The sequence below is a fragment of the Cupriavidus oxalaticus genome, assembly GCF_004768545.1.
Taxonomy (GTDB): domain Bacteria; phylum Pseudomonadota; class Gammaproteobacteria; order Burkholderiales; family Burkholderiaceae; genus Cupriavidus; species Cupriavidus oxalaticus_A.
In genome coordinates this window covers 2097255-2151526 of sequence record NZ_CP038634.1, presented here as the reverse complement: position 1 = coordinate 2151526, position 54272 = coordinate 2097255, and the positions used below count along the sequence as shown (strand labels likewise).

55 protein-coding genes and 1 pseudogene (1 of these 56 only partly in view) are annotated in these 54272 nt (G+C 68.8%); 28 read left to right on the top strand and 28 right to left on the bottom strand.

The features are described 5' to 3' along the window. Positions 1–73: 73 nt before the first annotated feature. Both E0W60_RS09655 and E0W60_RS09650 read left to right on the top strand, forming a co-directional pair. Positions 74–262: a YjfB family protein gene (locus E0W60_RS09655; protein ID WP_115712842.1), complete on the top strand. Its 189-nt coding sequence runs from the start codon at positions 74–76 to the stop codon at positions 260–262. Positions 263–370: 108 nt separating this feature from the next. Then, entirely contained in the window at positions 371–1276 is a 906-nt protein-coding gene (locus tag E0W60_RS09650) for a YihY/virulence factor BrkB family protein (RefSeq protein WP_135703779.1), read from the top strand. 38 nt (positions 1277–1314) lie between these two features. Here the strand turns inward: E0W60_RS09650 and E0W60_RS09645 are convergent, their stop codons facing one another. After that, positions 1315–2064, bottom strand: a complete 750-nt coding sequence (locus E0W60_RS09645; protein ID WP_135703778.1) for an SDR family oxidoreductase — start codon at positions 2062–2064, stop codon at positions 1315–1317. Positions 2065–2187: 123 nt separating this feature from the next. Here E0W60_RS09645 and E0W60_RS09640 point away from each other — a divergent pair, with 123 nt between their 5' ends. Beyond that, entirely contained in the window at positions 2188–3087 is a 900-nt protein-coding gene (locus E0W60_RS09640; protein WP_133095397.1) for a LysR family transcriptional regulator, read from the top strand. Between the two features lie 70 nt (positions 3088–3157). After that, a complete protein-coding gene (locus E0W60_RS09635) occupies positions 3158–4195 on the top strand; it encodes a LacI family DNA-binding transcriptional regulator (protein ID WP_135703777.1) in 1038 nt (345 codons plus the stop codon). A gap of 4 nt (positions 4196–4199) precedes the next feature. On the opposite strand, the gene E0W60_RS09630 is transcribed toward E0W60_RS09635, so the two are convergent. Genes E0W60_RS09630 through E0W60_RS09620 form a run of 3 tightly spaced genes read right to left on the bottom strand, consistent with a single transcriptional unit; the run spans position 4200 to position 7739 of the window. Next, positions 4200–4907, bottom strand: a complete 708-nt coding sequence (locus tag E0W60_RS09630) for a sulfite exporter TauE/SafE family protein (RefSeq protein WP_135704022.1) — start codon at positions 4905–4907, stop codon at positions 4200–4202. 2 nt (positions 4908–4909) lie between these two features. Then, the gene (locus E0W60_RS09625) at positions 4910–6370 is read right to left on the bottom strand and encodes an amidohydrolase family protein (protein ID WP_135703776.1); all 1461 of its coding nucleotides are present in this window, start codon (positions 6368–6370) and stop codon (positions 4910–4912) included. A gap of 19 nt (positions 6371–6389) precedes the next feature. After that, the gene (locus tag E0W60_RS09620) at positions 6390–7739 is read right to left on the bottom strand and encodes a uracil-xanthine permease family protein (protein ID WP_135703775.1); all 1350 of its coding nucleotides are present in this window, start codon (positions 7737–7739) and stop codon (positions 6390–6392) included. 301 nt (positions 7740–8040) lie between these two features. On the opposite strand from E0W60_RS09620, the gene E0W60_RS09615 reads away from it, so the two are divergent. The 3 genes from E0W60_RS09615 to E0W60_RS09605 are packed head-to-tail and all read left to right on the top strand — an operon-like array spanning position 8041 to position 10189. After that, on the top strand, positions 8041–9303 hold the full coding sequence (locus E0W60_RS09615; RefSeq protein ID WP_133095240.1) for a molybdopterin-dependent oxidoreductase: 1263 nt from the start codon (positions 8041–8043) through the stop codon (positions 9301–9303). A 10-nt stretch (positions 9304–9313) separates the two neighbouring features. Further along, complete coding sequence (locus E0W60_RS09610; RefSeq protein ID WP_133095241.1) at positions 9314–9970, top strand: c-type cytochrome; 657 nt, start codon at positions 9314–9316, stop codon at positions 9968–9970. Between the two features lie 42 nt (positions 9971–10012). After that, positions 10013–10189: an SRPBCC domain-containing protein gene (locus tag E0W60_RS09605; RefSeq protein WP_431189858.1), complete on the top strand. Its 177-nt coding sequence runs from the start codon at positions 10013–10015 to the stop codon at positions 10187–10189. A 41-nt stretch (positions 10190–10230) separates the two neighbouring features. Here E0W60_RS09605 and E0W60_RS09600 read toward each other — a convergent pair whose 3' ends face one another. Both E0W60_RS09600 and E0W60_RS09595 read right to left on the bottom strand, forming a co-directional pair. Continuing rightward, positions 10231–11067 (bottom strand): universal stress protein, encoded by an 837-nt coding sequence (locus E0W60_RS09600; protein WP_133095242.1) that lies wholly within the window; start codon positions 11065–11067, stop codon positions 10231–10233. 154 nt (positions 11068–11221) lie between these two features. After that, entirely contained in the window at positions 11222–11530 is a 309-nt protein-coding gene (locus tag E0W60_RS09595; protein WP_135703774.1) for a hypothetical protein, read from the bottom strand. A gap of 331 nt (positions 11531–11861) precedes the next feature. Here E0W60_RS09595 and E0W60_RS09590 point away from each other — a divergent pair, with 331 nt between their 5' ends. Then, complete coding sequence (locus E0W60_RS09590; protein ID WP_135703773.1) at positions 11862–12260, top strand: hypothetical protein; 399 nt, start codon at positions 11862–11864, stop codon at positions 12258–12260. Positions 12261–12350: 90 nt separating this feature from the next. Next, on the top strand, positions 12351–12575 hold the full coding sequence (locus E0W60_RS09585) for a DUF3820 family protein (protein ID WP_133095245.1): 225 nt from the start codon (positions 12351–12353) through the stop codon (positions 12573–12575). Between the two features lie 11 nt (positions 12576–12586). Here E0W60_RS09585 and ggt read toward each other — a convergent pair whose 3' ends face one another. The 7 genes from ggt to E0W60_RS09550 form a co-directional block, all read right to left on the bottom strand. Continuing rightward, the gene (gene ggt, locus E0W60_RS09580; RefSeq protein WP_135704021.1) at positions 12587–14305 is read right to left on the bottom strand and encodes a gamma-glutamyltransferase; all 1719 of its coding nucleotides are present in this window, start codon (positions 14303–14305) and stop codon (positions 12587–12589) included. 138 nt (positions 14306–14443) lie between these two features. Further along, on the bottom strand, positions 14444–14980 hold the full coding sequence (locus E0W60_RS09575) for a DUF1097 domain-containing protein (RefSeq protein ID WP_135703772.1): 537 nt from the start codon (positions 14978–14980) through the stop codon (positions 14444–14446). Positions 14981–15018: 38 nt separating this feature from the next. Then, entirely contained in the window at positions 15019–16287 is a 1269-nt protein-coding gene (locus E0W60_RS09570; RefSeq protein ID WP_135703771.1) for an amidohydrolase family protein, read from the bottom strand. Positions 16288–16423: 136 nt separating this feature from the next. Then, positions 16424–17092 carry a response regulator gene (locus tag E0W60_RS09565; RefSeq protein ID WP_133095248.1) on the bottom strand — a complete coding sequence of 223 codons (669 nt, stop codon included), beginning with the start codon at positions 17090–17092 and terminating at the stop codon, positions 16424–16426. Then, complete coding sequence (locus tag E0W60_RS09560; RefSeq protein ID WP_135703770.1) at positions 17089–18150, bottom strand: PAS domain-containing sensor histidine kinase; 1062 nt, start codon at positions 18148–18150, stop codon at positions 17089–17091. Before E0W60_RS09560 ends, E0W60_RS09565 begins: the two co-directional genes overlap by 4 nt. A 223-nt stretch (positions 18151–18373) precedes the next feature. After that, a complete protein-coding gene (locus E0W60_RS09555) occupies positions 18374–19513 on the bottom strand; it encodes an acyl-CoA dehydrogenase family protein (protein WP_135703769.1) in 1140 nt (379 codons plus the stop codon). Next, complete coding sequence (locus E0W60_RS09550; RefSeq protein WP_135703768.1) at positions 19506–20702, bottom strand: CaiB/BaiF CoA transferase family protein; 1197 nt, start codon at positions 20700–20702, stop codon at positions 19506–19508. The genes E0W60_RS09555 and E0W60_RS09550 overlap by 8 nt, the downstream gene beginning before the upstream one ends. 93 nt (positions 20703–20795) lie before the next feature. On the opposite strand from E0W60_RS09550, the gene E0W60_RS09545 reads away from it, so the two are divergent. From E0W60_RS09545 to E0W60_RS09535, 3 genes are read left to right on the top strand one after another with little or no spacing between them, the layout of a single operon-like run. Next, positions 20796–21758, top strand: a complete 963-nt coding sequence (locus E0W60_RS09545) for a LysR substrate-binding domain-containing protein (protein WP_135703767.1) — start codon at positions 20796–20798, stop codon at positions 21756–21758. A gap of 54 nt (positions 21759–21812) precedes the next feature. Then, positions 21813–22616, top strand: a complete 804-nt coding sequence (locus E0W60_RS09540) for a BPL-N domain-containing protein (RefSeq protein WP_135703766.1) — start codon at positions 21813–21815, stop codon at positions 22614–22616. 27 nt (positions 22617–22643) lie between these two features. Then, entirely contained in the window at positions 22644–22868 is a 225-nt protein-coding gene (locus E0W60_RS09535) for a PIN domain-containing protein (RefSeq protein WP_135703765.1), read from the top strand. A gap of 10 nt (positions 22869–22878) precedes the next feature. On the opposite strand, the gene E0W60_RS09530 is transcribed toward E0W60_RS09535, so the two are convergent. From E0W60_RS09530 to E0W60_RS09510, 5 genes are all read right to left on the bottom strand, one after another. Beyond that, entirely contained in the window at positions 22879–23952 is a 1074-nt protein-coding gene (locus E0W60_RS09530) for a DUF2955 domain-containing protein (protein WP_135703764.1), read from the bottom strand. Next, positions 23942–25108, bottom strand: a complete 1167-nt coding sequence (locus E0W60_RS09525) for an HlyD family secretion protein (protein WP_135703763.1) — start codon at positions 25106–25108, stop codon at positions 23942–23944. The genes E0W60_RS09530 and E0W60_RS09525 overlap by 11 nt, the downstream gene beginning before the upstream one ends. Continuing rightward, on the bottom strand, positions 25105–26679 hold the full coding sequence (locus tag E0W60_RS09520) for an efflux transporter outer membrane subunit (RefSeq protein WP_135703762.1): 1575 nt from the start codon (positions 26677–26679) through the stop codon (positions 25105–25107). The genes E0W60_RS09525 and E0W60_RS09520 overlap by 4 nt, the downstream gene beginning before the upstream one ends. Positions 26680–26697: 18 nt before the next feature. Then, complete coding sequence (locus E0W60_RS09515; protein ID WP_135703761.1) at positions 26698–27819, bottom strand: AI-2E family transporter; 1122 nt, start codon at positions 27817–27819, stop codon at positions 26698–26700. A gap of 143 nt (positions 27820–27962) precedes the next feature. Then, the gene (locus tag E0W60_RS09510; protein ID WP_133095259.1) at positions 27963–28403 is read right to left on the bottom strand and encodes a ferritin-like domain-containing protein; all 441 of its coding nucleotides are present in this window, start codon (positions 28401–28403) and stop codon (positions 27963–27965) included. A 260-nt stretch (positions 28404–28663) separates the two neighbouring features. Between E0W60_RS09510 and E0W60_RS09505 the strand changes: the two genes are divergently transcribed. The 5 genes from E0W60_RS09505 to E0W60_RS09485 all read left to right on the top strand — a co-directional run bounded on the left by E0W60_RS09505 (position 28664) and on the right by E0W60_RS09485 (position 32339). Then, positions 28664–29527 (top strand): adenylate/guanylate cyclase domain-containing protein, encoded by an 864-nt coding sequence (locus E0W60_RS09505; protein ID WP_133095260.1) that lies wholly within the window; start codon positions 28664–28666, stop codon positions 29525–29527. A gap of 199 nt (positions 29528–29726) precedes the next feature. Then, positions 29727–30182, top strand: coding sequence for an Ohr family peroxiredoxin (locus E0W60_RS09500; protein ID WP_133095261.1), 456 nt, complete (start codon positions 29727–29729; stop codon positions 30180–30182). 136 nt (positions 30183–30318) lie between these two features. After that, positions 30319–30780, top strand: a complete 462-nt coding sequence (locus E0W60_RS09495; protein ID WP_135703760.1) for a MarR family winged helix-turn-helix transcriptional regulator — start codon at positions 30319–30321, stop codon at positions 30778–30780. Between the two features lie 37 nt (positions 30781–30817). Continuing rightward, positions 30818–31069 (top strand): hypothetical protein, encoded by a 252-nt coding sequence (locus E0W60_RS09490; protein WP_133095263.1) that lies wholly within the window; start codon positions 30818–30820, stop codon positions 31067–31069. 82 nt (positions 31070–31151) lie between these two features. After that, positions 31152–32339: an MFS transporter gene (locus E0W60_RS09485; protein ID WP_135703759.1), complete on the top strand. Its 1188-nt coding sequence runs from the start codon at positions 31152–31154 to the stop codon at positions 32337–32339. Positions 32340–32346: 7 nt separating this feature from the next. On the opposite strand, the gene E0W60_RS09480 is transcribed toward E0W60_RS09485, so the two are convergent. Next, positions 32347–33252, bottom strand: coding sequence for a LysR family transcriptional regulator (locus tag E0W60_RS09480; protein ID WP_135703758.1), 906 nt, complete (start codon positions 33250–33252; stop codon positions 32347–32349). Between the two features lie 114 nt (positions 33253–33366). Between E0W60_RS09480 and E0W60_RS09475 the strand changes: the two genes are divergently transcribed. Next, positions 33367–34386 (top strand): NAD-dependent epimerase/dehydratase family protein, encoded by a 1020-nt coding sequence (locus tag E0W60_RS09475; RefSeq protein ID WP_135703757.1) that lies wholly within the window; start codon positions 33367–33369, stop codon positions 34384–34386. Here the strand turns inward: E0W60_RS09475 and E0W60_RS09470 are convergent. The 5 genes and pseudogenes from E0W60_RS09470 to E0W60_RS09450 form a co-directional block, all read right to left on the bottom strand. Continuing rightward, complete coding sequence (locus E0W60_RS09470; RefSeq protein WP_135703756.1) at positions 34340–35368, bottom strand: transporter; 1029 nt, start codon at positions 35366–35368, stop codon at positions 34340–34342. The genes E0W60_RS09475 and E0W60_RS09470 overlap by 47 nt on opposite strands. A 138-nt stretch (positions 35369–35506) precedes the next feature. After that, positions 35507–36210 (bottom strand): annotated as a pseudogene (locus E0W60_RS09465) (M24 family metallopeptidase); the annotation flags it as partial. Continuing rightward, the gene (locus E0W60_RS37475) at positions 36171–36374 is read right to left on the bottom strand and encodes a tripartite tricarboxylate transporter substrate-binding protein (protein ID WP_240745867.1); all 204 of its coding nucleotides are present in this window, start codon (positions 36372–36374) and stop codon (positions 36171–36173) included. The gene E0W60_RS37475 and the pseudogene E0W60_RS09465, both read right to left, overlap by 40 nt. A gap of 30 nt (positions 36375–36404) precedes the next feature. Continuing rightward, positions 36405–36746: a hypothetical protein gene (locus E0W60_RS09455; protein ID WP_135703755.1), complete on the bottom strand. Its 342-nt coding sequence runs from the start codon at positions 36744–36746 to the stop codon at positions 36405–36407. A gap of 94 nt (positions 36747–36840) precedes the next feature. Further along, positions 36841–40416 (bottom strand): indolepyruvate ferredoxin oxidoreductase family protein, encoded by a 3576-nt coding sequence (locus E0W60_RS09450; protein ID WP_135703754.1) that lies wholly within the window; start codon positions 40414–40416, stop codon positions 36841–36843. A 114-nt stretch (positions 40417–40530) separates the two neighbouring features. Here E0W60_RS09450 and E0W60_RS09445 point away from each other — a divergent pair, with 114 nt between their 5' ends. Continuing rightward, complete coding sequence (locus E0W60_RS09445; RefSeq protein ID WP_133095270.1) at positions 40531–41466, top strand: LysR substrate-binding domain-containing protein; 936 nt, start codon at positions 40531–40533, stop codon at positions 41464–41466. A 35-nt stretch (positions 41467–41501) separates the two neighbouring features. Here E0W60_RS09445 and E0W60_RS09440 read toward each other — a convergent pair whose 3' ends face one another. Then, a complete protein-coding gene (locus tag E0W60_RS09440; protein WP_133095399.1) occupies positions 41502–41912 on the bottom strand; it encodes a cupin domain-containing protein in 411 nt (136 codons plus the stop codon). A 283-nt stretch (positions 41913–42195) separates the two neighbouring features. Here E0W60_RS09440 and E0W60_RS09435 point away from each other — a divergent pair, with 283 nt between their 5' ends. Both E0W60_RS09435 and E0W60_RS09430 read left to right on the top strand, forming a co-directional pair. Next, positions 42196–42648 (top strand): cupin domain-containing protein, encoded by a 453-nt coding sequence (locus E0W60_RS09435; RefSeq protein ID WP_133095271.1) that lies wholly within the window; start codon positions 42196–42198, stop codon positions 42646–42648. Positions 42649–43231: 583 nt separating this feature from the next. Continuing rightward, on the top strand, positions 43232–44083 hold the full coding sequence (locus E0W60_RS09430) for a MipA/OmpV family protein (protein WP_135703753.1): 852 nt from the start codon (positions 43232–43234) through the stop codon (positions 44081–44083). Between the two features lie 41 nt (positions 44084–44124). On the opposite strand, the gene E0W60_RS09425 is transcribed toward E0W60_RS09430, so the two are convergent. Both E0W60_RS09425 and E0W60_RS09420 read right to left on the bottom strand, forming a co-directional pair. Further along, on the bottom strand, positions 44125–45426 hold the full coding sequence (locus E0W60_RS09425; RefSeq protein WP_133095273.1) for a UDP-N-acetylglucosamine 1-carboxyvinyltransferase: 1302 nt from the start codon (positions 45424–45426) through the stop codon (positions 44125–44127). 182 nt (positions 45427–45608) lie between these two features. After that, on the bottom strand, positions 45609–46670 hold the full coding sequence (locus E0W60_RS09420; RefSeq protein ID WP_133095274.1) for a VWA domain-containing protein: 1062 nt from the start codon (positions 46668–46670) through the stop codon (positions 45609–45611). Positions 46671–46744: 74 nt separating this feature from the next. Here E0W60_RS09420 and E0W60_RS09415 point away from each other — a divergent pair, with 74 nt between their 5' ends. The 4 genes from E0W60_RS09415 to E0W60_RS09400 are packed head-to-tail and all read left to right on the top strand — an operon-like array spanning position 46745 to position 50750. Then, on the top strand, positions 46745–47668 hold the full coding sequence (locus tag E0W60_RS09415; protein ID WP_133095275.1) for a S1C family serine protease: 924 nt from the start codon (positions 46745–46747) through the stop codon (positions 47666–47668). Between the two features lie 13 nt (positions 47669–47681). Continuing rightward, complete coding sequence (locus tag E0W60_RS09410) at positions 47682–48695, top strand: AAA family ATPase (RefSeq protein WP_133095276.1); 1014 nt, start codon at positions 47682–47684, stop codon at positions 48693–48695. Further along, positions 48673–49671, top strand: a complete 999-nt coding sequence (locus E0W60_RS09405) for a DUF58 domain-containing protein (protein ID WP_133095277.1) — start codon at positions 48673–48675, stop codon at positions 49669–49671. Before E0W60_RS09410 ends, E0W60_RS09405 begins: the two co-directional genes overlap by 23 nt. After that, complete coding sequence (locus E0W60_RS09400; protein WP_135703752.1) at positions 49668–50750, top strand: vWA domain-containing protein; 1083 nt, start codon at positions 49668–49670, stop codon at positions 50748–50750. Before E0W60_RS09405 ends, E0W60_RS09400 begins: the two co-directional genes overlap by 4 nt. Positions 50751–50759: 9 nt before the next feature. On the opposite strand, the gene E0W60_RS37325 is transcribed toward E0W60_RS09400, so the two are convergent. Further along, positions 50760–51005: a hypothetical protein gene (locus E0W60_RS37325; protein ID WP_205751606.1), complete on the bottom strand. Its 246-nt coding sequence runs from the start codon at positions 51003–51005 to the stop codon at positions 50760–50762. A gap of 270 nt (positions 51006–51275) precedes the next feature. Here E0W60_RS37325 and E0W60_RS09390 point away from each other — a divergent pair, with 270 nt between their 5' ends. The 3 genes in view from E0W60_RS09390 to E0W60_RS09380 are tightly spaced (at most 56 nt apart) and all read left to right on the top strand, a layout consistent with a single transcriptional unit that may run on beyond the window. Further along, positions 51276–52577 carry an MFS transporter gene (locus E0W60_RS09390; RefSeq protein WP_135703751.1) on the top strand — a complete coding sequence of 434 codons (1302 nt, stop codon included), beginning with the start codon at positions 51276–51278 and terminating at the stop codon, positions 52575–52577. Between the two features lie 2 nt (positions 52578–52579). Beyond that, positions 52580–53812 (top strand): metal-dependent hydrolase family protein, encoded by a 1233-nt coding sequence (locus tag E0W60_RS09385; protein WP_135703750.1) that lies wholly within the window; start codon positions 52580–52582, stop codon positions 53810–53812. Positions 53813–53868: 56 nt separating this feature from the next. Further along, a protein-coding gene (locus E0W60_RS09380; RefSeq protein ID WP_133095281.1) for a LysR substrate-binding domain-containing protein crosses the window boundary here: on the top strand, positions 53869–54272 show its start. 499 nt of this gene lie beyond the right edge of the window; the window shows 404 of its 903 coding nt (coding positions 1–404); the start codon lies at positions 53869–53871; the stop codon falls past the right edge of the window.

Sequence of the window (54272 nt, the reverse complement as noted above, 5' to 3'; positions counted from 1 at the left end):
CGGCCGCGGCCGTCATTGGGTGTTGGCGGTCATCCCGCCGTCTCTCCCCACCTTCGCCAAGGAAACCCTCTTCATGGAAATCTCCAACGTTACCGCCGGCCTGGCTGGCGATCCGGGCGCCGATCCGGTCAGCCTGCTGATGCTGCGCAAGTCGCTGGACATGCAGGCACAAGGCGTGGCTGCACTGCTGCAGGCCATGCCCCAGCCGGTCGCGGCCAGCAACCCGCCGCACCTGGGCCAGACCATCGACGTCAAGGTCTGACTTCGCGCGGCGCAAGCCGACGCGGCGCGGGCGTCGCGGCACCGCGGGCCGGGCACTTGGGCGCTCGCCGACGCATAATGTCGGCACCTGCACTCTCCGGTGCCCGCCATGCAGCTTCTCGACGCCCGCGTCCGCGACCTGCTCCGTCATCCGGGGCGCTTCATGTGGCGCACGCTGGTCCAGTTCCGCGCGAACCAGGGCCTGTTGCTGGCCGGGGCGGTGGCCTACTACGCGCTGCTGTCGATCGTGCCGCTGCTGATCCTGATGGTGATCGCGCTGTCGCATGTGATCGACCCGCAGCTGTTGCTGTCGACGCTGGCACGCTACCTCGAGTGGGTCGTGCCCGGACAGTCCCGCGCGCTGGTGCCCGAACTGGCGTCGTTCCTGCGCACCCGCGCCACGGTCGGCTGGGTCTTGCTCGGCACGATGCTGTTCTTCAGTTCGCTGGCGTTCACCGTGCTGGAAAACGCCATGTCGGTGATCTTCGTCCATCGCGTCGCGATCCGGCGCCGGCATTTCCTGATCTCGGCGGTGCTGCCTTACTGCTATATCGCGGTGCTGAGCCTGGGGCTGCTGCTGGTGACAGTGGTCTCGGGCGGGCTGATTGCGATCGGCGAACGGCATGTGGAAGTACTGGGCCATGAATGGTCGCTCGACCGGCTTTCCACCACGCTCCTTTACCTGCTCGGTTTCCTGGGCGAGATCCTGATGCTGACCTCGATCTACATGGTGATGCCGGTCGGCCGGCTGTCCTTGCGGCATGCGCTGTGCGGCGCGGTGCTTGCCGCGGTGCTGTGGGAGATCTCGCGCCATGCGCTGGTGTGGTACTTCACCACGCTGTCGCAGGTGGGGCGGGTCTACGGCTCGCTGACCACGGCAATCGTGGTGCTGCTGAGCCTGGAGATCGCGGCGACGCTGCTGTTGCTCGGCGCGCAGGTGATCGCGGAATTCGAGCGCAGCGGCTGGGAGCGGCCGCCTGCTTCGGATGCTCCCACCGGCGAGTTCCATACCTGACGTGCGCCACGAGGATTGCAGGGGTGCGGCGCGGCGGCTTATGCGAATCCCCCGTTTGCGCGCAGCACCTGCCCGTTGATCCAGCCACCATCCTCGCCAGCAAGGAACGATACGACGCGACCGATATCCTCGGGCGTCCCGAGCCGTTCGAGCGGAGCGAGCCGCGCGATCTGGTCGATCTGCTGCGCACTCTTGCCATCGAGAAACAGCTCGGTGGCCACCGGTCCCGGCGCAACGGCATTGACGGTGATGCCGCGCCCGCGCAGCTCATTGGCCAGTACGCGGACCAGCCCTTCCACGCCGGCCTTGGACGCAATGTACGGCCCATAGGACGGGAATGACCTGGCGATGACGCTGGTTGATACCGCAATGATCCGTCCACCCGCGCCGACGTTTTCGGCCGCCTGAGCCAGCACCAGGAACGTGCCGCGCAAGTTGGTCGCAATGACCTTGTCAAAGTCGGCCAGGCTGCCGGGCGCGATCGGTGCCAGCGGCATCACGCCGGCGCAGTTGGCGACCACGTCGATGCCGCCGAATGCCGCCTTTGTTTCCTCAAAAAGCCGGGCTACATCATCGGGGCTTCCGACATCGCCCCGGATCGCGATGGCCCGGCCGCCGGCCGCTTCGATCGCCGCGACGGTGTCCCGGGCGTGCGCCACGTTGCCGGCATAGCCGACCGCAACGGCAAAGCCGTCGGCCGCGAGACGCAGGGCCACGGCCCGGCCTATGCCGCGCGATCCGCCGGTGACAATGGCCGCTTTGTTGGTGTTCGTAGTCAGGGTGTTCATGGGAAGGGCTCCAGGAGGGACAAGGCGACATGCCGTTGAAGCCAATTGTGGTTGTTCGCCTCTGCTAGATAAATGGTGCAGAATCGCCATATCAATTCAACCAGCCTCAACAATTGCCTTCCCGTGGACCGCTTCGATTCCCTGCAACTGTTCACCCGCATTGTCGAATTGGGCAGTTTCAGCCACGCTGCGGCGGCTCTCGATATGCCGCGCGCCACCGCCACCCATGCCATCAAGGCGCTCGAGACGCGGCTCGGGGTCCGGTTGCTCGAACGCACGACGCGGCAGGTCAGGCCGACGCTCGACGGCCAGGCGTTCTACGAGCGCTGCGTCCACCTGCTGGCTGAACTCGACGACGCCGAGTCGGCTCTGCAGCATGTGGCGGCGAATCCGCGTGGCGTCTTGCGTGTCGACATGCACGGTACCCACGCCACGCAGATCGTGCTGGCGCGCATCGACGAATTCCGCGCACGCTATCCGCGCATCGATCTGGTGGTATCCGGCGGCGACCGTCTGGTGGATCTTGTACGGGAAGGCGTCGATTGCGTCATCCGCGCGGGTACGCCACGAGACTCTTCACTGATTGCGCGGCGCCTGGCGCTCATGCCGCAGGTCGTGTGCGCCAGTCCGGCGTACCTGAAGGCGTTTGGCACCCCGCAACATCCCGACCAGCTCTCCCGGCACGAAGTCGTGAAATTCTTCTCGCGTAGCGGCGCGCCCGGCTATCCGGTGGAGCTGCACGTCAATGGGCAACTCCAGTCGTATTCACTGGCCGGATGGATGTCCGTCAACGATGCCGAGAACTATGTCGTGGCCGCCTTGCGCGGCTGCGGGCTGATCCAGGTGCCGCGTTTCCACGTCGACGACGCCTTGCGCGAAGGGCGGCTCGTGGAGGTCCTGAGCGACTGGCCCAGCCCGGACCTGCCGGTGTCGGCACTGTATCCGCATCACAGGCAACTGTCTCCGCGCGTGCGTGTGTTCGTCGACTGGCTGGTGGCTCTTTATGCGGAGACGTTTGGATAGTGCCGGCTGGCCGCTGACCTGCCCATCACCGCTGATGTATGCTCCCGCTGATTCCCAGCTCAAACCCGGCATGACCGATTCCACGCCAGACCGCCCCCGCCGCCTCACCATTCACGACGTCGCCCGTGCCGCCGGCGTGTCGCTGACCACGGTCTCGCACGCGCTGAACGACCGCGGCGTGCTGGATCCCGCCACGCGCGCGCGCGTCAAGCGCATCGCGGCGGAGCTGGGCTACCGGCCCAGCGTGCGTGCGCAGCGGCTGCAGTCGGGCCGCGCCAACTGCATCGCGCTGCTGTCGTCGATGCCGTTCGCGGTGGCGGGCGGGACGTCGCGGCTGGGCTTCATGATGGAAGTGGCGGCGATCGCGGCGGAAGCGGCGATGGGCCGCGGGCTTGGCGTGGTGCTGGTGCCGCCGCTGGAAGGCGCCAGCGGATTGCTCGATACGCTCGATATCGACGGCGCCATCGTGATCGAGCCGATTGCCGCCGATCCGCATATCGCGCGGCTGCGCGAGCGCGGCGTCAGCATCGTCTCGATCGGGCGGGAGCCGCTGACCGATACGCCGGTGCCTTGCGTCGACCTGCAATCGGCCGAAACCGCGCGCCTGCTGCTGGAACACCTGCACGGCCGCGGCCGCCGCCATATCGGCCTGATGATCGGCGCCGCGCCGCGGCAGTCATATGTGGAGACCGAGCGCGCCTATCGCGAGTTCACGCAGGCCGCCGGCCTGCCCTGCCATATCGTCAAGGCGCCCGAGGAACGCGGCGAAGCCGGCGGTGCCGATGCCTGCGCGCAGCTGCTGGCGCAGATGCCGCAGCTCGATGCGCTGTGCGCGCCGGTGGATGCGTTCGCGGTGGGCGCGATGGCCCACCTGCAAAGCCTGGGCAAGCGCGTGCCCGACGACGTGCTGGTGGCCACGCGCTACGACGGCATCCGCGCCCGCGGCGCGCAGCCGCCGCTCACCGCGGTCAACCTGCATCTGGAAAGGGTGGCGTCGCTGGCGGTGGAGCTGTTGTTTGCCCACCTGTCCGGCGACCGCAGCCGCACGGTGATCGCCGGGCCCGCTCCTGAACTGGTGATACGGGCCTCGTCTACGCCGGCTGCCTGACCATCTAGCCGCGCAGCAGCACCACCGCGCCCGACACCAGCGCGAACACCAGCACGCCGATGCGCAGCATGCGCTGGTTGATGCGCCGGTGCACCAGGTGGCTGGCCACCATGCCCACGCCCAGTACCGGCAGCAGGCCAGCGGCGTAGAACACCTGCTCCATGCCGAGCTTGCCGCTCAGCGCCAGCACCACCAGCGAAATCACCTCCCCCACCAGGAAGCACAGCGCCACGGTCGCGCGCAGCGTTGCCACGGGCGCGTGCTGGTAGGCCAGCGCCAGCGGCGGCCCGCCCACGCCGGTTGCGGTCTCGGTCACGCCGGTGATCAGCCCGGTCGAGGCAAACGTCAGCCGCCCCGGCGTAAAGGCCGGCGCCAGCAGCGACGCCAGCGCGGCGGCGATGGTGCTGCCGCCGACCAGCGCGTTGAGCCACGCCATCGGCATCGCCACCAGCACCCACAAGCCGCCGAAGGTGCCCGCCAGCCGCCCGGCGCTGATCCAGCCCGCGCCGCGCAGGTCGATGGCCTGGCGCTCGCGCCAGGCCACGTAGGCGTTGAGCGGCAGCATCGCCAGCAGCAATGCCCCGGGCAGCATCGCCGGCGCGGCCAGCGCCAGCACCGGCACCACGATCAGCGCGAAACCCATGCCGGTCGCGCCCTGGATCAGCGCGCCGGTAAAGACCGCCACGCCGACGCTGAACCACGTCATGTCCATCGTCACGCTGCCTCGCCGGTTGCGACGCCGGCGGCATGGCGCGCGCGGTGCACGTCGGCCGCTTCGTGCAGCTTGCGGATCGGCGCGTTGGCGACGGTATCCGCGGCGATTGCGTGGATGGCCTGCATCAGCGCGCGCGCATCCCAGTCGGTGGGCCAGCCTTGCCACAGGCGCAGGCTGCCATCGACAAAGACCGCGCGGATCTGGTCGCGGTTGGCCAGCCGCACCAGTTCCCAGGTCAGGTCCCACGACGGCGCCAGCTCGGGCACGTCCAGGTCGACCAGCAGGAAGTCAGCGCGCTTGCCCGCGGCGATCTCGCCGGTCAGCGCGCCCAGTCCCGCGACCTCGGCAGCATCGTGCGTGGCCATGTCGACCCAGCGCCAGCCGGCGCCGCACGACGAATCTCCCACGCCGATGCCGAAGGCAAAGCGCTGCGCCGCTTCGGCGTAGTCGAGCAGGCGGAAAGCGTCGCTGCGGGTGCCGTCGGTGCCGAGGCCCAGGCGCACGCCGAAGGTCGCCATGGTTTCGGCGGGCGCTACCGCGTTGCCCTTCCAGGCGCTGGCCACGGGGTTGTAGGCCACCGCCGCGCCGGTATCGGCGAGCAGCCGGATCTCGTGCGGCGTCACCAGCGTGGCATGCGCCAGCAGCGCCGCCGGGCCCAGCGCGCCGACCGCGGCCAGGTGTTCGATGGGCCGGCGGCCGCAGGCGTTGAGCGAGCGCTCCACCGCCGCCAGGTGCTCGTTGGCGTGGGTCTGGAAGATCCGGCCGGACTCGGCGCAGAGCTGGTAGACGTGGTGCAGCATCGCGTCGGAGGCCACCTCGGGGATCGAGATTGCCAGCGACGGCGCCACCAGCGGGTCGCCGGCGTACTTGTCGAGGTGCGCGGCGGCGCGGCGCAGGATCGGCGCGGCGTCGAGCGTTTCGGCGCCCGGCTTGTCGTTGCAGATCAGGCCCAGCACGCAGCGCACGCCGGCATCGGTGACCGCGCGCGCGATCGCATCCAGCCCCGCGTCGCTGCGCGTGCCGGCATCGACCACGGTGGTAAAGCCGCCGCGCAGCGATTCCAGTGCGGCCAGCTTGGACGACAGGTACAGGTGCTCCGTCGTCAGGCTGCCCTCCAGCGGTACCCACACCCGGCGGAAAATCTCCGACGGCTCGCCGAACACCAGCGACTTGCCAAAGGACTGGGTCAGGTGATGGTGCGTGTCGATCATGCCCGGCATCAGCAGCATGCGCGGCAGCGGCAGGGTTTCCAGTTCCGGGAAGCGCGCCTTGACCTCATCGGCGCTGCCCACGGCCGTGAAGCGGCCCTCCTCCACCACCACCGCTTGCCCGCGCACTGCGCCCTCGCGCAGCAGCGTCCATTCCGGCAGCAGGATGCGGGGTTGCCTGAACAGGTCCGGCTGCAGGGCCGGCGCATTTTCGCCGGGCCAGGCCGGCAGGGTTGCATCGTATCGAGTCATTGCAATCGAGGAAGCGGGATCAGTGCGTGGCGGCGGCATCGTCGCCGACCGCGGGGGCCGGGGCCGTGGCACGCAGGCCCGTGTGGAAAAACAGGAAATTGAGCAGCGCTGCGGTGATGGCGCCCATGGCCACGCCGTTGCCGACCAGGATGCGCAGGTTGGCCGGCAGCCCGCCGTAGATGCCGGGCACCAGGATCGGCAGCAGGCCCACGGCCAGCGCCACCGCGACGACATACATGTTGGCGTGATGGCGCAGGTCGACCTTGCGCAGCATGTCGATGCCCATGGTGCCGACGATGCAGAACACCACCAGCCCGGTGCCGCCCACCACCGCCTCGGGGATCGCGCTGATCAGCGACGACACCGGCACCAGCAGCCCGAACACCACCAGGATCGCGCCCGACACCGCGGTGACGAAGCGCGAGCGCACGCCGGTGGCGCGCACGATGCCGATGTTCTCGCCGCTGGTGATGATCAGCGAGGTGCCGAACATCCCGCCCACCAGCGAGGTCAGCGCATCCGCACGGATGGTGCGCGGCACGTCGCGCTGCTGGTCCACCGGCTTGCCGACCGCGTCGCTGATCGCCAGCGTCTGGCCGGTGGCCTCCACCATCGAGATCACCGCGAACACCATCAGCGGGATCGCGGCCACCACGTCGAAGGTCGGCATGCCGAAGGGGAACGGCGTGGGCAGCGCGATCACCGGCGTCATCGACACATGGCCGACTTGGAAGGCACCCGTCAGCACCGCCACCAGCGCGCCGCCCAGCAATCCGAGCAGGATCGCCAGCTGCGCGAGCATGCCCGTCAGCAGCCGCGACGCGGCGACCGTGCAGGCGATGGTGGCAAACGCCAGCAGCAGGTTGAGCGGATCGACCGTGGTGCCCGCTGCCGGATGGCCCGCGATCAGCCGTCCCGATACCTGCGCCAGGTTGATCGCCACCAGCAGCAGCATCGTTCCCACCACCACCGGCGGGAAATAGCGCAGGCAGCGCCGGAACACCGGCAGCACGCAGAAGTAGAAGACGCCGGTCAGGATCACCGCGCCGGCCGCGGTCTGGACGTCGGTCTGCTGTGCGATCAGGATGAACAGCACGATCGGCGCGCCGCCGGGCAGCATCACGAACGGCAGCCTGGCGCCGATGCCGCGCTTGCCGAGCGACTGCAGCAGCGTGCCCAGGCCGCAGATCACGAAGGTGGCGCTGAGCAGTTGCACCGCCAGCGCCGGCGGGAAGTTGAGCGCCTTGCTCATCAGGAACACGGACGCGATCGGCGACGCGGCCATGACAAGGACATGCTGGAGGCCGAAGACGAACAGGCGCCGCCATGGCAGCAGTTCGTCCACCGGCGCGGGGGCGGCGTGGGACATGAATAGGCTCCTCGTTTGGTGTACGGGCGTTATGCGGTGGCCGGCGGCCAGCCGCTGCGTCTGTGCGCAGTTCGCCTCGAATAGTATGGATTTCCGCTAACAAAAACGTTTTTGTTAGTGTAGGGAAACGGAATCTGCGTTGCAAGCGGTTTCTCCGGCCGTCGCAGCGGTATTTCCCCTATATCGACTTAATCGATAAGCCCTAGCAGGAAAACCCGTTTCACAAGCTAACTGCCGTGAGGGCAAAGTGAGCGCCACAACGCATCGCGCACGCCCCCGCGAGCGCCAAGGAGACGCCCCCATGCGAGACAAGAACACGCCCGCCGGCCTTGCCGGCGCCCCCCAGCCTGGCCCCACCCGCCGCCGCTTCGTCCGCCATGCTGGCGGGCTCGCGCTGCTCGCCTCGCCGCTCGGCGCCCTTGCCGCAAAGGCGACCGACGGCGTCACGCTCGCCGACGGCCCGCGTCCGCTGGTGCGCTATCCGGGCAAGCGCCCGCTGGTGCGCGTCAGCACCCGCCCGCCGCACCTGGAAACGCCCTTCTCCACGTTCAACGAGGGGCCGATCACGGCCAACGACGCCTTCTTTGTGCGCTATCACCTGGCCAACATCCCGCTGTCGGTAGACCTGAACACTTACCGGCTGAGCGTGGGCGGCCATGTCGGCAAGCCGTTGCGGCTGTCGCTGGACGAGCTCAAGAAGCTGGCCGATCCCGTCGAGGTGGTGGCGGTGAACCAGTGCTCGGGCAACAGCCGCGGCTTCAGCGAGCCGCGCGTGTTCGGCGCGCAGCTGGCCAACGGCGCGATGGGCAATGCGCGCTGGACCGGCGTGCCGCTGCGCAAGGTGCTGGAGCATGCGGGCATCAAGGCTGGCGCCAAGGTGGTGACCTTCAACGGCATGGATACGCCGGTGCTGCCGAGCACGCCGGACTTCCGCAAGTCGCTCGATATCGCGCATGCGATGAACGGCGAGCCGCTGCTGGCCTGGGGCATGAACGGCGAAGACCTGCCGCTGCTCAACGGCTATCCGCTCAAGCTGGTGGTGCCGGGGTATTTCGGCACCTACTGGATCAAGCACCTGTCCGAGATCGAAGTCCTTGACCACCCGTTCGAGGGCCATGACGCGTTCTTCATGACCAAGGGCTACCGCGTGCCGGACAACGATTGCCAGTGCGTGGCCCCCGGTACGCCGGCCGCCAAGACGCGGCCGATCTCGACGCTGGCCGTGCGCAGCTTTATCACCAGCGTCGAAAACGGCGGCAGGCTGCCGGCCGGCCGTACCGTCGAGCTGAAGGGCATTGCCTTCGACGGCGGCTCGGGCATCCGCACGGTCGAGGTTTCCGTCGATGGCGGGCAGAACTGGCAGGCGGCGAAGCTCGGCGAGGACCTGGGCCGCTTCTCGTTCCGCGCGTGGCACTTGCCGGTGAAGTTCGCCCGCAAGGGCCCCGCGGTGCTGATGGTGCGCGCCACCAGCAACAAGGGCGAGACCCAGCCGGCCAAGGCCAACTGGAACCCCGCCGGCTACCGCCGCAATGTCATCGAAGCCACGCCGGTCACCATCGCCTGAGGAACGCGCCATGAAAGCAACCATCGCCCCCGCGCTGCTGGCGCTCGCCTTGCTCGGTGCCGGCCATGCCGGCGCCGCGCCGCAGGACATCAAGCTGCCGGCGGAAAACGTCAAGCTCAAGCCCGCCAGGCTGCCGGGCTACGGCATCGCCATGCAGAAATGCGCGATCTGCCATTCGGCCGACTACGTCTCCTACCAGCCGCCCGGGCTAAGCCTGGCGCAGTGGACCGCCGAGATGAAGAAGATGCAGCAGGCCTACGGCGCGCCGATCGACGATGCCGAAGTCGAGCAGCTCGGCGCCTACCTGGCCGTGGCCTATGGCTCGGCCAAGGCGAAGGATCCCGAGATCGTGGCGATCGCGCAGAAGGCCGGCAAGCCGGCTGCAGCGGCGCCTGCTCCCGGCGCCGCGGCCGCGAGCGTCGACGTGCAGGGGCTGCTGGCAAAGAATGCCTGCCTGAGCTGCCACAGCGTGACGCAGAAGGTGGTCGGACCGGCCTACCATGAGGTCGCCGTGCGCTACAAGAACGATGCGCAGGCCCAGGCGAAGCTCGAAACCAGCATCCGCGGCGGCAGCAGCGGCAAGTGGGGTGCGGTGCCGATGCCGCCGTTTGCCAGCCTGAAGCCGGAAGAAGTGCGCGCGCTGGCGGCATACGTGCGCCAGCAATAAATTTCCACCTGCCAACTCGCGCCCCGGCCATTGCCGGGGCGTTTGCATTTTTCTCCTTGCCAGACGCGCCGTCGCCACGAAGACGATGGCACGCGCTACACCGCGCGCGTGATGCATCCGGACGAAGCCACGCGCAAGCAGCATGAAGAGCTGGGCTTCCACGAGGGCTGGAATACCTGCTTCACGCAGCTGGAAGAATTTGCTGCGCAGCTGAAGTGAGCCGGCAAGGAGGTTGCCGCAGGCGCGCGGCGGCGCGCGCTTCAGTGCGAGAACAGCACCGGCACGGTCATCGACTGCAGCAGCACGCGGGTCACGCCGCCGAGGACCAGTTCGCGCAGCCGGCCATGGCCGTAGGCGCCCATCACGATCAGGTCGGCGCCAAAGTCCGCGGCGCGCGACAGGATCAGCTCGCCAATGGTCAGGTCAGCGCCGCCGGGGCCGTGCTCGACTTCGACCGAGGCGCCCTGCCGCTCCAGCACCCGCTGCGCGTGGCTGACCGGCGTGGCATCGGCACGCAGCTCCTTGGCGGGGGTATGGGCGCCGAGCATGCGGACTTGCGCGCCAGCCAGCAGTGGTAGCGCGTCGTGCAGGGCGCGCGCGGCCTCGCGGCTGCCGTTCCAGGCCAGCAGCACGCGCGTGCCGATGGTGCTGAACTCGCCGGCGCACGGGACCACCAGCGTGGGCCGGCCGGATTCCAGCAGCAGCGCTTCCAGCAGCTGCCGGGCCACCGGGCCTTCGACGTTGTCGCCATCGTACTGGCCGGACACGATCAGCCCGGCCTCGCGCGCTTCGCGCAGCGCCAGCGTGACGGGGTCGCGATCGACCGCGCGCCAATCGGCCACGACCCCCAGTTCGCGGGTGGCGGCCTCGAAGGCGCAGTGCATGTCTTCGCGCTGCAGCCGGCGGCGTTCCTGGTCTTCGGCCAGACAGCGCTGGGCATTGTCCATGCGGTAGGACCAGCCGGGGTCGGGCACGCGCCCGGCCAGCAAGCCGATCAGCGGGCAGCCGGCGGCGCTGGCGAGGCGGCCGGCAAGGTGCAGGCGGCGGGAGGACTGTGGATTGCCGTCCAGGTGGACCAGGATGCTGTCGTAGGCCATGATGCCCTCGCTTCGGTCTTGCTTGCATCCAGTCTAGGCCGCAAGACCGATTGGGCCTTGACCCGAGTCAAGGCGGCCGGAACCCGCGCTTAATCCGGCCGGCACGGAAAGCGACAAGAAACGGACGGCAGGCGCCATCTGCCACCAGCATCACTCAGTCGTCGTGGTCTTCGTGCCAGCGGCGCCATTCACGCTCGCGCCGCCTTTGTTCGCGCCATTCGCGCTCGCGCCACTTGCGCTCCCGCCATCGTTGTTCGCGCCAGTCGTCGTAATAGGCCGGCGCCACGACCACCGGCTGCGGCGGCGCCACGTAGACCGGCGCCGGCTCGTAGTAGACCGGGGGCGGCGCCACGGCATAGCCGGGAATGCCGATGCCGATATCGACGTTGACGCGGGCCTGGGCGGTGCCCGGGCCCATGACTGCGATGCCTGCCAGAGCGCAGGCGGCCAGGATGCTTCGCATGGTGATGTCCTCCTGGCCGGCAATGTAACGGTGCGCCGCGGCGGCAGGTGTTCGCAGAAGGTTAGGCACGTAGCAACGTGTAACCGCACCGGCGCTTTTGTGGCGCTGGTGGCGCCCCGGCGCGCTGTCGCACTCCCCGTCGGCCAGCACGCGCACTTCGGGCTCAGGGTGGAGGGGCAAGCGGTGGCGCTGGCATCGCGCGCGTAATTAACCCGCTCACGCGTGCCTGGCAAGGCTGGTAAATCACCGTTGCAAAAACAAACAGAATGTCAGGTGCCTCGGCGCTAAAGTGGTCTTTCCCATGCCTGAAGGCTAATTTGGAGGTACACGCATGAAGCAACATCTGGCGAAATCCCTGTTGATGGCTGGCGCGATGGTCGCGTCCTACCCGCTGTTCGCACAGCAGGCCCAGCCCCTTCAACCGGCCCAGCCGATGCAAGCCACGCAACCGATGCAAGCCACCCAGCCGGCGCCGTCCGCGCAACCGATGCAAGCCATGCCGGCCCCCGCACCGTCCGCACCATCCGCCCAGGTCGCACAGGCCCCGGGCGCAGCCAGCCCGTACGCACCCGCAGGCCAGCCCGCGCAACCGGGCATGGCGCCGGCCCCGGTCGACCCGATGCAGGCAGCCGCACCTGCCGGCGCCGTCGATCCCGCCAGCATGAGCCTGGCCCCCGATGCGCTCGGCACCCGCCTGGGCCAGCGCAGCGGCTTCCTCGACGGCGCCTGACGCCAGTCCCCGCGCGCTAACGCGCGGACCGGTGGCGGACCGGCGGGCGCAAGCTGTGGTAGCGTAGCGCCCTGCCGATTTGACGCCACCATGACTCCGTTCGATTCCGACGCACTGAAGCGGCTGGTCAGCGTCGCCATGCCCTATGGCAAGCACAAGGGCACGGTGATTGCCGACCTGCCGGGCAACTACCTGAACTGGTTCGCCCGCGAAGGCTTCCCGCCAGGGGAGATTGGCGGGCTGCTGGCGCTGATGCACGAGCTCGACCACAACGGCCTGTCGCACCTGCTCAAGCCGTTGCGCGGGCGCGGCTAGCACCGCGCCGGCTACAGCCCCAGCGCGCGTCCGTCGCTGCGCGGGTCGTGCGCGCCGGCAAGCTGCCCTTTCGGTCCGATCCGGATCGCGCCCGGATGCCCGGCCAGCTGGCTCTGCGCCGGGATCGGGCTCAGCTGGTGGCCGCGCGCCGCCAGCTCACTGAACACCTGCCTGCCGGCGTCCTGCTCCAGCTTGAGGCTGTCGCGGCTGTCGGAGAAAGTCTTGCCCAGCAGGAAGCGCGGCCGGCCGAGCGCGGTCAGCGGGTCCATGCCGTAGTCGATCATCCGCGTCAGCACCGCCGCCAGCGTCTGCGGCTGTCCGTCGGCGCCCTGCGTGCCATATAGCAGCCGGGGGCGGCCGTCCTTGAGGTAGATGCCCGGGTTCAGCGTGTGGAAGGGCCGCTTGCCGCCCTGCAACACGTTGGGGCTGGCGGGATCGAGGCTGAACGATGCGCCGCGGTTGTGCCAGAGTACGCCCGTGTCGCCCACCACCACGCCGCTGCCCCAGTCGAAATACACCGTCTGCAGCATGCTGACGCAGCGGCCCTCGCGGTCGGCCGCGCCGATGTACACCGTATCGCCGGGCTGGTACACATGCGGCCACGGCATGGCCCGTGCCATGCGGATGCGTTGCGCCTGCGCATCGAGGTGCCGGCGCGACAGCAGCCGGTCCACCGGCACGTCGACGAAATCGGGATCGGCGACGTAGCGATTGCGATCCAGGAACGCCAGCTTCACGGCTTCGACCAGCAGGTGGTAGTAGTCGGCGCTGCCCTCGGGCACGGCCGACAGGTCGAAGCGGTCGAGGATCCCCATGATCTCCAGCGTCGTCACGCCCTGCGTGGGCGGACGCAGGCCCAGCAGTTCGCCGCCACGGTAGGCCACGCGCAGCGGCACTTCCTCGCGTGCCTGGCAGCGCGCCAGGTCGCCAGCGCGCAACGGCGAGCCGGCCTGCGCCAGCCCTGCCGCAAGCCGGCCGGCGATGTCGCCCTCATAGAACTCCCGCCCGCCCTGCGTCGCCAGCCGCTCCAGCGTGCGCGCCAGTTCGGGCTGGCGGAACATTTCGCCCGGCTTCGGCATGCGCCCGTCGGGGGCGAACACGCGGCCGAAGCCGCCCCAGGCCGGCAGGTCCGCGGCGCGGAACTCCTGCCAGAAGCATTGCGACGGCGTGACCGGGAAGCCGTTGGCGGCGTACTCGGTGGCGCGCCCCAGCAGCGTCGACCATGACTGGGTACCGCCCCACTGGCTCTTGCCGAAGGCAAAGGCGCGGTCCCAGATCGCGACCGTCGCGGCCGCGGTCAGCGCGGCGCCCGGCCCGCGCAACGGGATGGCGCCGCTGTAGCCCGGCGTTTCGGCGGCGGCCTGCCCGATCCCGGAGAACGAGCGCACGTTGCCGTCGCGGTCGCTGGTCACCAGGAAGGCATCGCCGCCCAGACCGGTGAAATGCGGATAGGTCACGCTCAGCACCGCGCCGATCGCAATCGCTGCCTCGATCGCATTGCCGCCTGCCTTCAGCACTTCCAGTCCCGCCTGGCTGGCGAGCCCATGCGGGCTGGTGACCATGCCCGCATCCGAATGCGCCAGGACGCCGCGCGCCGCGGGCGCGGCGTCCTGCGCCGCCTCGGCGCTTGCGGGCGCCAGGATCGTGCTGCCCGCCAGCGCTGCTGAACTTGCCAGGAAAGCCCTGCGCGAGGTGCCGCCGCAGGGGTCGACTTCAATCGTATGTTTCATGCCGCTGTTTTCCATGCCGCTGTTTTCCATGCCGCTGTGTTCCACGCCCTTGTGTTCCATGCCCGTTCCCCCGGAAAGACCGGCTGCCCCGTGCTGTCGCCGCGCGGGCAGCCGCGATGATGACGATGCGATGGCGGCTCAGGCTTCGCGCTTGTGCGCCTGCCACGACCGCTCGACCAGGCTTTCCGGCGCCGAGTAGCGCGCCTTGATCCAGGCATAGGCCGGGCCCATTGCATTCATGGCAATGACGGCACCCAGCGCGGCGACGGGATCGCCCGGCGTGGGCCCGAAGCCCCCGAACAGCGTGGCGAAGTAGGAGGCAAAGCCGAAGAACATGCCGGGAATGAAACGCAGCGTGTAGAACACGCGCGCCAGGAACATCATGCCGGCGTTGAGCATGAACAGGATCACCATCTCCGCCGCGATCAGCGCCGGCCCCGAGTACTGCTCGGCGGCCTGCCGGAAGCACAGCACGATCACGAACGCGAACAGCGACCCCACCGGCAAGGTCGGCCAGATCTTCTTCAGGTTCTCCGGCGTGGGCCCGCCCATGGCAAAGGTGGCGGCCCAGCTGATAAAGATGGCCCACGGCGGCAGGTGCGACGCATGCGCGGCAATGGGAACGGTGGTGATGGCCAGCAGCGAGGCCACGACTTCGGCAGGCAGCTTCTTCATGATCGTCTCCTGGAAAGCCTTGAAAGGGTTGGGGCGGTTCAGTGCGCGCAGCAATGGTGCCGGCGGATGTCGCAGCGGTGCTGCGTCACCACCGTGATCCGCCCGCGCTTGACCACCCACAGGCGCGGCGGAATGTCGATCAGCGCGTCCGCCACCTTGAAGGTGTCGAGGATCACGATATCGGCCTGCCGGCCCACTTCCAGGCCATAGCTGTCCTGCAGCCCGATCGCGCGCGCGGCGTTGTGCGTGCCCATGCCGAGCACAGCGAGCTGGTGCTCCGGCACGCCGAACTGCGCCACGTGCGCGAGCATATTGCCGATCTGCAGCATGTCGGCCTTGCCGAACGGCGTGAAGGCATTGCGGATATTGTTGGACGAATACGCGACGTTGAGCCCGCCGTGATGCAGCGCCTTCACCGGCGTCAGCCCGCGGCGCTGGTTCTGCGCGTCCTTGCGCCCGCCCAGGTACAGGTCGGTCGCGGGCAGGGTCACGATGCTGATGCCGGCGTCGCGCAATTGCGCCACCAGCGGCTCCAGCTGCGCCGTGTCGAGCGCGCCCAGGCTGGTCACATGGCCGAGCGAGACGCGGCCCTGGTAGCCGCATTCGATGGTCTTCCGCGCGATGTACTCGACGGCGGCAAAGCGCTGGTCGGCGGTGTCGTCGGCAAAGTCGGCATGCATGTCGACCGGCGCGTCATAGCGTTGCGCCAGCTCGAACACCATGTCGATATGGCGCATGGTGTCGGCCCAGCTCAGCTCGTTGTAAGGGCAGCCGCCGACCACGTCGGCGCCCATGTCCATGGCCGCGATCATCAGCTCGCGCGTGCCCTGCGACTTCAGGATGCCCTCCTGGGGGAAGGCCACGATCTGCAGGTCGAGCAGGTCGTGGTATTCCGCCTTGAGCTCCAGCAGCGTCTCCACCCCGATCAGTCCCTGTATCAGGTCGACGTCGGGATGGGCGCGGATTGCGACGGTGCCATGCCGGACCGCCATGTCCAGCACTTGGCGCGAGCGGTCCAGCACGTCGTGCCGCTGCTGCTTGCTCTTCAGGATGCCGGTGACGCGGATGGCCTCGTCCAGCGTGCCAAGCCTGGCGGGCAGCCGGCGATGCAGCAGTGCCTTGTCCAGGTGCAGGTGCGGTTCCACCAGGCCCGGAATGGCGGCACGGCCGCCGGCTTCGATCACTTCGTGCGCCGGCGCGTCGATGCCGGGTTCGATGGCGGCAATGCGCCCGTCGCGGATGGCGATGTCGGTCAGGGGCGCGTCGTCGCGGACGCACGCATCCCGGATCAGCAGGTCCAGCTGCATGGCGTGTCTCCTCAGGTCTTGTCGTTCTGCCGGAGCCGCTGCCCCGTGACCTGAAGCGTAGGTGCCGGCGCGCGCCGGCTGCATCAGGATCGGCTGAATTCGACCTAAGGATCGGCCTAGCTGCGCCGCAGCAATGCTATGGGATAACGCTCGCCTCCCCGGGCTCGCCCGCTTCCGCCAGCAGACCGTGCCGGATGGCGTAGTGCACCAGCCCGGCGGTCGACGAAAGCTCCAGCTTGGCCAGGATGTTGGCCTTGTGCGTACTGACCGTCTTGCCGCTGAGCGACAGCGTCAGCGCGATCTCGTTGATGCCCTGCCCTTCGGCCAGCATCTGGAACACCTGCAGTTCGCGCGCGGTCAGCCGGGCATGCGGCAAGGCCGCCAGCGGCTGGCGCGCCTGCCCGATCAGCTTGTCGGCGATCGCGGCCGAGACCGCGGTGCCGCCGCGCGCCACCTTGCGGATCGCACTGATCAGCTGGTCCGATTCGACATTCTTGGTGAGATACCCGGCAGCGCCGGCGCGGATCGCCTGCACCGCGTACTGCGACTCGCGGTACATGCTCAGTACCAGCACGGGCAGCGCCGGATAGCTGGCCTGCAACTGCTGGATCAGCACGATGCCGCTGCGGCCCGGCATCGACATATCCAGCAGCAGCACGTCCGGCAGGCCGGCGCGCAGCAGCGCGAGCAGTTCGTTGCCGTCGGCGGCCTCGGCCACCACCTGCATGTCCGGCACGGTGGACAGGATCTTCTTCAGCCCGTCGCGGATGATGGTGTGGTCATCGGCCAGCAGGATGCGGATCATCTGCTGTCTCCGCTCGCAATACCGGCATCGCGCGGAACCAGCGCCTCGATGCGTGTGCCGTGGCCTTTCTCGCTGCTCACCACCAGCTTGCCGCCCAGCATCAGCGCGCGCTCGCGCATGCCGAGCAAACCCAGGCTGCGGCGGCGGCCGGTGACGGAAGTATCGATGCCGCAGCCATTGTCGGCGACCACCAGCCGCAGCATGCCGCCCGCCTCGGCCAGCTCGACGCGCACGCGATCGGCCTGGCCATGGCGGCAGGCATTGGTCAGCGCTTCCTGCGCGATCCGGAAGACCGCGGTGCTGACTTCCGCACCGAGGTCCGCCACCGGCTGGAGCGCCTTCTCGCAGGCAATGCCAGTGCGCTCCGACAATGACTCGACCAGCCACTCGATCGCCGAGGCCAGCCCCAGTTCGTCCAGCACCGGCGGGCGCAGGTCGGCCGCAATGCGCTGCACGGCTTCCACGGTCGAATCGGCGATCTCCTTGAGCATCTGCACATGCTTGCGGTACGCGTCGTCGGCAGCCGGGCCCTGCTGCGCCTCGATGTAACTAAGCCCCAGGCGCAGCGCCGTCAGCGACTGCCCCAGCTCATCGTGCAGCTCGCGCGAGATGCGGGTGCGTTCCGCCTCGCGCACGGATTGCAGGTGCGCGGACAGCTCGCGCAGCTGCGCGCGCGAGGCCAGCAGCTCCTGCTCGGAGCGCTTGCGGTCGGTGATATCGCGCGAGATCCCCACCGTGCCGATGACCTCGCCGCCCGGGTTGTGGATCGGCATCTTGATGGTGTCGAACCAGCGCACGCTGCCGTCCTTGCCATGCCGGCTTTCTTCGTAGCGGCGGCGCACGCCGCTGTCGACCACCGCCTTGTCGGTATCGAGGTAGACCTGGCCCCATTCCGCCGACCAGACCTGGTCCGGCGTGCTGCCCACGATCTCGGCCTCGGTCCGTCCGCATGCGGCCATGAACGCGTCATTGACCAGCACGTAGCGCGAGCCGGCATCCTTCAGCCAGGCCTGGTCCGGGATGTTGTTCAATATGGCGCGCTGCAGTTCGACATCCATGCCTCCCCCTTTGCAAGGCAGCCCTCCGCCCTGCCACTCCGGTCCTTCGGATTGATTCGGGACGCGCATGCATTCATGCCAATTGCGCATAAATTGCGCAATCGGCGCGCTGGCAAGCCCCGGCCCTCGCAGACTATAGCCAGCGGCGGGCGGCTGCGCCCTTGTCGTTTTCCTGAATGGGCGAGAGCAACGGATGCAGTCGGGGCGTCTTGCGGCGCACGCCCTACGCCAGCACCGCGCGCGCAATCACCGTGCGCTGGATCTCCGACGAGCCTTCGTAGATGCGCAGGATGCGCGCATCGCGCACCAGCCGCTCCAGCGGCATCTCGCGCGTGAAGCCGTAGCCGCCGTGGATCTGCAAGGCGGTATCGGTGACGAAGGCGACCGTCTCCGAGGCATAGAGCTTGGCCATCGATGCATGCTCGGTGAAGGGCTCGCCGTCACGGCGCCGCACCGCGGCCTGCAGCGTCAGCAGCCAGGCGGCTTCGAGCCGCGTGCGCATGTCCGCGAACATCCACTGCAGGCCCTGCTTGCGCGCCAGCGGCTCGCCGCCGACCTGGCGCTGCCTGGCCCAGTCGACCGCGCACGCCAGCGCCGCTTCGCTGATGCCGAGGCTGGTGGCGGCCACGTCGAGGCGGCTGTTGTCGAGCACCTTCATCGCCGTGCGGAAGCCGCTGCCTTCCGCTCCCAGCCGGTTTGCCGCGGGAACGAAGCAGTCCAGCGCCACCTCGTGCGCCGGCGCGCCGCGGATGCCCATCAGCTTCTCGGCGGGCGCGACCTCCACGCCGGCGCTGTGCCGGTCCACCACGAAGGCGCTGATGCCGCGCGTGCCGGCCGCGGGATCGGTCTTGGCGTAGACGACGATAAAGTCCGCGGCGTCGGCGTTGGAGATGAAGTGCTTGACGCCGCGCAGGCGGTAGCCGTCGCTTTCGGGGGTGGCGCGCGTGGCCATGTCGGCGGGGTTGGAACCGGCGCGCGGCTCGGTCAGCGCGAACGCGCCAAGCTTGCGGCCGGCGGCGGCGTCGGGCAGGTAGCGTGCGCGCAGGCTGTCGTCGCCGCCGATCAGGATGGAGTCGGTGGCCAGGTAGTGCGCGCCGATCATCGACGAGGTCGACGCGCAGGCCTTCGCGACTTCGGCCAGCGACAGGATCAGCGCGACCGGCGAGGTCTCGGTGCCGCCCCAGCGTTCGGGCAGGTTCATGCCCATCAGGCCGAGCTCGGCAAGCTGCGGCACGTAGCGCGTGGTGGAGGTTTCGTCGCGATCCACCGCGGCGGCGTTCGGGGCCAGCTCGCTCTGCGCGAAGCGGCCGATCGCGTCGGCGATCTCCAGGTCTTCCGCTTCGACGCCCATTCGCTTATGCATGTTGCTTCTCCTTATTGAAATTACTGAAATCGTGCGCGGCCAGGATGGCCCCGGTGTGCTGGCCCAGCGCCGGCGCGGGCGTCACGCGGTTGGCGCCGTAGGCAGAGAACTTGACCGGCTGCGACGGCAGGCGCACCGTGCCGCCGTCCGTGCCGGGCACCTCGGTCAGCAGGCGGCGATGCGCCGCGTGCTCGCTTTCCAGCGCTTCCTTGACATTGCGGATCGGCGCGACCGGGATGCCGGCGGCGCCGAGCACGGCGTTCACCTCCGCCACCGTGCGCGTCGCCGACCAGCTCTCCAGCATGGCGCGCAGGTCGGACTCGAAGCGGCACCGCGTCTCGTCATCGGCAAAGCGCGGGTCGTGCGCCATCGCGGGCTGGCCGATGGCGTCGGCCAGCGCCTGGAACAGCTTGTTGTTCAGCACCGCCACCACGTAGAAGCCATCCGCGGCGCGATACGCACCGAACGGCGCCGACGACGGATGGCGGTTGCCCACGCGCCGCGGCGCCAGCCCGGTGGCGGCGTAGCGCGCGACCAGCGTGGCGCTGAGGCTGAGCGTGGCATCGAACATCGACACATCGACATGCGTGCCGCGCCCCGTCTTCTCGCGCGCCAGCAGCGCGGCCAGCACGCCCCACGAGGCGAACAGGCCGCTGACGGCGTCGGACACGGCCTCGCCGAGCATGGTCGGCGCGCCGTCGGGCGCACCGGTGGCGTCCATCAGCCCGCACATCGCCTGCAGGATGATGTCGTAGGCCGGGCGGTGCGATTCCGGGCCGGTCTGGCCAAAGCCCGACACGCTGGCATAGACCAGCGGCGGGTTCAGTTCGCGCAGCGCGGCGTAACCGATGCCGAGCTTGTCCGCCACGCCGGGGCGGAAGTTTTCCACCACCACGTCGGCACCGCGGCACAGCGCGCGGGCGACAGCCAGGCCGTCGTCCGTCTTCAGGTCGATCACGATGCTCTGCTTGTTGCGGTTCATCGCCGAGAACAGGCCGCTCTTGCCGTCGGAGAAGGGACCGACCGCGCGATAGTCGTCGCCGCCGGGCGGCTCTACCTTGATGACTTCGGCGCCGAGGTCGCCGAGCAACGCGGTGCAATACGGGCCGGCGAGCACGCGCGAGAAATCGATCACGCGCAGGCCGGCTAGCGGGAGATCGGGCACATCAGGCAGGTTGGAATGCGTCATGGTCTTGCTCCTCAAGGGCTGGTGGTCCGATTCTGCGCAGCGCAGGCTATCAAGTAAAATATTGATTCTTAGTAGCACCTATAGGATTATTTAATGGCATCGCAGCCATCTCCTTCGCGCATCTCGCTGCGCCTGTTGCGCTACTTCGCCGCCACGGCGGAATCCGGCAGCACCGCCGCCGCTGCGCGGCTGCTCAATGTCTCGCAGCCTTCCATTTCGGTCGCCATCCGCGAGCTGGAAGCCTTGTTCGACGAAGCCCTGTTCGCCCGCGATGCGGGCACCAGGCTGGCGCTGACCCGCTTCGGGGCACGCAAGCTGGCGGAAGCGCGCCGGATCCTGGGCGCGGCAACGGCATTCGAGATCGACCAGCGCGGCGACGGCGATGCCGGCGAGGTGCGCATCGGCGTGTTCCGCACGCTGGCGCCGGCCTACCTGCCGGCGGTGCTGCGCGTGGCACGCGAGCGCTATCCCCGGCTCGCAGTGCGTTTTGTCGAAGGCGACCTGGCCCAGCTCGAAGACTGGCTGCACGGTGGCCAGATCGAGCTGGCGCTGACCTACGACGTGGGGCTGCCTGCCGAGATCGGCCGCGAAGTGCTGGCGGAACTGCGGCCCTACGGGCTGGTGCCGGCCGGCTCGAAGCTGGCCCGCGGCAAGGCCGCAATCTCGCTGCACGCGCTGGCGCGCGAGCCGCTGATCCTGATCGACCTGCCACACAGCCGCGAATTCCTGATGGCGCCGTTCTGGCAATTCGGCCTGCAGCCGGAGGTGCGCTACCGCGCCACGTCGCTGGAACTGGCGCGCAGCATGGTGGCGAACGGGCTGGGTTCCGCGTTGCTGATCACGCAGGCGCCGGCCTCCGGCCAGTCGGCCAGCGTCGTGGAAAAGCCAATCCTCGAGGAAACCGTGCGCCAGCCGCTGGTGATCGCGCAGGCGGGTACCGGCCAGACGCGCGCGGCGGCGCTACTGGCGGAATGCGTGCGCGAAGCCGTACGCGATACGATGGCGGCGCGCGGCCCCAGGAAAGCCGGTACTGCGCCGTCGCGAAAACTAGGGTAGAAAGCAAGCGATAAGCGTTGCCTGTGCCCCCCGCCCCCAACCGCCACGACCAGCATGTCCAAGCACAAGATCCTGACGTATGTCGACGCCGGCGCCTCCGACTGGACCGCCTGCCTGATGCGCACCATCGGCCACCAGCTGCAGGCCGGCGCCTACGAAATCCGCGCGGTCATGGCCGACGATATCCGCCACGACCCTACGCTGTTCGACGATGCGGTGATGTTCGTGATGCCGGGCGGCGCCGACCTGCCCTACTGCGCGGCGCTCAATGGCGCACCCAACGCGCGCATCCGCAGCTTTATCGAACGGGGCGGCGTCTACCTGGGCATCTGCGCCGGCGCCTACTACGCGTGCCGGGAGCTTGCTTTTCACGCCGGCACCTCGGGCGCGATCTGCGGCGCCCGCGAGTTGCGCTTTGTCGACGCGGTGGCGGTCGGCTCGCTGCCCGACCTCACCGGCGGACGCTTGTACGACGGCACGCCGCGCACCGCCGCGGCCGTGGAGATCCGCACCACCGATCACCTGACACCGACACCGGTCTCTCTCTACATGCACTACCACGGCGGCTGCCTGTTCGATTTCGGGGGTGAGCCCGGCCCGGGTACGCAGGTGCTGGCGGTCTACACCGGCATGGCCGGCTCCCCGCCTGCGATCGTGTCCGCGCGCGTGGGCTATGGGCGCGCCATCCTGACGGGGGTCCACGTGGAGATTTCCGAGCGCGAGTGCAAGGACGCGCTGCGCGGCCACAGCGACATGGATGCCCACGTGCACGTGTGCCACCGGCTGGCCGAGACCGGCGAAACCCAGCTGGCGGTCTTCCGCCAGTTGCTGGCGCATGGCGGGCTGGCGCTGGGATAAGACTTTCTACGTGATGCCGCACTGAAGATGCTCGACGAGGAGTTTGCCGAGCGGGTGCTTCCGTTCGACGAGAACGCCGCCGTGCACTATGCCGCGCTCGTTTCACAGCGAGAGCGCAATGGTCGTCCGATCAGCATGGCAGATGCGCAGATTGCTGCCATTTGCAGGCATAACGGCGCCACGCTCGCCACGCGCAACGGAAAGGACTTCGATGGGACCGGGATCGTTTTGGCCAACCCCTGGGTGGATTGATGCCGGGCATCTATTGCGACGACTGCGGTTGCCCTCTGCGCATCGCGCGCGGCTGGTCCAGCAGCTCGATCATCAGCCACGCGTACAGCGTGACGCCGATAAACAGCCCCATGCGCACGACAAAGGCGGTATAGACGTCCTTGCCGGCCGCGCTGTCCTGCACCGACTGCCCCAGCAGGATGACCAGCGTCACCAGCGTATTGAGCCAGAAGCCGGGCGCCTGGCGCGAGGGGCTGAGCCCATAGAGCTTGCGCGCCACCAGCAGCGCAAACAGCAGCATCCACAGGAAATACATCCACAGGTGCACGAACAGGCTGAGCGCGCCCCAGAATGCGATCGCCAGCAGGCCGCCGAGCAGCGTCGAGCCCAGCAGCTCGCGGCCCGCGTTGCGCGCAGAAGTGGTGCAGCTCTGCCGGCCCAGGCTGACCGCCTTCATGATGATCGGCATGTAGGTGGTGGGATCGGTCATCGTGAGCAGGAAGGCTGGCATCACCACCAGCGCCGCGCGCAGTGCGACCCACGCCGCCAGGTCGTCCGGCAGCGCGCTGGCCGGGGGCGCCGCCGGTGTGCCCGCGGGCTCGGGAAAAAGCCAATGCCCGAGCGCCAGCGCCAGCACCGCCAGCAGCAGCCCCTTGACCAGCGCGGCAATGACCGTCACGGCCAGGCCGAAGTCGAAGGTGCCGGCCGACGAGATCATGGTCAGGCCGACCACCAGGAAGGTCGACACCAGGTTGTTGCCGCCGCGCAAGCCGTAGCGGAATGCCAGGAACAGGCACAGGCCGGTCAGCAGCACGCCGCTGACCGGGTAGTGGCGCAGCAAGGGAATCAGCAGCAGGCCGCTGCCGGTGGTCAGCATCACCACCAGCGCCAGGCCCACGCCGGTCTTGAACGCCAGCGGACGGTTCATGCTGGCGAGCAGGAATATGGCCAGCACTGGCGCGAGCATCGGGATCGGCAGGCCCAGGCCGAAGCTGGCCGCCAGGCACCACGCGGTGCCGCCGGCCAGGCGCAGCGCGCGCCGTGCGCGCGGCGAGGGCGGCGGCCGCGATGCCGCCGGTACCGTCGCCGGGCTGTCAGTAGACATAGGACAGCCAGCTCATCAGGTACAGGAAGGCGCGGCCGAGCGGGTTGAGCGGATTGCCTTCCGTCGGAAACGCCATGACCTCCGCCTGCCCGCCCACGCGCACGCCGCGCAGCGACGACAACTGGCCGGGATCGAATTCCACCGTCACCGGGAAACGCTGGGCCGGGCGCAGCCAGTCGCGGCTGTTCTGCACCGTCGGCAGGCTGCCGGGCTGCGTGGGGGGGCCGCCGACACTGACACCATAGCCGACACTGCGCACGCGCCCGGTGAAGACCCGCCCCGGCAGCGAATCCAGCACGATCGCCACCGGCGTGCCGGGCACCACGTGGCCAAGGTTGTTCTCGGTCATCTCCGCGTTGATCCATACGTCGTGGATGGTGATCAGCGTCATCACCGGATTGCCCGCAGCGGCAAACTGGCCGGTCTCGGTGCGCAGATCGGTGACCAGCCCGGCCGAGCGCGCGCGCACGCTGGTATTGGCCAGGTCCAGCTCGGCCTTTTCCAGCGCGGCGGCGGCGCTGCGCAGCTTGGCGTTGTCTTCGGCGCTGCCGCCCTCCTGCTCGCGCGCGCGCTGGACCTCGGCGCGGGCCGCGGCCACCTGCGCGGTGGCTGCTTCCAGGCTGGCACGCGCGATCTCCAGCCGGCGCAGCGATATGGTGCCCTGGTCCTCGCGGTACAGGCGCTCCAGGCGTTCGCTGTCCTGGCGCGCCTTGACCTCGTTGGCGCGCGCTGCGCGCAGCGCCGCCTGCGCCGATTCGATGCCGGCGGTGCTGGCGCCGATCTGCCGGCGCGTCGACTCCAGGTCGGCGCGCGCGCGGTCGGCGGCGATCCGGTAGTGCTGCGGGTCGACCTCGAACAGCACCGTGCCGGCCGCCACGTCCTGGTTGTTGCGCACATGGACGCGGGTCACGCGCCCCGCCACCTCCGACGCCACCGGCACCACGAAGGCCTGCACGCGCGCCTGCTGGGTATAGGGCGTGAGCCGGTCGGCCAGCAGGTACCACACCAGGCTCACGGCGATCAGCACGAGCACCCAGCGAATGCCTTTCCTGGCCGGATCGGCGGTCGCTGCCGCGGCGGGCGGCGGCGGCGGCGGCGGCGGCGGTGGCGATGCTGGCTCCGGCGGGACTGCTGCGGGCTGTGGCGTGTCGCTCATCGGGCCTCCGCGTTGGATACCTGCCGTGGTGTCGCCGGAACGCCCGCCCCCGCAGGCACGGCCGGCCGCGCGGCTTCTTCGAACAGGTCGCCCCAGTTGGTGCGCTGCTGCATCTGCTGGCGCGTCGCCGGGTCGACCAGAGGCAGTTCGCTGTGCCAGCCGCCGCCCAGCGCCTTGTACAGCGCGATCAGGTTGCTCACGGCGCTGCTGCGGTTGAGCACGTAGGCATCCTGCTGGGCCGCCAGCGCCCGCTGCGCGTCCAGCACGCGCTGGAAGTCGGAATAGCCCTCGCGGTAGAGCGAGTTGGCCAGCGACAGCGAACGGTTGGCGGCGACCGTGCCTTCGCGCAGGATCTCTTCGCGCTCCAGCGACTTGAGCAGGCCGCTGGCGGCATCGTCGGCTTCGCGCGCGGCCTGCCGCACCGCGTCCTGGTAGGCCACGATCAGCTGCTGCAGGCGTGCGTCCTGCACCCGCACGTTGTTGCGGATGCGGCCATAGTCGAACACGTTCCAGCGCAGGCTGGGCCCGCCCACCAGCGCCAGCGTGTTGGGCGTGCCGGCCAGCGTGCTGGCGGACCAGACGATGCTGCCCAAGAGCGACAGCGACGGGTAGAGATCGGCCTCGGCCACGCCGATCAACGCCGACTGCGCCGCAATCTGCAGCTCCGCGGCGCGCACATCCGGACGGCGCACCAGCAGGCTGACCGGCACGTCCTGCACCACGGCGCGGTCGAGCAGCGGGAGTGCCCCTTCCCGCTCCGCGAGTTCGGGCAGCTCCGGCAGCGCGCCGGGAGGGTGGCCCGCCAGCACCGCCAGCGCATTGCGCGTGCGCAGGATCTGGCCCTCGAACTCGGGGATGCTGCTGAGCGTGCCCAGGTACTGCGTCTTGGCTTGCTGCAGGTCGAGCTCGTCGGTCTCGCCGCTGCGGAACAGCCGCTCGGTGATTTCAAAGCTGCGCTGCTGCAGCCGGGCATTGTCGCGGGCGATGCGCAGCCGCGCCTCGGCGGTGCGCAGCGCGAAGTAGGTCTCGGCCACCTGGGCGCGCAGCAGCACCAGCACATCCTCGTGGTTGGCGCGCGCGGCAAAGTACGCGGCATCGGCCGATTCGATGGCGCGGCTGAAGCGCCCCCAGAAATCCAGCTCCCAGCCGATGTCGAAGCCCGCGCTGAACTGCCAGAAGCGGCTGTTCTGCGGGTTGCGCCCGCCGGCCTGGCGGCTGGAGGTGTACAGCGCATCGGTGCTCACCTGCTGCAGCTGCGGGTAGCGGCCGCTCTGGGCGATGCCGAGCTGCGCGCGCGCTTCCATCACGCGCAGGCCGGCGATGCGCAGTCCGGCGTTGTTGGCATCGGCCTCGGCGATCAGGCGCTCCAGCGTCGGGTCGCCGAATACCTGCCACCACTGCCCCAGGTCGGGCGCCGGGCGCTGCTCAATCGCGCCCTGCAGCGCCGGGCTGTCCCATGAGGCCGTCCACGCCTCGCGCTGCGGCTGGAAGTCGGGGCCCACCCGCGCGCATGCGCCCAGGCACAGCACGCCGGCCAGCAGCATTCCGTTCGGCCGGTTGCGCACGGGCATGAGGCGAACCGGCCTGCACTATTCCGCGGTCTGCTCGATCGATTCGGGCACCGGCTGCGCAGGCTGCGGAGGCGGCTGGTCTTCGACCCACTGCCAGAACAGCCGGTAGGCCACGGCCAGCATCACGGGACCGATAAACAGCCCGATGACGCCGCCTGTCACCATCCCGCCCAGCGCGCCGATCAGCACCACCGGCATCGGCACGTCCACGCCGCGGCCGAGCATCAGCGGCTTGAGCACGTTGTCGGCCAGTCCCGCGACAAAGGTGTAGACGGCAAAGACGATGGTCGCCACGCTGGCACCCTCGGTGGCAAAAACAAAAATAATCACCGGGATGGTGATCAGCGTCGCCGGCAGCTGCATGATGCCGAGCAGCAGCACCGCCAGCGCCAGCAGGCCGGCGCCGGGAATGCCCTTGACCACAAAGGCGACGCCGATCAGCAGCATCTGGATGAAGGCGATGCCAACCACGCCCTGCGCCACCGCTCGGATGGTGGCAGTGCACAGCATGGCCAGCCGCGGGCCGCGCTCCGGGCCAAACACGCGCGAGGCGATCTGCCTGGCGCTGCGCGTCCCTTCCTCGCCATAGGCCATGATGATGCCGGCGATGATCAGCGCGAACAGCAGGACCAGCAGGGCCACGCCGACGCCGGCGAGCTTGCCGAGTAGGGCCAGGCTCACGCCCTTGAGTTGCGGCATCAGCTTTTCCATCACCGCGCTCATGTCGGTGGCAGCCTGCAGCCAGAAATCGTAGAGGCGCTGCCCGACGACCGGCCACGCGGCGACCGACTCCGCCGGCATCGGGATATGCACGCGGTCGTCCCGGACCATGGCGATGGCGTTCTCCACCGAATCGACCAGTGCCTGGCCCAGCAGGTAGGTCGGCACCAGGATGATGGCAAGGACCAGCACGACGATCAGCGTGGCGACACGCCCGTCATGCCCTCCCATGCGGGCGCGCAGCCTGACCTGCAGCGGGTATATGGTGACCGCCAGGATCACTGACCACAGCAGCAGATCGACAAACGGGTGGAAGATCTGGAAGCAGAAAACCGCCAGCACAGCGATCAGCCCGGCGCGGATCAGGACGTCAAGCAACCCGCGGGACAGCGCCTTCTCGGAAATGGGCGTGGGCAACATCGAGCGTCTCCCCGCGGTACAAGCCGCAAAGGTTCACATCGGTACGCCAGGCTTGTACTCAGCGCCGGCCGAAATCCAGTCTAGGCGAGCCCGGGGGCTCGGGCAACCTTTTCGTCACCCGGGCCACAAACCCGCCCATCAACCTAGGGCTGTCCGGGCTTGCGCAGCATCTTGTCGACCTCGCCGGCATGCAGTTCCTCCAGCTGGATCGACTCGCGCGCATATTCTTCCAGCGCCACCGAGCGGCCCTCGACCAGGGTCAGCAGCTGGCGGTACAGGTCCAGCGCCTGCCGCTCGGTCGCCAGCGATTCGCGCAGGATGGTGCCGATGTCGGTGGTGTGGCTGTCCAGCAGCGCCGCGATGCCGAGCGAGGGATACGCGCCCAGCGTGGTGATCCACTCCCCGGCCTGCTGCGCATGGAGCAACGATTCGTTGGCCTGTTCGCGCAGCCAGGACACTACGGGAATGCGGCCGAAGCCGAACACCAGGAAGGAATAGTGCGTATAGCGCACAACCCCGGCGAGTTCGGCTTCCAGTATCTGGTTCAGCACCCCGACGACCTTGTCTTTCTCGATTTCCGCCATGGCATCTTCCTCCCGCGATACAGAGACAAAACAGAGGGACAAACACAGGCTGATTCATTCTAGTCGGCGCCACGCCACACCTGAGGCTTTGCGCACCGGCGGCGAGCGCGTGCGGGCCAGCAATCCGCCAGTGGAATTCCTATCATGCAGACGTGGCGCGTGCCCGCAGCAGCCCGCGCTGCCCGCCCGGAAAACTGACAACTTCGCCGGTGATGCAAAAGGATCCAGGTTCGCCAGCCGACCAATGCGACGGCGCCGTGATGTTCGCGGACATCTGCGACAGCACGCGGCTTTACGACAAGGCCGGCGACGCGGTGGCACTCGCCGCCATCCGCCAATGCCTGGCGCTGATGAAGGCGCGCGCCGCGCTCGCGCAAGGGCGCGTGGTCAAGACCATCGGCGACGAAATCATGGTGCTGTTCCCCGCCGCCGATCACGCGATGCAGGCCGCACTCGACATGCAGGAGGGTGTGGCCGGGCTGGCACCGATCGCCGGCATAGCCTTGTCGATCCATATCGGTTTCCACCATGGCCCGATCCTGTCGGACGAAGGCGGCGACGTGTTCGGCGACACGGTCAACCTGGCCGCGCGGCTGGTCAAGCTGGCCTCGCGCGGACAGATCATCACCAGCAAGCATGCCGTGGAGCAGCTATCGGCACCGCTGCGGCAGATGACGCGCGCGCTGTATCCGATCCAGGTGCGCGGCAAGCTGCAGCTGATCGAGCTGTACGAGGCGATCTGGCAGCAGAACACCGAGCTGACCCTGGTCGCCCCAGTTGATGTCGCGGCGCGCCGCTCGCTGTTCCTGTCGCTGCGCTACCGCGACACGCTGTTCGAGATGGACGCCACCTCGGCGCCGCTGACCATCGGCCGCGACAGCACCATGAGCATCGTCATCCTCGACCGGCAGGTGTCGCGCTTCCAGGCGACTGTCGAGCCGCGCGGCGGCCGCTTCGTGCTGATCGACCGCAGTTCCAACGGCACCCATGTCCGCATCGACGGCGAAGACAGCCTGATGCTGCGCCGTGACGAGATCACGCTGCGGGGCCACGGCTGGATCACGTTCTCCGCACCCGGCGATGCCGGCCAGGAGGCGATCGAGTTCTTTGTCGAGGAAGACTGAGGCGGCTCCCGCACAGTTGCACGGTGGCGTGGAAATTCTCCTTGACTTCAGCCGGTCCATATCCCATCATGCTTTCCATCGCATGCGATTGAAGCGTTTGCGATAGATCAGCGACAGCTGATTGTTTTTCCCCATACATATCGCATGCGATGCAATCGCACAAGATATAAATACCACCTGACCGAAAGGAAGCCCCGCCATGAGCAAGATCGACAAAGTCCTGGCCACCGGCAAGACCTACACCACCCTCAGCGCCGCCGGCAACACGCCCCGCGGGCATGACGGCACCGTCGACATGCGGCTGTCGTCGCCCGGCAGCGAAGCCAACCCCAACCATGTCTTCGATGGCAGCGATGCGCATCCCACCGCCGAGCGCCTGTTCGCGGCCGCGTGGTCGGCGTGCTACATCAGCGCGGTAGGCCTGGCGGCCAAGACGCACAAGCTGACCCTGCCGTCCGACCTGGCCGTCGAGATCGAGGTGGACCTGGGCCAGACCGGCCGCGAGTACCTGCTGCAGGCCCGCCTGAACGTGCGCATGCCCGGCGTGCCGCATGACGTGGCGACGGCGGTGGCCCATGCCGCTGACGAAATCTGCCCGTACTCCAAGGCCACGCGCGGCAACATCGACGTGGCGATCAACGTCATCACCGGCTGACGCAGCCGCGCGGCCCGGTCCGTGCCTAAAAGGCACGGACCGGGGCCCATGGGTCGCATCCGGTTATCGCATCCCCGATACAATCGCATACGACCTATAATTTCCCGCAGCGTCATCCAGACACGGGAGCCAGACCATGAAAGCCACCGACAAGGCCGCCGCCGCGGACCCCAAGCTGTCCGATTTCCTCTGCTTCGCCGTCTATTCCGCCAACCTGGCGTTCGGCAAGGCGTACAAGCCCGTCCTCGAACAACTGGGGCTGACCTACACGCAATACATCACCATCGTGGCGTTGTGGGAGGAAGACAACCAGACCGTGGGCAGCCTGGGCGAGAAGCTTTTCCTGGAATCGAACACGCTGACGCCGATCCTGAAGAAGCTCGAAGCCATGGGATACGTGGAACGGCAGCGCGATCCCGAGGACGAGCGCCAGGTGCGGGTCAGCCTGACCCGCACTGGCCGCCGCCTGCGCGAAAAGCGCCTCGAAGGCAGCCTGGCCGAAGCCACCGGCCTGGCGCCGGACGAATTCGCACGCCTGCAGAAGGCGGTGGCGACGCTGCGCAACAACCTGATCCGGTCGGTCAGGTCCGGCGACTGAAGGCGCCGGCCACCGCCCTGCATTACGAGCTACTGACATGAACCAGGCATCCACCCCGTACAGCCCGATCAGCTGCGAATTCCACGACCTGCTCGAAGCGCTGGCCACCGTGCGCCGGCCCGCCGTGATCCGCTATCGCGACCAGGATGGCGCGGCGCGGCAAGTGACGGCGACGATCACCGATATCTTCAGCCGCGAGCGGGTGGAGTTTGTCTCGCTCGGCACGGGCGAGGCGCTGCGGCTGGACCAGCTCGTCGAGGTCAACGGCGAGAAGCTCCGCGACTACTGAGCCCCGCTCCCGGCCCTACCCCCGGCTTTACCCCCGTCCTTGCCCTATCCTTCCAGGGAATACACCGGGCAAGGTGGGCCGCATGCGCGCATTGATCTTCTGCTCCGTGCAGTTCCTGCTGGCGGTCACGTGGACCCTCTACGTGGCGTTCCTGCCGCAGCTCGCCACGCAGGCAGGCATCCCGCGCGCGCAGGTTGCGTGGATCCTGGTGATGGACCAGGTGATCTTCGTAGCCATGGACCTGGCGCTGGGCATCGCCGCCGACCGTGTCGCCAACGGCATGCGCCGGCTCGGCGGCTGGATCCTGGCGCTGTCGGTGGTTTCCGCGCTGGCGTTCGTGCTGCTGCCTTCGGCTTCCTCGCCGGTGCTGCTGCTTGCCCTGACCGCGTTGTGGGCCGCCACCTCTTCGGCCCTGCGCGCGCCGCCCATGGTGATCATCGCGCGGCGGCTGCAGGGATCGGCTTCGTCGTTCCTGGTGTTGGCGTCGCTGCTCGGCATCGGCCTGGCCGGCGCGGTGGCACCGGTGCTGACGGCGCGGCTGCGCGAGGCTTCGCCGTTGATCCCCTTTGCCGCGGCCAGCGCGGCACTGGTGGTGGCCGTGGTCGCGCTGCGCTGGGTTGAATTGCCGCCGGCAAGCCAACGGGCTGACGCGGCGCCGATTGCCAGTGCCGGCCCGCGGCGCCTGTGGCTGCTGTTCGCGGCGGTCTGGCTGCTCGCGCTGGGCTTCCAGGTCCACACCGCGATCAACTCCGGACCGGCCTACCTTCGCTTCGTTGCCAGCGCCGAGCTGGTGCGGGTGATGCCGGCGTTCTGGATCGGCTTCGCGCTGTGCGTGCTGCTGCCCGAGACACCATGGCTGCGGCGCTTTCCCGCCTGCGTGCTGCTGCTCGCCGCGTCGGTGCTGGGCGCGCTGGCCTTGTCCGGGTTCATTGCCGCCGCTTCGCTGCAGGCGGTGCTGGCCGCGCAATGCCTGGCCGGCGGCATGTGGGGAATCATGTTTGGCGCGGCGGCCAATGCCGCGCTCGATGCCGGGCGTGTGGGCCGCGAAGGCAGGCTCACCGGACTGGTGTTTGCCGTGCTGGCCATCGCCGCTTTCCTGCGCATCGCCGCGGTGGCCTCCGGCGCCGCCAAGGGCGCGATACTGGCCAGCCTGATGCCGTGGATGCCGGCGCTCGCATGGAGCGCGGGGGCGCTGCTGCTGGCGTTCTTCGTCGCGGCAAACCTGCCCTATCTCGCCACGCGCGCTCAGGTAGCAAGGCCACCGGCGTGATGCCGGACTAAGGCCCCATCGTCGCCGTTCCGGCGTAGTCGCGAAGTCCTGCGACCAGCGCGGCAAACGTCACCGCGCAGCGCGCGCTGCCGCGCAAGTCCTCGTGCATCGCTACCCAGGTATCCATCGCCACCGAAAACTCGCTGCGCAACACCCTGACCAGCCCCGGGTCGCGGCCCGCGAGCGCGGCATGGCACACGCCGATGCCGAACCCGGCGCGGATCGCGCCCAGCTGGGCCAGGTCGCTGTCGGCGCGAAAGGCCAGGCGCTGGCGCGAGAACGCCGGAAAGCGCTCCAGCAAGCGGCGGATGAACAGCGTCTCCCGGTCGAAGCCGATCATGGCAAACCCCGGCAGTTCCTCCAGCGACTGCGGCACGCCGTGCGCGGCCAGGTAGCGCTCATGCGCATGCAGCCCCAGTTCGATGCCGCCGACGCGCTGGGCCACGAGCGCATCCTGCTCGGGCCGGAACATGCGCACGGCGATATCGGCTTCGCGATGCAGCAGGTCGTCGACGCGGTTCGACAGCACCAGTTCGATCTCCAGCGCCGGGTGGGCTTCGCGCAGTGCGGCCAGGATCGGCGGCAGCACTTCGACGCCGACGACCTCGCTCGCCGACAGCCGCACCGTGCCGCGCACGCCGGCGCCGTGCCCGCTGGCCGCGCGCCGCATGGCCGCGGCCGTGGCGGCGAGTCCGGCGGCATAGGGCCGCAGCGTGTGTGCGGCGTCGGTCGGGGCGAAGCCGTCGAAGGAGCGCGTGAAGAGCTTCAGGCCCAGCGCGGCCTCAAGACTGTCGATATGGCGGCCGACGGTCGGCTGCGTCAGGCCCATGGCGCGGCCGGCAGCCGACAGCGAGCCGGTTTCCAGCACGTGGAGGAAGGTGCGGTACCACTCCCAGTTCGGTTCGCCGGCCATGCCTATGCATTTTTGTTTAGCAACCAGCCGATTATAGGCAATTTTCTTTTTGCCGAGATGCCCGCAAACTGGCCTGCATCAGACCACGACAGCACCCATGCCAAGGAGAATCCCATGTCCAGGATCGCGCTGTTTGGCGCCGCCGGCGCCATTGGCCACAGCATCGCCGCCGCACTGGCAGGCCGGGGCGAGCCGTATCGCGTAGTCGGCCGCGATGCGGCGCGCCTCCACCAGGCCTTCGGGGCCGACCCGCTCGCCGAGATCGTCGCGTGGGACCCCGATTCGCCGGCCTCCGTCCAGGCCGCGGCGAGCGGCATCGACACGCTGGTCTGCATGGTCGGCGTCGACTACTGGCGCTTCGACCTGCACCCGGAACTGCTGCGCAAGACACTGGATGGCGCGCTCGCAGCGGGCGTCAGGCAATTCATCCTGATCGGCACCGTCTACCCCTACGGACGCGTCCAGGGCGGCAATCCGGTCAGCGAGGACCACCCGCGCGCGCCGCATACCTTCAAGGGCCGCATGCGCAAGGCGCAGGAAGACCTGCTGATGCAGGCCGACGCCGCCGGGCGCATCCGCGCCACGGTGCTGCGGCTGCCCGACTTCTACGGCCCGGGCGTGCAGGCCAGCCTGCTGCACCGCGCCGCGCAGGCTGCCGTATCCGGCGGCACCGCGGACATGATCGGGCCGATCGATGCGCCGCACGAGTTCGTCTATGTGCCGGACGTGGGGCCGGTGGTGGCGCGGCTGGCGGATACGCCCGCGGCCTTCGGCAGGATCTGGCACCTGGCCGGCGCCGGCGCCACGACACAGCGCGAACTGGTATTGGAGATGGAAAGGCAGACCGGCCGCCGGCTCAGGCTGCGCATCGCCGGCAAGGGCATGCTGCGCCTGCTCGGGCTGTTCAACCCGTTCATGCGCGAACTGGTCGAGATGCACTACCTGATGACCGATCCGCTGATCCTGGACGATGCCGCGCTGCAGCGGCTGATCGGGCCGATCCGCAAGACGCCCTACGCCGAGGGCATCCGGCAGACGCTGGCGGCATGCCAGCCTGGCCGGCACGCCGCCAACCTCGCCAACGTCGCTAACCTGCCTGCTTGCGAAACGCCCAGCGCCCCGCCAGCACAGTGAAGCTGGCCACCAGTGCCACCAGCACCCAGAAGCCGTGCGGATGCTCGGCCAGCGGGATGCCGCCCACGTTCATGCCAAAGAAGCCGGCCACGATATTGATCGGCAGCGCCAGCACGGTCACCAGCGTCAGCGTGAACAGCGTGCGGTTGGTCTGCTCGTTGAGCTTGGCGGCGATCTCTTCCTGCAGCAGCTTGATGCGTTCGACCAGCGCGGCAAGGTCGTTGAGCACCAGCGAGAACTCTTCGGTCGATTCGCGCAGCTCCTGCAGGTCGGTTTCCTGCAGCCACGCCGGCGGCCGGTTCAGCAGCCGGAACAGCGCGCCCGGCTCGGGCGCCAGCAGCCGTTGCAGCCGCACCAGGCCGCGCCGCATCGCGCCCAGATCGGCGCGGTTGCCCTGCAGCCGCTGCGACAGCAGCTGGTCCTCGATCTGGTCGACGTTCACGCCGGTCTCGCGCACGATCTGCACCAGCACGTCGGCCTGGTCGCGCAGCAGGTGCACCATCAGGTCCGCCGGCGAGCGGAACGCCTCGCCGTGCCGCACCGCCTCGCGCAGCCGGTCCACCGAGCGCAGCGGCCGCGCCCGGGCCGTGACCAGCAGGCGGTGGTCAGCGTGGGCCCACATGGTCGAAATGTCCGTCGATGAGACGCCGAAGTTGTAGATCACATCGTTGACCACGGCCAGCAGCGCGGTGTCCAGACGCTCGATCCGCGTCGAGCGCGAGCCCTGGCGCAGCGCCTCGAAGTATTCGTCCGGCAGCCCCAGGTGCCCCTTCATCCAGCGTTCGCAGGCGCTGTGGGACAGGTTGAAATGCAGCCAGACGAAGCAGCGCTCGTGCGCGGCAGCCGGCGGCGCCTGCTGCAGCCAAGCCGCCGCGCCCCGCGAATCGATCTCGCGCATGGCCCCGCCGGGCGCGAACAGGAAACCGCTGACCAGGCCGACCGGGTCCGATCCATAGCCCGCCTCGACAATGCCCGCTTGCATGCCTGCTCCCTTCACATGGAATTTGCCTCGCGCGACGTTATCACGCCGCAATGACAGTGTCGGAAAATGAAGGCGCGGGTGGTCCCGGGTCTGGTCTGTGCGTTTGCGGCTTCCGGCGCCGCCCTGCCTTGTCGGCCCCTACAACACCGTCGCGTACTCCAGCGTCTTCGGCGTCTTCACGATCACCTCGGGCACTTCCCGACGATGACCGTGTCATCGAGCCGGAATCCGCCCAGCCCGTAGACGTACAGCCCCGGCTCCGACGAATACACCTCTCCCGCCAGCAGCGCGCGCGTGTTGAAGGCCATGTCTTCGGGATACTCGTGCAGCATCAGCCCGACCGCATGCCCGGTGCGGTGGAACACGTACTGTCCGCAGCCGGCCGCTTCGATCACCGCTTGTGCGGCGGCGTCCATGTCGCAGACGCGCCGGCCGGGCACCGCGGAGGCGACGGCGGCATCGGTCGCGCGGGCCGCGACCTGGTAGAGCCGCGCCTGCTCGTCTCCGGGCCGGCCGCAGAACCATGTGCGCTCGTTCTCGACATAGAGGCCGTTCAGCCGCGGCAGTATGAGATTGACGATGGTGTCGCCTTCGGCGATGCGCGATCCGCACGCGGCGCCGTCGCCATGCGGCGAGGCCGAGGCCGGGCCGGTGAGCGTCCAGCACTTGAGGATGTCGAAGTCCTCGCCGGGAAAGCGCCGGGCGGCTTCCTCGACCATCAGCGCCGCCATGGCGTGATCGAGTTCCTGCACCAGGCGGCCGGGGCGGATGCTCTCGCGGTAGCGGTCCTGCACCCAGTCGGTCAGTGCGCCCAGCTCGCGCATGACTTGCAGTTGGCCAGCATCGCCACGCCGGTCAGGTCCTTCGACGGGTTGTACGGCAGCTTCGGATACAGGAAAGGATTGAAGGCAAGGTTGGAATCGCCGGCGATAACTTTCCCGCCGAAAGATAACGATGCGCAACTCGCCGGCATTTCTCCCCCGGCAGTGATCGCTGCGCTATTCATGCCGATGGTTCTTAAAACCCGATAGCCGGGTCAGCGCTGGCCGGCATCGAAGGCCTTCTGCCAGACATCGTGGTCTGGCGGATAGACCGCGTCGAAATGCTCGCGCAGCGCGGCGATCTCCTGCACGATCGCGAACGAAAAGCCCTGGCGGCCGCCGCGGTCGTCGAACTGCAGGCCGTTCAGGTAGTGCCGGCATCCGACCGCATCGAACCACTTGGCGGCGACGGTATTGACGATGCGGGGGAAAGCCCGCCCCAGTTCTACCGGACGGACCGCGTCGGGCAGCTCGGCCATCCAGCGGATGGTCTCGCGGCGCAGCGTCAGGTCATCGTCCGTGGCGGTCTTGCGGTGGAAGGCGGGGTCTTGCGTCAAGGGAGTCTCCGGGTGCAGCCGGGAGGATAGCCGATTGTGGCCGGACCATGCCAGGTCCGGCCAGCCCGGGCTTTTCCCGGTTGCACGCCGGCGCTCAGGCCGCGGCCCGGCGCGCCGCCCCGCGATACTCCGCCAGCAGTGCTTCGCGGCGCGCGGCCGCTGCCTGCATGCTGGCTTCCTTGACATGGCCGTAGCCGCGGATGTCGTCGGGCAACGTGGCCAGCGCCAGCGCGGTGTCGAGCTTGTCGGCGCCCAGCGAGGCGGCGAACTCGTCGACCATGGCCAGGTAGTCGGCCACCAGCGCGCGCTCGGCGCGACGCTCCGCGGTCTTGCCGAACACGTCGAACGCTGTGCCGCGCAGGCCTTTCAGGCGGGCCAGCAGGCGGAAGGCGGTCAGCGTGCGCGGGCCGAAGCGGCGCTTCACCGGATGGCCCTTGCTGTCGGTCTTGCCCGCATTCGTCAGCGTGGGCGGGGCCAGCCAGAAGTTGAGCTGGTAGTCGCGGCCGGGCTCGCCTTCGAACTGCGCGCGCAGCTTGTCGAGGAAGGCCGGGTCGGCGTACAGGCGCGCCACCTCGTACTCGTCCTTGTACGCCATCAGCTTGGCCAGGTTGCGCGCCACCGCTTCGGTCAGCGGCAGCTTGCGGTCGGCGCCCAGCTTCTGCTCGGCGGCGCGGATACGCTCGACCGCTTCACGGTAGCGGCTGGCGTACGCGGCGTTCTGGTAGTCGGTCAGCATCGACTCGCGCTTGCGGATCAGCGTGTCGAGCGTCTGCGGCAACGCCACCACGTGGGCCGTCTGCGCCGGCGCATCCGGCAGCAGCGCCTTCACGGCAGCCTCGCCGTGGTGCGCGAGATACCGGCCCCATTCGAACGCCTGGCGGTTCTTGTCGACCGACACGCCGTTGAGTTCGATCGCGCGCAGCAGGCTGGCATGCTGCAGCGGGATCCAGCCTTTCTGCCAGGCAAAGCCGAGCAGCAGCGGGTTGGAGTAGATGGCATCGGCCAGCAGCGTCACGGCCCAGGCGCTGGCGTCGATAAACGCGCTGGCCTCGCCCACGCTGTTGCGCAGGTCCTGCTCGGCGCTGGCGCCGGGGAACTTCCACTTCGGGTTCTTGATGAACTCGGCGGTCGGGGTGTTGGCGCTGTTGACCACCGCAGCGGTCACGCCGTGCCGGGTCTTGGACAGCACCTCGGCCGAGGCCGAGACGATGGCGTCGCCGCCGATCACCAGCCGCGCGTCGCCGGTGGCGATACGCGTGGCATGCAGGTCATGCGGCGCCGGTGCGATCTGCACGTGGCTGATCACCGCCCCGCCCTTCTGCGCCAGGCCTGCCATGTCGAGCACGGTGACGCCCTTGCGCTCCAGGTGCGCGGCCATGCCGAGCAAGCCGCCGATGGTCACCACGCCGGTGCCGCCCACGCCCGTCACCAGCACGCCATACGGCCGTTCCAGCGCGGGAAGCGTTGGCATCGGCAGCGCCTCGAAATCGGCGCCGGCGCCCTTGCCGCCCGCCGCCGCGGGCTTGCGCACCTGCGCGCCCTCGGCGGTGACGAAGCTGGGGCAGAAGCCGTTGACGCAGGAGAAATCCTTGTTGCACGACGACTGGTTGATCCGGCGCTTGGTGCCCAGTTCGGTCTCCAGCGGTTCCACCGACAGGCAGTTGGACTTGGCCGAGCAGTCGCCGCAGCCTTCGCACACAGCGTCGTTGATAAAGGCGCGCCTGGCCGGATCGGGATACGTGCCGCGCTTGCGGCGGCGGCGCTTCTCGGTGGCGCAGGTCTGGTCGTAGATCAGGACGGTGACGCCCTCGGTGTCGCGCAGCTCCAGCTGCACGGCATCGAGCTGGTCGCGATGGAACACCGTCACGCCGGACGGCAGCATGCTGCCGTCGCCGTACTTCTGCGGCTCGTCGGTGACGACGACCAGCTTCTTGGCGCCCTCGGCCAGCACCTGGTGGGCAATCTGCGGCACGGTCAGCACGCCGTCGATCGGCTGGCCGCCGGTCATCGCCACCGCGTCATTGAACAGGATCTTGTAGGTGATATTGGCCTTCGCCGCAATCGAGGCGCGGATCGCCAGCAGGCCCGAGTGGAAATAGGTGCCGTCGCCCAGGTTGGCGAACACGTGCTTGTCGCCGGTGAAATGCATCTGGCCGGTCCACGCCACCCCTTCACCGCCCATCTGGCTGAAGGTGTCGGTATTGCGGTCCATCCACAAGGTCATGTAGTGGCAGCCGATGCCGGCCAGCGCGCGCGAGCCTTCCGGCACGCGCGTGGAGGTGTTGTGCGGGCAGCCCGAGCAGAACCAGGGCTTGCGCTCGGCCGAGATGCGCGGCTGCGCGGCCTCGCGCTCCTTGGCCTCGATCACCGCGACGCGCGCGGCGATGCGGGCGCGCACGGCTTCCGGCAGGTCGAAGCGCTCCAGGCGCCGGGCGATAGCCTTGGCGATCAGCGCCGGCGACAGCTCGTAGTGCGCCGGCAGCAGCCAGTTGCCGCGCGGCACCGACCATTCGCCGCCGTCGTTGCCGCGCTGGTCGAACTTGCCGAACACCTTGGGCCGCACGTCCTCACGCCAGTTGTACAGCTCTTCCTTGAGCGCGTATTCCAGGATCTGGCGCTTCTCTTCCACCACCAGGATTTCTTCCAGGCCGGTGGCGAACTCGCGCGCGCCATGCGCCTCCAGCGGCCACACGCAGCCTACCTTGTAGACGCGAATGCCGATGCGGGCGCAGGTCTCGTCGTCGAGGCCAAGGTCGGCCAGCGCCTGGCGCACGTCCAGGTAAGCCTTGCCGGCGGTCATGATGCCGAAGCGCGCATTGGGCGAATCGAGCACCACGCGGTTCAGGCGGTTCGCGCGGACATAGGCGAGCGCCGCATACCACTTGTGGTCGAGCAGGCGCGCTTCCTGTTCCAGCGGGGTATCGGGCCAGCGGATATTGAGGCCGCCGGCCGGCATGGCAAAGTCTTGCGGCAGCACCACCTGCACGCGGTCGGGGTCGATCTCGACCGAGGCGGTCGACTCGACCACATCGGTGACGCACTTCATCGACACCCACAGGCCGGAATAGCGGCTCATGGCCCAGCCGTGCAGGCCGTAGTCGAGGTATTCCTGCACGTTGGCCGGATACAGCACCGGGATGCCGGCGGCCTGCAGCACGTGCTCGGACTGGTGCGCGACGGTGGAGGACTTGGCGGCATGGTCGTCGCCGGCCAGCAGCAGCACGCCGCCATGGCGCGACGAGCCGGCCGAATTGGCGTGCTTGAGCACGTCGATGGACCGGTCCACGCCCGGACCCTTGCCATACCACATCGAGAACACGCCATCGCGCGAGGCGTTGGGGAACAGGTTGACTTGCTGCGACCCCCACACCGCGGTGGCGGCAAGGTCTTCGTTGACGCCGGGCTGGAACACAACATCGTTGTCCGCCAGGTGTTTCTTGGCCTTCCACAGCGCCTGGTCGACACCGCCCAGCGGCGAGCCGCGGTAGCCGGAGATAAAGCCGGCCGTGTTCAGGCCGGCGGCGCGGTCGCGCGCCTTCTGCAGCATCGGCAGGCGGACCAGCGCCTGGACCCCGCTCATGTAGACGCGGCCTTTGTCCAGGGTGTACTTGTCGTCCAGGCTGGCGCTGGCGAGGGTGTCGAGGAGGGTGTGGGGTAGCGGTGCGTTCACGATGTCTCCGTGCTTATTCTGGTGTCCGGAGCAGTGTAGGAATCCCGCTGGTTATCGTAAAATCAAGAATTCCCACACCTGATATCTGCAAAACGGATATCCCCGGAGACATACATGGCCAAGGCGCGCGAGAGCTCGGAGAGACTTGCCAAGGAAATCACATTGCGGCAGTTCCGCTACTTTGTCGCGGCGGCGGAAACCGGGCAGTTCTCGATGGCGGCCACGGCCGAGCATGTGTCGCAGTCGGCGGTGACCAACGCCGTGCTGGCGCTGGAGCAGCGGCTGGCCGTGCGGCTGTTCGAGCGGCGCCCGCACGGCGTGACGCTGACGGCGGAAGGCCACCTGTTCTACCAGCATGCGCGCCAGATCCTGGATTCGGTCGAGGATGCGCTGCGCGAGCCGCGCTTCCAGGTGCACGGCCTGCAAGGCAGCGTGCGCCTGGCCGCCTCCTATACCGTGCTCGGCTACTTCCTGCCGGGCTTGCTGGCGCGCTTTCGCACCAACTACCCGGACATCGAGCTGGACCTGCTTGACATGGACCGGCCGGATATCGAGCGCGCCGTGCTGGCGGGCGAGATCGAGCTGGGGATCGCGCTGCTGTCCAACCTGGAACGGCCGCAGCGCTTCAAGCGCCACACGCTGATGCGCTCGCGCCGCCAGCTGTGGACCTCGGCCAGCCATCCGCTGCTGGACATCGAGCGGCCGTCGCTGCGCGACGTCGCGGCTTACCCGTACATCCTGATCACGGTCGACGAGGCCGAGGAATCGACCATGCGCTACTGGCGCAGCCTGCGGCTCTCGCCCAATATCGCCTTCCGCACCGGGTCGATGGAGGCACTGCGCGGGCTGGTCGCGCACGGCTTCGGCGTCACCGTGCTGTCCGACATGGTATACCGGCCGTGGTCGCTGGAAGGCAAGCAGATCGAAGCCCGGCCCATCGCCAACGCGGTGCCGGACATGGAGGTCGGCATGCTGTGGCAGCCGGGACGCAAGCTGGGCAAGCCGGCCGACGCGCTGCGGGAGTTCCTGATCCACGCGTGCGGCAGCTGAGGGCTCGCCGGGCCGGTCGTCCTCACGGTTGCGCCCTACTTCACCGGCGTCAGTATCGGCGCCCCCTTGTTCTTCAGCAGCATTACCAGGAACTTCGCCGGCTGCGTCTTGCTGGCGTTGTGCCCCACCGAGTGGATATCGTCAGGGCCTTCGTGCCAGGTCTGGCCGGCGGTCAGCGTAACTTCCTTGCCGCCCCTGACGCCCATCACGATGGTCCCTTCCAGCACATAGATAAATCCATGCGCATCGTGGCGATGTACCGGGTCGGCACCGCCGGGCGGATATTCCACCATGATGATCTGCACTTCCTTGCCCGGGTATTGCGGCAAGGGCTCGGTCGTCAGCAGCGTGACCTTGGCTTCCGGGGGTGCCGCCACCGCCGGCTGCAGGGCCAGCAGTCCGCTGAGCACCAGCGCGACGATGCCGTATGGTCTGGCGCGCTTCATGCCGTTGAACAGCTCGTGCGATTGCTTGATGTTGTGGATGCGCTGCGGCATGGTATCTCCTGCTGGATGGGGACTGCGGCGCCTCGGCGGCGCCTGCAACAAAGCGTAGTTGGCTGGCATGGCCGCCGCCAGTGCATGCCGACCCAGGCCGGCACCGATGCGCATGGAGATCCACTAGGACAGCCCGTTTCCCGCGCCTAGAATAGGCTGACACCACGGCACCCCGGCGCGGGGCGCCGCTGCCATTCCCGGATCCAGGTCCCGACAAACGGAGGCGCGCATCATGAAGCCAGAACCCTTTGTGGTAACGCCGGACGCCTATGCGCGCGCGCTCAACGTAGTTGGAGAGAAGATCACCGTGCTCGCCTCCAACGCCGCCACGCAGGGCTACGAGGTCTTCCTGCAGCAGGGCGACGAAGGCACCGGCCCACCGCCGCATTGCCATGACTGGGACGAATCGTTCTTCGTGACCCGCGGGACGATCGAGATCGGCTATGGCGGGCAGGCCTTCCAGGCGGTCGCCGGCACCTTTGTCCATGTGCCGGCGGGCACGGTCCACTACTTCCGTTTCGGCGCCGGGGGCGGCGAAATGGTTTCGGTCACCAGCCACAACGGCAACGCCTCGCGCCTGTTCACGCGGCTGGATGAGGAAATCGCGCCCGGCGCACCGGATTTCGACAAGCTGCTGGCCGTGGCGCAGGAATGTGGCGTGACCGTGCCGCCACCGGAGCACTGATGCCGCTGGCCCCGCTGCTACGTTGCACCGACCTTGGCTGGCCATCGCCGCTTGCATATGGTTCTGCGTACACCTTCATTCCCCTGCAGCCATGGCTCGACTATGGTGGAAGCGTTCCCCCGGGCATGCCAGTCACCGGGGGCCGCAAGGAGGGTTATGGACCTGCTCGACTGGATCACCGCCGTGGCAGCCGTGGTTCTGGTGTATGCCGCGTTGCGTCATCCGCTCTATCCGCCCGGCTGGAACGGCCGGAAAGACGACCGCTCGTGACGGGCCGCCGCTGGGCGGCCCTTTGTGATTTTGCTCATGCCACTGACAGTGTGTAGGGTATGAAGCCCTCACGCCGCCGCGCGAGTGGGTACGGCACTTGCGCCTGCGCTGGCACATCGGCCCGCAGAGGAGAGTTACCGTGCGCACACCTGCCAGTATTGCCAAACACCCGATTCCAGGATGGCGGGGCGGGAAGATGGTGCATGTGCATGGCGTCAGCGTGGTGGCGCCTCCCGACCCGGTGCGCTGAAAAGGGCCGCACGGCCTGGCAGGCGTGTAAATTTTGCAGGGCGCGCAATCTCCCCGGTACGATATGCGGCGATGCAGGCGTTGCGGCGCGCTGGCGCTCGCCGCCGCGGCATTTGGCACGACCTGCGCGGCACAGGATCTCGATGAGGTAGAACGACCGCTTTGGGAAGTCGGGCTCGGCCTCGGCGGCATCACCGTGCCGCACTACCGTGGCTCGGACCAACGCGCCAGCCTGCTGTTTCCCGTGCCCTATTTCATCTACCGTGGCGAGCACCTGCGCGCCGACCGCAATGGCGTGCGCGGCAAGCTGTTCGACAGCGACCGCGTCGAACTCAACGTCAGCCTGGGACTTTCGCTGCCGGTGGAAAGCGGCGACGACGAAGCGCGCCGCGGCATGCCCGACCTGAAGACAGCGGTGGAAATCGGCCCCTCGCTGAACCTGACGCTATGGCATTCCGACTCGGACCGCACCCGCCTCGACCTGCGGCTGCCGGTGCGGCTGGCCCTGACAGTGGAATCCTCGCCCCGCGCGATCGGCTGGATCTTCTCGCCAAACCTGCATCTCGACATCGCCGACCTGGGCGGCTTCGCGGGCTGGAACCTGGGCGTCACGGCCGGGCCGCTGTTCGCCACCGCACGCTACAACCAGTACTTCTATGCCGTCGAGGCGCAGTTCGCGACCGCTACGCGGCCGGCCTACGCGGCCCATGGCGGCTACGCCGGCAGCATGGCGATGGCGACGCTGTCGCGCCGCTTCCGCCATGTCTGGCTGGGTGCCTTCATGCGCTATGACCGGCTGGACGGCGCCACCTTCGAGGACAGCCCGCTGGTCCGGCGCAAGGACGCGTTCGCGGCCGGCGTGGCACTGACCTGGATCTTCGGCGAATCAGCGACGCGGGTTCCCAGCCGGGAATAGCGGGTAAAAGCACGGCGGGTAAAAGCGCGCGCGCACGACGATCATTCCTCGCTGGTCCACTCGACATGGACGCCGAGGCTGCGCAGGTTCTCGACAAAGCGCGGATGCGCGCGCCGGATCGGCGTGGCGTTGCGGATTTCCGAGCGGCCTTCGATGCTGGCCGCGACCATGAACAGCGCGATCGCGACGCGGATGATGTACGGGCTTTCCACCACCGCCGGCGTCAGCGGATTGCCGCCGAAGGTGATCAGCCGGTGCGGGTCCGACTGGAACACATGCGCGCCGAACTTCGACAGCTCGCCGGTCCAGCCGAGCGCGCCGTCGTAGATCTTGTTCCAGAACATCGCATTGCCCTGCGCACGCACGCCCAGCGCGATAAAGATCGGCAGCAGGTCGACCGGGAAATACGGCCACGGCGCGGCCTCGACCTTGGTCAGCACATTGCTGGTAAAAGGCGTCTGCACCTTCAGCGGTCCCTGCAGCAGCGCGCGCGACCAGCCGTCCTCGTGCACTACCTGCACGCCGAACTTGGCGAAGGTGCGGTCGATCAGCGGGAAGTTGCCCGGCGTGCTGTTGCGCACCACCACGTCGCCGCCGGTGATCGCGCCCAGCGCGAGGAAAGTGGTGATCTCGTGGAAATCTTCCTCGAAGGTGAACTCGCCCCCGCGCAGCCGGCCGCCGCCGCGCACGGTCAGCCGCGAGGTGCCGATGCCGTCGATGTCGGCGCCAATCATCTGCATGAAGCGGCAGAACTCCTGCACGTGCGGCTCGGACGCGGCATTGGTCAGCGTCGATTCGCCTTCGGCAGCGGCCGCGCACAGCACGAAGTTCTCGGTGGTGGTCACCGAGGCATAGTCGAGCCAGTGGTGCGTGGGCTTCAGCGGCTCGCCGCTGCGCACCAGCAGCGAGCCGCTGGCGCGCTCCACCGCGCCGCCGAACGAGCGGAAGATGTCGACGTGCGGGTCGATCTCGCGCACGCCCAGCGTGCAGCCCTTGACGTTGTCTTCCAGCCGCGCCACGCCGAAGCGGGCCAGCAGCGGCGGCACCAGCATGATAGACGAGCGCATTTCTTCCGGGAGCCGGTGCGTGGCTGCGTCGAAAGTGGTGTCGCGGTGGTGCAGGTCGAGCGTACCGGTGGCTTCATCGAGACGGACATCGCTGCCCAGCATGCGGAAAATATCGAGGATCTTGCGGACATCGGTGATGTCCGGCACGCCGTGCAGGCGCAGCGGCTGGTCGGTCAGCAGCGTGGCGCAAAGCACCGGCAGCACTGCATTCTTGTTGGCCGAAGGGATGATGCGGCCGCGCAGGGGCGTGCCACCGTGGACGATGAGATTGGACATGGGCGATGCGGTCGGGTGGCGGGAAAGGCAGATCCGGCAGATCCGGTAAAACAAGCGTCCGGCATTGTACTGCCCCAGCGCACCACACCGGCTCGTGCAGAGAAGCGCCGCTGATTCCGCAGGCTATGAAGTGACCGGTACGCCCGTCACCGCGTGACGCGGCCTGCGCCTGCCGGCGCCGGTCAGCGCCGGAACCACAGCAGCGACAGCCCGGATGCCAGCACCAGCAGCAGCACCGCTGCCGCCGACAACAGCGCACTCAGCTCGGTTTCCCGGCGCTCCAGCGCGAAACGGGCGCTGAGCTGGCGATAGACCCTGGTCAGGTCGGCGGCCGATCCTGCCTGGAAGTACTCGCCGCCAGTCAGCGTCGCCACCGCGCGCAGCGCCGGTTCGTCGAGCTGCATGAAGTACGCCAGGCTCGACTCCGGCACGCCGCCGCCCTGGGGCGAGCCGAAGCCCACGGTATAGACGCGCACGCCGCGCTCGGCCGCCATGCGCGCGGCATCGATCGGGTCCGGCCCGGTGGTGCGGCGGCCGTCGCTGAGCAGGATCACCGCGCCATGCCGGTATGCGCCGGGCTGCATCGGCTGGCGTTCCTGCCCGCGCTTGCGCGCGGCCTCCGCGGCGGCGGCCTCGTCGAGCGACGGCGGGCGGCCGAACGGGGTTGCGCTGTCGCTGAAGAGTATCGCCTCCAGGTCGATGCCGTCATCGGGAAACAGCACCGCCAGCGCCTGGATCAGCCCGCTGCCGGTGGCGGTGCCGCGTTGCAGCTGGACCCGATCGAGCGCGTCGAGCATATCCTGGCGATTGCTGGTCGGCGGCAGCACCACGGTCGCGGTGGCGGCAAAGGACACGATGCCGAGCCGCACGCTGGCCGGAAGTCCCACGACCAGGTCACGCGCGGCCTGCTGCGCCGCGGCGATGCGCGTGGGCGGCACATCGGTGGCCTCCATGCTGCGCGAGATGTCCATGGCCAGCACCAGCGTGATCGTGTCGGACGGCAGGGTGACGGTCGCGGTGGGCCGCGCGCACGCCAGCAGCGCCGCGCCCAGCGCGACCAGGAACAGCATTGGGGGGATGTGACGCCGCAGCCGTTGGCGCCGGCCCAGCGCGGCGCGGGGCAGCGCAAGGCTGGCATACAGCAGGGCGGATTTCTTGCGCCGCGCGAGCAGGTACAGGTAGGCAGCTGCCAGCACCGGGAGCGCCAGCAGCAACCAGAGCATCTGCGGCCAGAGAAACTGCATGCCCTGCTCCTTGGCGCGTGGTTAAGAGGATGGTACTGTATTTTTTAAGGCGGGACGGGACCTCGGGGGCAGCGATGAAACGGGTGACGATCTACGGGCTGGCCTCGGCGGCGGTGGTCGTGGTCATCGCGGCGGGCGCGGCCATCGCCTGGTGGTCGCAGCCGCCACCCCGCGTGCTCAAGCAGGCAGATATCGACGCCGCGGTGCTGCACACGCTGCGGACCAAAAGCCTGCCGTCGCGCACCGCCAGGGCAGCAGAGGCGGTGCGCGAATCGGTGGTCGAGATCCGCAGCTATACGCCGGCGGAGGATCCCGTGGAAGCGGCCTCCGTGCCGAAGGCGAAGCGTGATCCCCCTGCCACACGCCGCAAGTCGTCACCAGCCTCGCAACCTGCGCCACAGGACGAGCTGGCCAAACGCGAACCGCCCGACGGCAAGGACCCGGCCGGCGGCAAGCGCGAAGCGCGCCACATCGGCTCGGGCGTGGTCGTGACCGAAACCGGCATGGTGCTGACCAGCTACCACGTCGTCGCCGATGCCAAGCGGCTGGAGGTCAGGTTCCACGACGGCCACATGGCCGAAGCCACCGTGGTGCAGGCCATCCCCGAGAAAGACCTCGCCGTGCTCCGGCCCAAATCCATTCCCGACGACCTGCCGGCGGCGACACTCGGCTCCAGCCGTGATCTGGCGCCCGGCAGCGAAGTCGTGGCGGTCGGCTTCCCGTTCGGCATCGGCCCGTCGGTGTCGGCCGGCGTGGTCTCCGGGCTCGACCGCCATTTCGTCTCGCCCGACCGCAAGCAGAGCCTGGACAAGCTCATCCAGTTCGACGCGGCCGCCAACCCGGGCAACTCGGGCGGGCCGCTGGTGAACATGGACGGGGAAGTAGTCGGCATCGTCACTGCCATCCTCAACCCTAACCAGAGCGGCACTTTCCTCGGGATCGGCTTTGCCGTCACCATCGAGAGCGCCGGCGTTGCCATCGGATCTTCTCCTTTCTGAAACGTGGGGGCCTATGAACGACCAAGCCAGGGACGCTGCCGACAGCGCAGACTTGATGGAACGCCTGCTGTACGAGGTGAAGCGCGTGGTCGTGGGCCAAGACCACTTTCTCGAACGTGTGCTGGTGGCGATGCTTGCCGGCGGGCACCTGCTGGTCGAAGGGGTGCCGGGGCTGGCCAAGACGCTGACGGTCAACACGCTGGCGCGGACCATGAGCGGCACGTTCAAGCGCATCCAGTTCACGCCCGACCTGCTGCCCGCCGACCTGATCGGCACGCGCATGTATAACCAGGGCACCGGCGAGTTCTCCACCGTGCGCGGCCCGGTGTTCGCCAACCTGCTGCTGGCTGACGAGATCAACCGCGCGCCGGCCAAGGTGCAGAGCGCGCTGCTCGAGGTCATGCAGGAGAAGCAGGTCACCATCGCCGGCGAGACCCACCGCGTGCCGTCGCCCTTCCTGGTGATGGCCACGCAGAACCCGATCGAGACCGAGGGCACCTATCCGCTGCCCGAGGCGCAGGTCGACCGCTTCATGATGAAGGTGCTGGTGGGCTACCCGAGCGAGGAAGAAGAGGTCGTGATCGTCAACCGCGTCACCGGCCCGCGCATCAACGTGGGCGCGGTCGCCACGCCCGAGCACCTGGCCGAGCTGCAGGAGGCGTGCCGCAGGGTCTATGTCGATCCCGCGCTGATCCAGTACGCGGTGCGCGTGGTGGCGGCCACGCGCAAGCCCGGCAGCTACGGCGTGGAGGACATGGACCGCTATATTGCCTTCGGCGCCAGCCCGCGCGCCACCATCGGCCTGATCGAGGGTGCGCGCGCACTGGCCTTCCTGCGCGGCCGGCACTATGCGCTGCCGGAAGACGTTGCCGACCTGGTGCCCGACGTCCTGCGCCACCGCCTGGCGCTGTCTTACGAGGCCATGTCCGATGGCGTCACGGCCGACCATCTGGTCGGCCGCATCCTGCAGGCGCAGCCGGTCCCCGAGCGGCCGCTGGAATCCCATGTTCGGGCGGCTGAGCGCTAGGCGCCGCCGGGAGGCGGAGGCCGCGGCGCAGGTCTCCGCTGCCGCCAACGCGGCAGTGGCCGCGGTCGGGTCCAAGCAGACCGAGGCGCTGCTGCGACGGCTCGAATGGACCGTGGTGCGCCGCCTCGACGGGCTGCTGCAGGGCGACTACCGCACGCTGTTCCGCGGCTTCGGGCTGGACCTGGCCGACCTGCGCGAATACCGCCCCGGCGACGACGTGCGCCATATCGACTGGAACGTGACCGCGCGGCTGCAGACCCCGCACGTGCGCGAGTTCCAGGAAGACCGCGACGTCTCGGCGTGGTTCGTGCTGGACCTGAGCGGATCGGTCGAGTTCGGCTCGGGCGCGGTGCGCAAGCGCGACCTGCTCACCGACTTCACCACGGTGATGGCGCTGCTGCTGACGCGCTACGGCAACCGCGTCGGCGCCGTGCTCTATGGCGGCGCCACCGAAAAGGCCGCGACCGTGATCCCCGCGCGCTCGGGCCGGCGCCAGCTGCTGCACGTGCTCGACCGCATGCATGCCACGCCGGCGGCCTGCCCTGGCGAGACCCGACTGCGCGACCTGCTGGAGCAGGCACGCCTGGTTGCCAGGCGGCGCTCGGTGGTGTTCGTCGTGTCCGACTTCATCAGCGCGACCGGCTGGCAGGCGTCGCTCGGCATGCTGGCGCGGCGCCATGAAGTGGTGGCGGTGCGGCTGGTCGATCCGCTCGAACTGGCCCTGCCCGACCTGGGCCTGGTGGTGCTGCAGGATGCCGAGACCGCCGAGCAGATCTTCGTCGACACGCATGACCCGGCCTTCCGCAAGCGCTTCGCCGCCGCGGCCGAGGCGCGCGAGGCCGAGCTGCACAATGCCTTCGCGCGGGCCGGCGTGCAGTGCCTGACGCTGTCGACCTACGCCCGGCTGGACCTGGCGCTGCTGAGTTTCACGCGCCAGCGGCGCCACCGGCAAGGAACCGCCAGGGGTGCGGCATGACCGAAGCGATAACCCGCCTGCCCGTCTTCAGCTTCCTATGGCCGAGCATGCTGTGGGGGCTCGCCACCGTGCTGGTGCTGGCGGGCGGCTACCTGTGGCTGGATGCGCGCCGCCGGCGCGCGACCGTGCACTACCCCGCGCTGAAGTCTGTCGGCGTGCCCGTCCGCGGCGGCGCGGGCTGGCGCCGCCATGTGGCACCAGCCCTGACGCTGCTGGCGCTGACCGCGCTGATCGTCGCCATCGCCCGGCCCCAGGCCCTGCTGACGCTGCCCTCGCGCATCAAGACCGTGATCCTGGTCATCGACCTGTCCGGAAGCATGCGCGCGAAGGACATCAAGCCCACCCGCATCCGCGCGGCGCAGCAGGCCGCCCGGGTCTTGCTGGAAGACCAGCCCGCGAGCGTCAGCGTCGGCGTGGTGGCGATGGCCGGCACCGCGGCCGTGGCGCAGGCCCCAAGCCGCAGCAAGGACGACGTGGCTGCCGCCATCGAGCGCCTGAAGCCGCAGGGCGGCACGGCGCTGGGCAATGGCCTGCTGATCGCGCTGACTGAGCTGCTGCCGCAGGCCACCAACGAGGCCGAACGCCTGATGAACGACGACAGCCCGCAGCCGAAGAAGCCGGCGGTCCCGGGCAGCGCCTCCTCGTCCCCCGACAGCGACACGGAGCCGGTCTCGCCCGGCTCGTACGGCGCGGGCGCGATCGTGGTGTTCTCCGACGGCGAGAGCAACGCCGGCCCGGGCGCGCTGCAGGCCGCGGAGCTGGCCGCCAACTACGGCGTGCGCGTCTATACCGTGGGCGTCGGCACCCCCGAGGGCGTGGTGCTGTCGGTCGACGGCATGTCGTCCCGCGTCAGGCTGGACGAGAAGGTCCTGAAGCAGGTCGCCAACGCAACCGGCGCCGAGTACTTCCGGCTGGAAGACACGGCCCAGCTGAAGAAGGTGTACAGCGCGCTCAACGCCAAGCTGGCCTTCGACAAGCGCGACCAGGTGGAGGTCACCGCGTTCTTCACCGCGCTGGGCGCGCTGCTGGCGGCGATGGCGGGGCTGCTGTCGCTGTGGTGGTTTGGCCGGGTGATGTAGTGCCGCGGCTTAGGCCAGGCGTTGCGCGCCGGGCGCTGTGTCAGGCGCTGAATCAGGAGCCTCCGGCGCCAGCGCCCGGCATGCCGCCGCGCGCGCCGCGTCGAATTCCTGCCGCGTGCGCGCCACCAGTTCTGCCACCGACTCCACCTGCGCGACACCCGACACCGAGTGCCCCGCGCTCCAGATATCGCGCCAGCGTTTGATGCGGCGCCCCGGGCCGAGGCATGCGCGGAGCGCATGCCCTGTTGCCGGCATCAGGGCAAACCCTGATATCCGATGCCTTGCCCTTGCCGGCGGCGCGGCACAAGGCTTTGCGCCCCGCTGCCCGCCAGCCTTGGCCCGGCGCGGCTTTGCCGTGATCCCCCGCCCGCTTCGCCCGCCCCGCCATGCGCTGCGCGCATGCCTCCATGCGCAGATATCGTTTTTTTTATCATCGGGCCGACACCTATCATCGGCTTGCCTACCGATGCGCCCCGGCATCCCCGTAGCCCCTAGCCCCCGATCTGTCGCCTGGAGTGGAGTGACATGCAAGCCAGCACAACCCTTGACCGCGTGAGCGCGCCGATCGGCGCCAGCCAGCGGCGCCGCGCCATCGTTGCCACCGTGATCGGCAACGGTCTCGAGTGGTTCGATTTCACCGTCTACAGCTTCTTCGCGGTCATCATCGCCCGGCTGTTCTTCCCCACCGGCGACGAACTGTCGTCGCTGCTGCTGGCCGTCGCCACCTTCGGCGTCGGCTTCTTCATGCGGCCGGTGGGCGGCATCATCATCGGCATCTATGCCGACCGCGTCGGCCGCAAGGCGGCGCTGTCGCTGACCATCCTGCTGATGGCGGTGGGCACCACACTGATCGGCATCGCGCCGACCTACGATCAGGTGGGCCCATTCGCGCCGATGCTGATCGTGCTCGCGCGCCTGCTGCAGGGCTTCTCCGCCGGCGGCGAGATGGGCGGCGCCACCGCCTTCCTGACCGAGTACGCACCCGAGCGCGAGCGTGCCTACTATTCCAGCTGGATCCAGGCCAGCATCGGCGTGGCCGTGCTGCTGGGCGCGGCGGTCGGCACCTTCGTCACCTCGTCGCTGCCGCCCGAGGCGCTGAACAGCTGGGGCTGGCGCCTGCCCTTCCTGATCGGCATGCTGATCGGCCCGGTGGGCTACTACATCCGCCATCACCTCGATGAGACGCCCACGTTCCAGCAGACCAAGGACAAGACCGATTCGCCGCTGAAGGAAGTGCTGCGCGACTACCCGCGCCAGACCGCCGCCAGCTTCTCGATGGTGATCCTGTGGACGGTGTGCACCTACGTGCTGCTGTTCTACATGCCGACCTACGCCGTCAAGGTGCTGAAGGTGCCGCAGTCGTCGGGCTTCGTCGCCGGCATGGTCGGCGGCATGGCGATCCTGGTGTTCGCGCCGCTGGTGGGCCGCCTGGCCGACCGCTTCGGCCGCCGCATCCTGCTGTCGGGCTCGGCCGCGCTGATCTTCGTGCTGGCCTGGCCGATGTACGTGTACATCAACCAGGTCCCGGGCCTGTTCTCGCTGCTGGTGTTCCAGCTAGTCTTCGGCGTGCTGATCGCCGGCTACACCGGCCCGATCCTGGCGGCCTTCTCCGAACTGTTCCCGGCCAAGGTGCTGTCGACCGGCCTGTCGGTCGCCTATAACCTGGCGGTCACCATCTTCGGCGGCTTTGCCTCCTTCATCATCACCTGGCTGATCGCCACCACGGGCAGCACCATGGCGCCCGCGTTCTACGTGATGATCGCCGCCGCCATCAGCTTCGCCGGCACGCTGCTGGTGCGCGAACCGGCCTATCTCCGCAAGCAATGACCATGAACCAGATCCTGCTGAAGGGCGGCAACGTCCTGGATCCCGCCCGCGGCACCGCGCTGCCGCGCGCCGATGTGCTGATCGAAGGCGAGCGCATCGTCGAAGTCTCCGCGCAAGGCATCGTGGCGCCGCATGCGCGGCAGATCGATGTCGCCGGCAAGACCGTGATGCCCGGCCTGATCGACTGCCACGTGCACGTGCTGGCGTCGCTGGCCAACCTGGGCCTGAACGCGGTGCAGCCCAACGTGCTGGTGGCCTTCCGCGCCATGCCGGTCATGAAGGCGATGCTGGAGCGTGGCTTCACCACCGTGCGCGACGCCGGCGGCGCCGACTGGGGCCTGTCGCAGGCGGTCGCCACCGGGCTGATCCCCGGGCCGCGTATCTTCCCGTCCGGCAAGGCGCTGTCGCAGACCGGCGGGCATGGCGATTTCCGCCCGCGCGCCGACGTGCTCGAGCCCTGCTCGTGCGCCTTCCGTGCCGGCGCCATCGCGCGCGTCGCCGACGGTGTCGACGCGGTGCGCCTGGCCGTACGCGAAGAGATCCAGAAGGGCGCCACGCAGATCAAGATCATGGCGTCGGGCGGCGTGGCTTCGCCGACCGACCCGATCGGCAACACCCAGTACAGCGAGGACGAGATCCGCGCGATCGTGGCCGAGGCCGAAGCCGCGCAGACCTACGTGATGGCGCACGCCTACACCGGCCGCGCCGTCACGCGGGCGATCCGCTGCGGCGTGCGCACCATCGAGCATGGCAACCTGGTCGATGCCGCGGCGGCGCGCGTGATGCGCGAGCACGGCGCCTTCGTGGTGCCGACGCTGGTCACCTACGACGCGCTGGCCCGCGACGGCGCGCGCCTGGGCCTGCCGCCGGAGTCGGTCGCCAAGATCGAGACCGTGCGCGAGGCCGGCCGCAACTCGCTGGCGATCTACGCCGAGGCTGGCGTGCCGATGGCCTTCGGCTCCGACCTGCTGGGCGAGATGCACCACTACCAGTCCGACGAGTTCCGCATCCGCGCCGAGCTGCTCGGCGCGCTCGAGACCATCCGCTCGGCCACCTCGATCGCCGCCGCGGTGCTGCAGCGCGAGGACGAGCTGGGCACGGTCAGGGCCGGCGCGCTGGCCGACCTGCTGGTGGTCGACGGCGACCCGCTGCAGGACATCGGCCTGCTGTGCGGCCAGGGCGAGCATATCTCGCTGGTCATGCAGGCCGGGCGCATCCACGCGCGGCAGGGGTGAGCCTTCCGGCTTTCCCTTAAGATGGGCGGCTGGTTCCCCGACCTCCGGCCGCCCCCATGCGCATCTCCCCGCTTCCTCCCCTTCCCTGCCTGGTCGCCTTCGAGGCGGCCATGCGGCACGGCAACTTCACCCGCGCGGCCGCGGAACTGCACCTGACCCAGAGCGCGATCAGCCGGCAGGTGGCGCAGCTGGAACGCTTCCTCGGCAAGAAACTGTTCGAGCGCGGGCCGCGCGCGCTGAGCCTGACCGTCAGCGGCCAGCAATACGCCGAGCAGATCCAGCGCCTGCTGGTCGACTGCGCCGAAGCCACCGAAAGCGTGATGCGGCGCAAGGGCAGCACCGAGCTGACGGTGGCGGCGTCGTCGGGCGTGTCCACGCTGTGGGTTGCGCCGCGGCTGGCGCAGTTCCGCGCCGAGCATCCGGACGTGCAGGTGCGGTTGTTCGTCAGCGACGGGCTGGC

Bases quoted from the DNA above. Each gene is read 5' to 3' on its own strand.
- E0W60_RS09435 (WP_133095271.1), top strand. From the start codon at position 42,196: ATGAAGCCAGAACCCTTTGTGGTAACGCCGGACGCCTATGCGCGCGCG.
- E0W60_RS09485 (WP_135703759.1), top strand. From the start codon at position 31,152: ATGCGCGCATTGATCTTCTGCTCCGTGCAGTTCCTGCTGGCGGTCACG.
- ggt (WP_135704021.1), bottom strand. From the start codon at position 14,305: ATGAAACATACGATTGAAGTCGACCCCTGCGGCGGCACCTCGCGCAGG.
- E0W60_RS09590 (WP_135703773.1), top strand. From the start codon at position 11,862: ATGAAGCAACATCTGGCGAAATCCCTGTTGATGGCTGGCGCGATGGTC.
- E0W60_RS09415 (WP_133095275.1), top strand. From the start codon at position 46,745: ATGAAACGGGTGACGATCTACGGGCTGGCCTCGGCGGCGGTGGTCGTG.
- E0W60_RS09445 (WP_133095270.1), top strand. From the start codon at position 40,531: ATGGCCAAGGCGCGCGAGAGCTCGGAGAGACTTGCCAAGGAAATCACA.
- E0W60_RS09425 (WP_133095273.1), bottom strand. From the start codon at position 45,426: ATGTCCAATCTCATCGTCCACGGTGGCACGCCCCTGCGCGGCCGCATC.
- E0W60_RS09600 (WP_133095242.1), bottom strand. From the start codon at position 11,067: ATGGCCTACGACAGCATCCTGGTCCACCTGGACGGCAATCCACAGTCC.
- E0W60_RS09405 (WP_133095277.1), top strand. From the start codon at position 48,673: ATGTTCGGGCGGCTGAGCGCTAGGCGCCGCCGGGAGGCGGAGGCCGCG.
- E0W60_RS09495 (WP_135703760.1), top strand. From the start codon at position 30,319: ATGAAAGCCACCGACAAGGCCGCCGCCGCGGACCCCAAGCTGTCCGAT.
- E0W60_RS09480 (WP_135703758.1), bottom strand. From the start codon at position 33,252: ATGGCCGGCGAACCGAACTGGGAGTGGTACCGCACCTTCCTCCACGTG.
- E0W60_RS09390 (WP_135703751.1), top strand. From the start codon at position 51,276: ATGCAAGCCAGCACAACCCTTGACCGCGTGAGCGCGCCGATCGGCGCC.
- E0W60_RS09565 (WP_133095248.1), bottom strand. From the start codon at position 17,092: ATGATCCGCATCCTGCTGGCCGATGACCACACCATCATCCGCGACGGG.
- E0W60_RS09500 (WP_133095261.1), top strand. From the start codon at position 29,727: ATGAGCAAGATCGACAAAGTCCTGGCCACCGGCAAGACCTACACCACC.
- E0W60_RS09535 (WP_135703765.1), top strand. From the start codon at position 22,644: ATGCTCGACGAGGAGTTTGCCGAGCGGGTGCTTCCGTTCGACGAGAAC.
- E0W60_RS09550 (WP_135703768.1), bottom strand. From the start codon at position 20,702: ATGACGCATTCCAACCTGCCTGATGTGCCCGATCTCCCGCTAGCCGGC.
- E0W60_RS09620 (WP_135703775.1), bottom strand. From the start codon at position 7,739: ATGTCCCACGCCGCCCCCGCGCCGGTGGACGAACTGCTGCCATGGCGG.
- E0W60_RS09635 (WP_135703777.1), top strand. From the start codon at position 3,158: ATGACCGATTCCACGCCAGACCGCCCCCGCCGCCTCACCATTCACGAC.
- E0W60_RS09430 (WP_135703753.1), top strand. From the start codon at position 43,232: ATGCGGCGATGCAGGCGTTGCGGCGCGCTGGCGCTCGCCGCCGCGGCA.
- E0W60_RS09630 (WP_135704022.1), bottom strand. From the start codon at position 4,907: ATGGACATGACGTGGTTCAGCGTCGGCGTGGCGGTCTTTACCGGCGCG.
- E0W60_RS09575 (WP_135703772.1), bottom strand. From the start codon at position 14,980: ATGAAGAAGCTGCCTGCCGAAGTCGTGGCCTCGCTGCTGGCCATCACC.
- E0W60_RS09510 (WP_133095259.1), bottom strand. From the start codon at position 28,403: ATGGCGGAAATCGAGAAAGACAAGGTCGTCGGGGTGCTGAACCAGATA.
- E0W60_RS09655 (WP_115712842.1), top strand. From the start codon at position 74: ATGGAAATCTCCAACGTTACCGCCGGCCTGGCTGGCGATCCGGGCGCC.
- E0W60_RS09470 (WP_135703756.1), bottom strand. From the start codon at position 35,368: ATGCAAGCGGGCATTGTCGAGGCGGGCTATGGATCGGACCCGGTCGGC.
- E0W60_RS09385 (WP_135703750.1), top strand. From the start codon at position 52,580: ATGAACCAGATCCTGCTGAAGGGCGGCAACGTCCTGGATCCCGCCCGC.
- E0W60_RS09560 (WP_135703770.1), bottom strand. From the start codon at position 18,150: ATGGATGTCGAACTGCAGCGCGCCATATTGAACAACATCCCGGACCAG.
- E0W60_RS09645 (WP_135703778.1), bottom strand. From the start codon at position 2,064: ATGAACACCCTGACTACGAACACCAACAAAGCGGCCATTGTCACCGGC.
- E0W60_RS09505 (WP_133095260.1), top strand. From the start codon at position 28,664: ATGTTCGCGGACATCTGCGACAGCACGCGGCTTTACGACAAGGCCGGC.
- E0W60_RS09420 (WP_133095274.1), bottom strand. From the start codon at position 46,670: ATGCAGTTTCTCTGGCCGCAGATGCTCTGGTTGCTGCTGGCGCTCCCG.
- E0W60_RS09555 (WP_135703769.1), bottom strand. From the start codon at position 19,513: ATGCATAAGCGAATGGGCGTCGAAGCGGAAGACCTGGAGATCGCCGAC.
- E0W60_RS09440 (WP_133095399.1), bottom strand. From the start codon at position 41,912: ATGAAGCGCGCCAGACCATACGGCATCGTCGCGCTGGTGCTCAGCGGA.
- E0W60_RS09530 (WP_135703764.1), bottom strand. From the start codon at position 23,952: ATGTCTACTGACAGCCCGGCGACGGTACCGGCGGCATCGCGGCCGCCG.
- E0W60_RS37475 (WP_240745867.1), bottom strand. From the start codon at position 36,374: ATGAATAGCGCAGCGATCACTGCCGGGGGAGAAATGCCGGCGAGTTGC.
- E0W60_RS09625 (WP_135703776.1), bottom strand. From the start codon at position 6,370: ATGACTCGATACGATGCAACCCTGCCGGCCTGGCCCGGCGAAAATGCG.
- E0W60_RS09490 (WP_133095263.1), top strand. From the start codon at position 30,818: ATGAACCAGGCATCCACCCCGTACAGCCCGATCAGCTGCGAATTCCAC.
- E0W60_RS09650 (WP_135703779.1), top strand. From the start codon at position 371: ATGCAGCTTCTCGACGCCCGCGTCCGCGACCTGCTCCGTCATCCGGGG.
- E0W60_RS09475 (WP_135703757.1), top strand. From the start codon at position 33,367: ATGTCCAGGATCGCGCTGTTTGGCGCCGCCGGCGCCATTGGCCACAGC.
- E0W60_RS09570 (WP_135703771.1), bottom strand. From the start codon at position 16,287: ATGCAGCTGGACCTGCTGATCCGGGATGCGTGCGTCCGCGACGACGCG.
- E0W60_RS09540 (WP_135703766.1), top strand. From the start codon at position 21,813: ATGTCCAAGCACAAGATCCTGACGTATGTCGACGCCGGCGCCTCCGAC.
- E0W60_RS09595 (WP_135703774.1), bottom strand. From the start codon at position 11,530: ATGCGAAGCATCCTGGCCGCCTGCGCTCTGGCAGGCATCGCAGTCATG.
- E0W60_RS09520 (WP_135703762.1), bottom strand. From the start codon at position 26,679: ATGCCCGTGCGCAACCGGCCGAACGGAATGCTGCTGGCCGGCGTGCTG.
- E0W60_RS09545 (WP_135703767.1), top strand. From the start codon at position 20,796: ATGGCATCGCAGCCATCTCCTTCGCGCATCTCGCTGCGCCTGTTGCGC.
- E0W60_RS09525 (WP_135703763.1), bottom strand. From the start codon at position 25,108: ATGAGCGACACGCCACAGCCCGCAGCAGTCCCGCCGGAGCCAGCATCG.
- E0W60_RS09615 (WP_133095240.1), top strand. From the start codon at position 8,041: ATGCGAGACAAGAACACGCCCGCCGGCCTTGCCGGCGCCCCCCAGCCT.
- E0W60_RS09515 (WP_135703761.1), bottom strand. From the start codon at position 27,819: ATGTTGCCCACGCCCATTTCCGAGAAGGCGCTGTCCCGCGGGTTGCTT.
- E0W60_RS09610 (WP_133095241.1), top strand. From the start codon at position 9,314: ATGAAAGCAACCATCGCCCCCGCGCTGCTGGCGCTCGCCTTGCTCGGT.
- E0W60_RS09585 (WP_133095245.1), top strand. From the start codon at position 12,351: ATGACTCCGTTCGATTCCGACGCACTGAAGCGGCTGGTCAGCGTCGCC.
- E0W60_RS09410 (WP_133095276.1), top strand. From the start codon at position 47,682: ATGAACGACCAAGCCAGGGACGCTGCCGACAGCGCAGACTTGATGGAA.
- E0W60_RS37325 (WP_205751606.1), bottom strand. From the start codon at position 51,005: ATGCCGGCAACAGGGCATGCGCTCCGCGCATGCCTCGGCCCGGGGCGC.
- E0W60_RS09400 (WP_135703752.1), top strand. From the start codon at position 49,668: ATGACCGAAGCGATAACCCGCCTGCCCGTCTTCAGCTTCCTATGGCCG.